A 57,671-nucleotide genomic window follows, 5' to 3' on the forward strand; every position below is an offset into this window, starting at 1 on the left:
TTGAGAAGTTCTTTAATTAAAGCGGGATCAATCGAATTCATGTTAATTCTCCTGTGTAAATGCTTCTCTTTTTAATTTCGAAGCATAATCAATTATTTACATTTACACAAAATTCCTTACAGGCTCACAGATTCATAAAATAGTTTTTGTTTTTCATCATCATCGGTGAGAAGAACATGCGCTCTGACATGTTCGAATCTTTTCAAACATCGATTAAGGAGTTCACGGCCTATCCCGCGATGCTGAAAATCCGGATCAACAAGAATATCCTGGAGGTAGTGGATAGCGCTATCGTCAGACAGACAGCGTGCCAGGCCAATAAGCTTATCATTGTCCATGCAGATAACTACGTAAGTAGAGTTTGTTACGGCCTTAATGAGATTATCCGGCTCTTTTGTATAGGTGGTCCAATTGACTGAATTGTACAACCTGAGAATATCGTCTTTTGAGATATTCTCGATGCCCTCGGTATATTTTAGCATATTTTTCTCCGGCGTTAAAACAAATTTTCGAATACAAGGAATGAAGCCCTCGGGGCTCCAGCCAATCGCACAGGACGCTATAAAGATGTGAATTTTTGGCTGAAGTCCGGTGGGTTCCCGCATAGAGCATTTACAATTATCCAACCAATCCACCATTATTTCCGAAACAATCCGCAGTTAATAAGGTGGAACAGTTTGTAAAGATACAATTGTCTGTAAGGGCGTGGATAACTCTGCATGGATTCCCGCTTTCGCGGGAATGACACAGTGTTTTGATCCTGCCTGTCGTATTTACCACCGAGTTGATATGACCCAAAACGTTAATCTGAGGAAACAAACCCATTTTGAATTGATGTAGGTCGAGTTCTGAGGACGGTAGCCCGAAAAACCCGATATTCTGAACGACTATAGCTTTCGTTTGACTCCAAACCGTTTTTGTCATAATTTGGATAAATTCTTTTTCTAACTACATCGAAGGGAGTTGTACATGTCCCGGGATACGATAGCAACACAGCCGGAACAAAAAGAAGGCATGTTTCGTCAGTTGAGCGGTTTCGGTATGCCGTTCTGGATGGTCAATATTATGGAGATGTTCGAACGTCTCGCCTACTACGGTGTGCGAGTTGTTATCCCCATTTATATTGCCCAGGCGGATCAAATCGGCGGATTACATTTTTCGCAATCGGACAAAGGTTGGATATTTTTCTGGTGGGCTCTGGTTCAATCATTAGTCCCCGTTTTCTCGGGAGGCTTTGCCGACCGTTATGGCTACAAAAAATCGATCGCCGTCTCCATCACGATAAAAATAATCGGATATTTGATGATGGCTACGATGACCTCGTATTATCCTTTCCTGTTGGGATGCTGTGTTCTCGCGGCGGGTACGGCCATCTTCAAACCGGGCGTACAGGGAACAATGGCTCGTTGTCTGAACAAAGAGAATTCCTCGGTTGGCTGGGGCACTTTTTATATGCTGGTTAATATCGGAGGATTTCTGGGGCCGCCCCTGGCGCATTTTCTATACGGCATTTCATGGCCGGCCGTGTTTTTTGGCTGTGCCATAATCGTCTCGATTAACTATCTGGTTCTTTTGACTTACAAAGAAGTCGCGGCGGGTGGCGATCAAACCGGCAGTGTTATGAAAATTATTAAGATTACTCTGAACAATATAGTCAAGCCGCGTTTGGCGGCATTTGTGCTTATCATGTCTGGCTTCTGGCTGATGTTTATGCAATTGTTCGATATGTTACCCAATTTCATCGTTGACTGGGTTGACACCTCCCGAATCGCGGCGTTTCTCGGCAATCCATCATTTATGACGGTTGAAACGCCACGGGGGACAATGATTACTCAGGAATGGCTGATAAATTCCAACGGAGGATTGATTATAATCGCGGTCGTACTTCTTTCATGGATGGTCGCCAGGATGCGGCGCATTCATTCCATATTTTTGGGAATAATAATCGCTTCAATCGGGCTGATTCTCGCGGGATATTCCATGTCGGGATATTTTTGTGTTATCGGAATCTTAGTATTTACCGTCGGAGAGATGCTGGCGTCGCCTAAAATGCAGGATTATCTTGGAATTATCGCGCCCGAAGGTGAAAAAGCGCTCTATATGGGGTATTCCAATATTCCCGTCGCGATCGGCTGGGCCATCGGCAGCCTAATGGCCGGAAATATTTATGAAAACATGGGAGATAAGGCCAATCTGGCCATTCGCTATTTAACCGAACGTAACTATTTCAGCGAACCTTTGACTGGCGAGGCCTTCAATAATTTCAGACCTGAGGCCGTGATAAAACTCCAGGAGCATCTCGGCATCGACGCCATCGAGGCGACTAATCTCCTTTGGAAAACTTATGACCCGTACCTGCTCTGGCTGCCCTTTGCAGGAATAGGGATTGCTTCAGCTATTGGAATATTCTTCTATGCCCGCTGGGTTAAGGAATACGAAAAAGGCGTATAAATTTACATGATATTGGAAAATCAGAAGGGGTCGTTTCCGACCCCTTCTTTCCTAGCCCCCTCCGGTGACGCTGTCACCTGAGAGCACTATTAAACGTCCCTTGAGAAACCAATCTTGTCAAATCTTTTCTTGAGGACGGCTTTTCAACCAAGCGCATCTTTTCCGGGAGAGTTTCGGGATCGCCTTGATTACCAATCGCGGCCATCGCCCGGACCTCAAAACCATCGGGGATATTCAAATCTTCTTTGGCTTTTTTATAATCAAACCCGGCCATGCCATGAACCACCAGACCTCTCCGGGCGCCTTCAAGAGCCAGCATCCCCCAGGCCGCGCCAGTATCGAAGGCGTGCGTATTCATCGGTTTGCCATTATGATCGAAGGTCGTTTTGGAAATAATAACCATCAAAATCGATACGTTTTTACACCACACCTGGTTTGCTTCAGCCAGTAAATTAAAATAAGTATCCCATTCCTGAGTGCCCTTTTTGGCATAAAGAAATCGCCACGGCTGATTATTATATGAAGACGGCGCCCAGTGAGCCGCCTCAAACATGGCCAGTAAATCATTTTCATCAACGGGTATATCGCTCATCGCCCGCGGCGACCAGCGATTTCGGAATATATCATGGCTGCCATATTTATTCGGCCGGTACTGGTCAATATCAAACTTATTATTTCTCATCATGCTGTCCGAATCCTGCTCTATTTTACTATTAACTAACATATCTTCACCCTGTCGAAAATTAATGTTAACCGGCTTTTTTGGAAGTGAACTCACAGGAGACCAAATCCTTCTTTTCGAAATATCGTTGATGCTGTTCTTCCGCCGGATAGAATTTTTCGGTCGGGAGTATTTCAGTCGCGATAGGATATTTGTAAATTTTCATATCACTTATTTCCTGAGCTGATTCAAGAGCCTGATTCCTCTGCTCAAGATTATTATAAAAAATGGCTGACCGGTACTGCGAGTAAAGATCATAATCCAGATAATTCATCATTGTCGGATCATGATTAATCCAAAAGATATCCAAAAGGTCCCGGTATGTGATAACCTCGGGATTGAATTTAATTTCCACCGCTTCCGCGTGACCGGTCTGCCCACTACAGACTTCCCGATATGTGGGATTGGGAGTATTCCCGCCAGTATATCCGACCGTGGTCGAAACCACGCCGTCAAATTTGCTAAATACGGTTTCGACTCCCCAAAAACATCCCACCGCAAAAACTGCTTTTTCCATTTTTACTACTCCGTTAACTTTTTTGCCCCTGAGCATTCTTTTGAATCCAAATCCGGGCGTGTTTACGAACTTTTAATGATGTAACCGGGAATCGGCCCTGACTGTTCCCTTAAAATGGATTAAATTAGGCAATTATCACTCAAATACGCTAAGAAGTACACGACCCGAAATAATCAGAAGAATGGTTCCGATAATTAGGTTGAACCAAACTTCATCGGTTTTGATGTGAATTAGAAACCTGTTCAAGTATAATAATTGAGACTAATGTTATTTCATCAAGAGGGGGCAGCATAGGTCAAACCCAGGATAGAGTGGACATCGATTCACGACCAGAATTTGAACAAATCATTGAGGTTTTCACGTTCTTTAATTATTTCGAATTCTTCAGTGGTGGTATTGATACCAATGATTTTAGGCATTTTTCGGCTATTATATCGCGACCACATACTCACCGTATAGGCTCCGGTATCATGAATAACAATAATATCACGCGGTTCGATTATTGGAAGCTCAATATCTGAGGCGAGCATATCACCGGAAAAACAGAGCGGCCCGGCGATATTATATTTCTGTTTATTATTTTCCGTTTTTGGTTTTCCCATACTATCAAGGACTGAGATTTCGTGATACCAATCGTCCGGGCGATAGCACCTGCGAAGCAATAAGTCAGCGCCGACATGGATAATCGCGGTTTTGATTCCGGATGAGGATTTTACATATTCGACCCGTGAAGCGACGAACCCGGAATTCGCGTAAACATATCTGCCAAATTCGGTGATAAGCTTAAACTCAGAGTTTTCGATATGCTCAAATATTCCTCGTAAGCCCCCGGCATAATCAGTAACCGGAAGAGAAATGTCATTGGCTTTATACTTTACGGGCAATCCGCCTCCAATATCGATTGTGGAAATATGCCGCTTTGGATCTTTTTTCGCCAATACAGTATTAACTTCATTGATGAAATCCTTGAGTATTTCCGCGCCCTTCAAAAGCATTTCCCCGGAGCAACCCTGAGAACCAATATGTATATGAACTCCGTATAACCACGCATAATTAATAAAGCTTTCAATTATTCGGTCGCGAAATTCAATTACCGGAATACCGAATTTGGAATACTCCCCAGCGGTACTGCTCGATACAATTGCACCGGCGCCTGCCTGCGGATTAAGCCTGATCCCTATTTTACTCATGGAGTCTACTTTTTTAAGTAACTCGTCAATACGTTTTAATTCCTCAAATGAATCGGCATTGATATATACTCCTTCCCGCAACGCATACTCCAACTCAGGAACGGTTTTGGCCGGTGAATCAAAGACAATTTTATGCGGAGGAAATCCCGCCTTTTGGGCCAGGTACAATTCGGGCAGGGAAGCCGCTTCCGCGCCCATTCCCCATTTGCTTATCCGATTAAGAATTTTAGAAAGAGGATTGGCTTTAATTGCGATTGCATGCAGAGCATTCGTCGGAAAGGCATGTTTGACCTCTTCTATTTTTGCTCGCAATATCTCCAAATCATAAAAGATGACAGAGTTATCGTTTGCCGAAAAAAAATTTTCCGTAATGGAGCGGGAAATGGCCGCACCAATTTTATCCAGTGACAAGTTCATAAGGTTTCGCTTTTATTCAATACAAAGATAAAAAACGGGATGTTTAAATTCAAGAATTGTCTAATAAAAATTGGGTAAAAAAAATGAGGAGGCCCGCGGTCCGAAGAACGAGGGGAAAAGACACTCCAGACGCACAAAACCTCCTCTTATCAAATCTATACGAATATATATTAATTATTCAATGAAAAAAAGATATTTATTTTGGCCTCCTTTTCAATACCAATAGTATTGTCGTTTCTTGCCGTATAGCAACCGACAGGATTACTATTTCGAAGTCCCCATTCGAAAACTGTCATATTCCAATATATAAAATTATTTACCAAAATCAAATAAACTTTTCGCGATTTTGAAGTTTTAAAAGCCCCATGAGGGTCATTAATATCGAGCCGACTATTAAATAAATGCGGTTATAGAGGGTTAGATCGGTTTGCAAAATCCCGGCAAAATCTTCAGACGATTCAAATGGATTGTAAAAGATATCCCATTTGTTAGCGTTTATATCTTCTGTGATAATGTTGTATATTAGTAGAAATACAACGAGGATGGCCGCTGTACCGTTTCCGTTCTTGATAAAAGTAGACACCATAAATCCAAAACTGCCGACAAATAACAGCGGAAACATGATATGGTATACCATTGACCAGATATTAAAATCAGCAAGAGCCAGTTGGCAGACTATCGCATAAATCAATAAGAGACCGGCAGTTACGATGTATTGAGCGGCACATCTGGCCAGCCAAACCTTATATCGATAATCCGGAATTCCAAAAATAGTTTCTATCATTCGAGAATCCGTATCTCGCTGAATAGCGTAGGCAGCGGGATAAAAAATCAAGAGAAGTCCCGGAGAATATAAAAAATAGTAAATATCTTCCGCTGTCGGAGGAGTGTTTTCCTCAATTGTGTAGATTACAACTATGGTTAAAAACAAAGCCAGCGACAGAAATAAAAAATATTTGAATTTGCCGGCAAAGACATGATTGGCGTTGTATCTAAAAAAAGAAATCAGGAGCCTTAATTTATCCAGAATTCCAACTCCGGCATTTTGTCTTACTTGAGAATTCGACATTAATTCTCCTTGTCTCCGAGAAGCCATAAATACGAATCTTCCAATGTTGGCGTTACTTGAACTGCGTCGCGTGTTGGCATTGATTCCGCTAATATACGGATCCGAATTCGATCTCCTTCACGAGTGTGATGCACTATGCGGGCGGCGGCTCGCATTTCTTCAAACTCCGCCTCGGTGACGTGCGCCTGCCAGACATACCCTTCGGTCAAAGCGACCATATCACGCGGGGTACCCAAGAATTTGACTTTGCCTTCTCCCAAAACCGCTAATTTATTGCAGGAACTTGAAATATCTTCAATGATATGGGTCGAGAATATGACAATCCGGTCGCGCGATAATTCCGACAAAAGATTTCTAAAGCGGATGCGTTCCCGGGGATCAAGACCGGCGGTGGGTTCATCGACGACCAATATCCGGGGCAAATGCAACAGGGTTTGCGCAATCCCTACGCGCTGTTTCATCCCACCGGAAAAGGCCTGGATTTTGATATTTTTGCTATCCCCCAAATGTACAGAATTAATTGCTCGCTCGACTATCTCGTGGCGCTTGTCATTATCCAGCAATCCTTTTAGAATAGCCTGATAATCAAGAAACTGATAGGCCGTCATAGTTTCATAAGTTCCAAATTCCTGAGGCAGGTATCCTATAAGCGCCTGTAATTCTTCTCGTTTTTCATCGATATCGATATCGTTTATCGTCACCTTGCCGAAGCTTTTTGAGAGTATGCCACACACGATTCGCATTAAGGTTGTTTTTCCCGCTCCATTGGGTCCCACCAAACCAAACATGCCGTTGCCAATATCCATGGAAACCTGATTGAGCGCCAAAAACGGCGTTTTCTTCTTGCCGATAATAGGGATTAACTTGACAAAACGATAAAACGTTTTTCTGATTCTCTTGAATCTGCCCGTTATTCGATTTATGTTTATTTTTTCTCGATAGAGTTTTCGCGAAGTGTGGTAAATCAGAACACCCAAATACCAGAGGATGCCGATAAATACAGCCATTGCGTTTCCATTCATTTCGAGAAAAAGCCAGAGAATATTAATCAGAGGCCCGAACCAAAATATAACGATAAAGCCAATTTTCCGCAGGAGCCGCATTCTGATTTTGGAATTATCATCGGGATTCAAAAACGGACGCGCCAGATAGACGGCATAAGCATAAAATACAATTGAAAAGAGGGTAACCCAGAAACCGCTTTCAAGGTACAAGTAAGTAAAGTAAAAAAGAAAAACCACAAGCGGCATTTGCCAGAGTAATCCCATAATTCCTGCCGATTCGGGCAATTCTCCTCGGAGCCGTTTTCTTTCCCGAAGGCGCCTGCCACCCTGCCATTCCTGCATAAAGCGCGAGTAATTGCCGTATAGCTTGACGACATTTCTGATTGAGATATTAATCGGCACATCGCCGGGAATCAATTTGGCGCTGCTTCGGCGGAGTGACGTCTTAAGAAAATAGGTCATGGCCGGGACAACCATAATGATGACGCAAGTGTCTATTGCACGCCAGAGGAAAGAATCTATATAAGTGTAAATCGCGGCGATCCCCGCAATCGCAATTATCACCTGAGCCAGGCGCAAATACCACTTCAGGCCGCGCCACCATTTAACCACATTTTCGAGTCCGAATGCAACCGTAGGAATAAATATCAAGGTGAATAAGGTTCCCGCGACCAGACCGCCTATGACGGTAATTGCAAATGGAGCGCCGATCTTGGCGACGTATTCCGCCTTGCCCATCGCCAGCGGAAACATGGCCAAAATAGTCGTAATGGCAGTAATTAAAATTGGACGAACTCTGGCCTGGCCGGCCATTAATAACGCCCGGCTGGCGGAATATTCCCGGCGCCGCAATAGTCGATAATAATCCATTAAAATAATACCGTTATTAACCACGACTCCCAACAGTATTAAAAATCCGGTTAAGACGTTCGCATCATAAATCGAGTTGTTTGTCAGAATCAATCCCCAAAAGGCGCCGATGGTCGCCAAAGGCAAAGTAAACATCATCACCAGGGGAGTCAAAAGCGATTCGAATATTGATGCCAGGATCATATAAATCAGAATTACGCCGGTAAAAATAAGAAAATAAAAATCGGATAAGTCTGTCTCGTCATGTATCGCTTCAATTGCAACTCCCGGCGGAAGATTTACGGCCGCGACTATCTGGTCAATTTCCGCGCGAGCGCCGTCTAATAGCTGTTTTGAATCTTCAACTTCCACTTCAAAACGATATATGACTTCAACTATTTTCTCTTGATTGGTACGATTGATACTTGAATAACCATTATTATAAACGAGGCGTGCCAGCTGCGTAAGCGGCACCGTTCCGCCGGAATTGCTCGGCACAACCACTTGCCGCAAATCATCCGAGGTTTTATCGGTTTCTTCTTCATCTGAGCTTTTGAGAATAATACTTATCTCTTCGGTTCCTTGCTGCAACGTCGCGCCGGAAGTAAATTCCCCCTGGAATCCGGCCAGTTCAGACATAATGGAAGTTGTTCTAACATTGAAATGGCTCAGAGCGGTTTTATCGAATAATAAGTCAATTCCCGGTTGTCTCTGAGACACCGACAGATTCGCTCTCCGGACGGTGGAAAGATTTTCGATATTAAACAGAATATCGTCGGCAATGCTTGTTAATAGAGCCATATCCTGACCCTTGACGACCACTCGTTCCTCGCTGGAACCGATTCCCAACAGCCGCTCAAAAGCCCGTCCCGCACGCCCCATGCCTCCTCCACCGCCTCTGCGATAACGAACGTTGGATACGGGTTGATTATAGGAGAAATCAATACGGCGGTAGGCACCTTCGAGTTTCTCCAAAATATCTGATTTTATCGCGTTCAGATCCCGATCGTCAATATCTTTGTAATCCTCGACTAATTGAAAAGTAATAGTCGAAACCTCTTCCTCAATATTGGCTCGTCTTTCCTCAATTTCCGGAATTTCCGAGAGGCGCGTATCCATCTCGAGTATTTGTTCATCCGATGATTCCAAAGTCGTTCCCGCCGGCATGGTCGCATAGAGGGTAAACTCATCCAGTTCGACCTCGGAAGGAATATTTATACTCAAAGCGAGGCAGATAATTACGCTCAGGAAAAATACGGTCGTTCCGATTAAGATTGTTCGAGCAGGGAAACGCAGACACGATTTCAATAGCAGAGTATAAATTTGCATCTGTCGATTGATTTGGGACATTCTGGTGAATATGGATTTTTGTTTTTCCCTTTTATTTTTCAGGATACGATAGGTAAACGAGGGTATAAGCAAAAAGGCGATTGCCAGCGAAACCAGGAGAGCCGAGATAATCGACACTCCGACATGCTTCCCAATCGTGCGAACCAGGAAATTGTCAGAGAATATGAAGGGCAAAAAAATGGCTACCGTAGTTAGCGTTGCCGCGGAAACTGCGCGCCAGACTTCTTTGGTACCCGTCAACACCGAATCCCATGCCGATTTGCCGTGAGCGGCGTGACGATAGATATTTTCCATAACGACAATGCTATTGTCAAGAAGCATACCCAGGGCAACCGCCAGGCCAACCAGGGTTAAGGTATTAATGGATATGTCGAAGGCATAGAAAAAGTTCAGCGCGATCATTACCGAAATCGGAATAGTAAGCGCTACCACTAATACCAATGGTACATTGCGAAGAAAAATCCATAATACGACAATAGCCAGGATGCCGCCGACAAGAGCCAGCAATTTTATAATTTCGATATTCTCCACGATCGGTTCAGCGGCATCGGTCTGAATAGCCAGGACAATACCATCGGATTCCAAGCGGTCATTTAATGATTCGATAATATCGCGGGTTTCCCGCGAGAGGCTAAGCAAATTAGTCTGCTGGTCACGAACCAGAGTGATGGAAATCGCTTCCATGCCGTTAATACGCGAGATTGATTCTTCCTCCGCCCCGCCGTCAATAATCGTACCGAGATGTTTTAAGAGAACCGGGCCCTGTTCTTTGATAATCAGATTTTCAAGATTACTAATCGAAGTGTAATCAGATTCAAGATTAACGAAGAACTCTCGATTACCTTCTACGACCTGCCCCAAGTACTGACGCCCCGATGAACCTTCCGAAATCTTCGATGAGATTTGAGACGCAGTGAGATTATGAGATCGCAGAGCGCTTTCATCAAGGCGAATTTCAATCGAACGTTGTCTTCCACCATAAACTTCAATATTGGCAATGCCGTCGATCTGCTCAAATTCCGGGATAACTTTGCGGTCAACAATCTCTCGGATTTGATCGAGACTGCCTTCCCCCCGGGCCTGAAGGGTCATAAACATATTAGCTAATTGCTCGGTATCGACTTTCCATACCCGGGCGAAAAAACCGCCCGGCAGTTCAGCCGAGGCTGATTCCACTCTCTCCTGCAATTTCAGATAGGCGTATTTGTAATTGACGTCTTCAGTATAATAGACAAATATGGTCGCCCGGGAACGATCGATGTACGATTCAATTGTTTCAATATCAGCCAACCCGGCAATGGAGTTTTCGAGAGGAATGACGGCTTGTTGTTCGAGGTAGTGCGGATCAGCGTCTCGGGCGCCGCCGACCTGGACGATTAGCATGGGAAGTTCGGCAAAGGGTATCAGTTCAACCGGCAAGCGGTTATATGAGATAATGCCCAGAAGGCAAAACCCGATTATTAACATTGCCGTGAAGACCGGCCGCTTAATAATAAACGCGATCATGTTGTTTCTTGCTCAGTCTTCAGATCAATAGTTGATACTTTTCCGGCCAGAATATAATAAACCGCAGGGATGACAATCAGGGTCAAAGCCGTTGAAGTGAACAGTCCGCCGATAACGGCGACCGCCATCGGCGCCCGGAGTGATGCCCCTTCTCCAATTCCTATCGTGAGCGGCAATAGCGCAAGAATGGTCGTCACACTTGTCATTATAATTGGCCTAATGCGAGTTTGTCCGGCGTTTATTATGGCAGGCAGTAACTCAAGCCCGGCTCGGCGGTTTTGATTGATGCGATCTACCAGAATGATTGAGTCGTTTACGGCGATTCCGGCCAGCATAATGATTCCGATAAACGACATGACGTTAAACGGCATATTGAGAACAAACAACAGAAGTACTGCTCCGACTCCCGCCAGGGGTATCGTGAGCAGTATAACAAAGGGATGACGAAGCGATTCGAATTGAGAAGCCATCACCATATAAACCAGAATTATCGCCAGCAAAAGCGCGAAGCGCAGATTTCCAAAGGCTTCCTGGCGCAATTTTTCTTCACCGGTGACGGCAATCGAATACTCCGGCGGGAGCGCAATCGTTCTTAACGATTCTTTTACCTTAGCGGCGATTTTATCAAATGAAATATCATTAGTGATATGGGCCGTTACTCGCGCGATTCTGGTTTGATTATTTCGGATAATTTCGCGCGGGGAATATGTCTGCTCAATTCGGGATATCTCGTCAACCCGAACCTGACGTCCTGAAGATGTTTCCAATAACAGGCCTTCGAGTTCGGTCAGAGTTATATCAGGGCGTAGTAATTTAATATCGGTATATTCACCCTGATGATTTATCTGCCCGGCATCACGACCGCTGAGAGCGTCCTTTAATTGCGAGCCAATTGACTGCGGAGTAAGTCCGAATTCGGATGCCATGGTTCTATTTATCTGCAGATTTATCTCCGGGCGACCTTCCTGAAAACTGGTTTCAATGTTTTTAAGCTCGGCGATGGCGATAACTCTTTGCTGAACGGTGTCGGCCAGTTCTTCCAAAAGATCCAAATCCTGCCCCTTAATTTCGATTACCATCGGTTCCGTTTCTGTGCCGAGGGTGGAACGCAAGGCGGTCTGTTCGATAACCAGTCGGGCTTCAATATCCGGCAGTCCGGTTAGAATTTGATTTATACCGGCAATAACTCTTTCTGATGAATTAGGTACTTCGCGATTAAGAAGAATGTTTATTACGGCGTTATTCTCATCGGCTAAGGCATCGATTTCGAGGTCGGCCGCTCCCCCGGGGCCGACTCGCGAATATATATGGCTGATATTATTTTCAAATTGCTGCATGAGGATATTCTCGATATTTCTAACGGCGCCTTCGGTTCTCTCTAAACTGGTTCCTTCGGGCAGGGCGAGATTAATCGATAATTCACCCTGGTCGGCACGAGGCATAAACTCACTGCCTACGATTGGGATTAAAATGATGGAGATGACAACAAGGACAAATCCGATTGCTATGACTTGCCCACGCCGGACAATAACTTTTTCCAAAAAACTCCCGTATGAGGAAAAAGTAATTGTCTGCTTTACAGTATAAGTTTGTCGCTTTTTGAGTAGTCTCGAACATAACATTGGAATGACGGCCAGGGCGACGAACAGAGACGAAATCAGTGAATATGCCACCGTCCATGCCTGCTCCCGGAATAACTCACCGGCGGCTCCATGCAAATATACAATCGGCAAAAAGACAATGATAGTCGTCAAGGTTGAGCTGGTGATGGCGCTGCCGACCTCCCCCGCTCCATGAATTGCGGCATCTGTCAAAGATTTGCCATCCTCGAGATGCCTGAAGATATTTTCAACGACGACAATGGCGTTATCGACCAGCATCCCGGCCCCGAGGGCGAGACCTCCCAATGTCATTATATTCAATGAGAGATCATTGAAGTACATCAGGTTAAAAGTCGCTACGACAGAAATGGGAATGGCAAAGCTAATAACGGCCGTAACGCCGATTCTCCTCAGGAATACATATAGAACAATAACGGCCAGGAGAATTCCAAAAATTCCGGTCTGTCCGACTTCGGTTACGGCCGAGCGAATAAAACGAGCCTGGTCCTGAATAATGGTTAATTCGTATCCCGGTAAAGCGGTATTGAGCTCCTCCAATCGCTCAAGAGCCGCCGCCGCGGCATCAATTGTATTTGAGCGAGCTTCTTTGTAAACCTCGAGGGCCAGACATTTCTGACCATTGAGACGAACGATATTTTCGGGGTCGCTAAGACCGAATTCAACGGTCGCGACTTCACGTAAGTAAATGGGTACCCGGTCAGCTGTGTTTGCAGCCTGATTACCATCGGGAGATTTATAAGAAACAATTAAATTCTCAATATCATCCTTATCATAGAACTCACCGACGCCCCTGATGACATATCTTCGCCCCATTTCGACAATTGATCCGCCAGTCATATTGCGGTTGGATGAGAGGATTTGACCGGCTAAAAGATCAAGGGAAATTCCATAGGCCTCAAGAGTGAAAGCGTCGGTTTTAATTTCGACCGCACGACGTCTTCCGCCGATGATGTCAACTTCGGCCACACCGGGTAAGCGTATAAGCTCATTGGAGATATTATTTTCGGCCGTCTGGCGCAGTTTATCCAGATCTTTGATTTCGGAATGTGAAAAGATGGCCGTGACAACCGGGACAGCGTTGGGATCATGCTGGCTGACCGAAATTTCATCGACATTCGACACCTGAGAATAATCGGCGATAGCTTTCTGTAAATCCAGAAAAGCCTCATCCATATCTGCGTCCCAGGCATACTCGACCGTGATTAGCGCCCGTCCGACGCGGGATATTGAGGATACGTTTTCGACCTTGCGCCCGCGAGCGGCGACCGCCTCAAGTTGGGATACATATTGCTCCTCAATTTCCTCGGGAGGTCTCTCCCCGGCGCCGATTTCCACAAATAAACGAGGGCTGTTAAGCTCGGGAAGCAAATCGACGCCAAGTCGGGTAAAGGAAATATACCCCAGAAGCAGGACCGCCAAGACTACCATCATAATGGTCGTTGGATATTTAACTGAAAAACGTGTAAGTTTGTACATTATTTTTGCGCCCGCAATTTATTTGGTGATCTTTACCCGAGAACGATTGCGTAGAGTTTCAAATCCCTCGACGACCAATCGATCGTTTTCTTTTAATCCGTTTAATATTTCAATTTCTTCCTGATTGGCCAATCCCGTTTCCAGTCGACGTTCTACCGCGATTGATTTTTCAACAACATAAACAGTCTTGGATCCGCGCCGCTCGATGATAACATTTTTGGGGATAACAAGGGTTGAATCTCTTTCCTTGACGATTATATTGGCCTGAACGAACATCCCCGGGCGTAAAGATAAATTCTCATTATCAATCTCAAGCAGGGCCTTAAACATTCGGCTGGTTGGATCGAGAACCGGCGAAACCTGAGTAACGACGCCATATGCGGTGTCTTCATCGCTGGCATATGAGGTTACCAGTACTTCCTGGTCGGGCAAAACGGCCCCCAATTCTTTGCTCGGAAGAGTAACTTCCGAATAGAGCCTGGAGTAATCCATAACTTTCCCAAGAGCGGTACCAGCGGTAACCAGAGTCATCGGGCTATTATAGGGTAAATCAACAATTATGCCATCAAAGGGAGCCATGACGTTCATTTTGAGGAGTTGAATTTTCGCGTTTTCGTAAGCGTATTCAGCATTAATATAGTTGCGCTCGGCGTTGGTTAATTCCGTCAGTGTTACACCGCCTTTGTCGTACAAACTTTTTTGTTTATCGAATTCGCGTTTGGATATCTCAAAATTGAGTTTCTCGGCTTCAATTCCGATTTGGTTTTCCAATTCCGGATTAATCAGTTTTATAATAGTGTCGTATTGCTCAACGTGATCACCCATCGCAAAATATTCCCCCGTCCGAGGATTTTTTTGCAAAACATAGGCTCCCTGCTGAAGGGTTGTCATATCCGCTTCATTGACAGCCTTAGCCGTTCCGGTCGCATAGGCAAATTCCTGAATTTTCTTGAATTTCACATCCTCAACCCTGACGGGAACCTGAGATTCCACGTCGATTTCCGGGCCTTCCGGTTCGCATCCGATAAAAAAAAGTATTAAAGCAGGAACCAATGCGTATTTTAATATTCGTTTCACGTCAATTCTCCTATTGCAAAGCGATTACAGGCTGATTTTTGGAAAAATCCCATAGCGACCTGATTTTCAAATCCAACAAGGCTACCTGATAGTTAATCAGGGCCGCGATTTCATTAAGCTGTTCTCGTGATAACTGGTTTTGATAAAACTCTATATCTTTTGAGGATAGATCTCCGTTGCGATATCTCTCGAGATTAATTTCATATGTTCGCCGAGCGTTGACTACATTTTTTTCCGCGATTTCAATTTGTGTGTTCTGATTTAAGAGATTGCGGTATGCCTGGCGGATCTGATATTTTATCTGCTTTTGTTCCTCATCAGCCGATATCCGCTGCTGTTCGACACGTTTCCGAGACGACTCCATTTGATGCTTCTTCTTGCCCCAATCAAAAAGAGGAATATTAAGCCTTATTTCGACCATTTGATTGCGCGTCGGTGAGCGATATATATCTCCAAATAAGCTATCGGTGCCAACAATTCCATAAGTCAAATCCACACTGGCCAAAAATTCGTTTTCAGAACCGGCTCGAATCAAATCATCAAGGGCATATTGAATATCTATATCCCTCTGCCTCAATTCCATCCGATTTTGCAGGCCATAATTCAGAGCTTTCATCAAATCGACATCGACGAGCAATTTTTCTATATTAGCCAAAACCTGTAAATCCTCGTCAAGAGACATGCCGAGGAGTATCTTGAAATTGTCGAGAGAATTTTCAAATTGAATTTGGCTGTTTTCGAGCGAAGCCCGGCTGTTGGCCTGAGTTAAGTCAGCTTGAAAAAGCTCTTCTTCGGCCGAAATACCCGCTTCGACTTTGCTTTTTATAATTTCATAACTTTCCGTGGCGTTGGTTAATTCTTCTTTTGATATTTCAACGCTTCTCTGCCTGAAATACAGGTTCAAAAATTCCTGAGTGACCTGGCGCTCAATTTGTAGGCGTTGGATGGCGAAATTCAATTGCGCGTTTTCCAGAGCCAACTCGAGCTCTTTAATTCGCATCTGAGTACGATTGTAAGTAAAGAGAGGCTGATTAAGACTTAAATAAAGCGAATTTCTATACGATCTGTCTTTTACCGTTCCGGTCAACGAACTGGACGATTCCCGCCAATCGAAATCTTCAACAATTCGCAGGGTACCGTCGGTCCATTTAATCGGCTGTAGAATTGACAAGCGTGCCGCTGAACTGGTCTGTTCTATAGTGTAATATTGGGAAAAGCGATCATCAAAAACCCGGTCTTTTGAAAACCGAAATGGAGTCACCGTCAGATTAAACTGCGATTTTAATGATGCCTGCTGTGCCCACAGGTTTCTTTCGCTCCTTTCCAGATTTAAGCGAGTATTTATTATCGTTGGGCTTTTGGTCATAGACATTTCGAGAGCCTGTTCCAGAGTCAGCTCTATCGCCGCAACCTGACCGGATAATCCCCATAGGAAAAAGATCGCTATCAAGAGGAGAATTGTCGTTTGAATAATCTTTCTGATAGCAATACAAGTTATCACTTTTGACATTATTTATTCTCCCATAACCTTCTTAAAGGCGATAAAGTCTAATTAACGCTTGACCCATTTGATCGCGTCGGCAGTAACGACCTGGGTACGGTTTTTATCGGTCATCTCAATTTTATTGGAGCCGGCAGGCAGGCGATAAGTCCCCAAATAGTTCCAGCCTTCTTCGGCATCGTCCAGATCAAGAAGAATTTTATCGACGCCGTCCTCATGATAAACAAAAAACTGTTTTTCACCCATATCTCGATTTCTATTCCTGTTCCGATGTCCCCACCAACGCTCATAGCTTTCATCCTCAAAATAGAAATAAACATCAAAATCACCGGACGCATCCAAATCAATTTCCCAGGCGATTTTGTTTTCCCCGGTGCCGGACTTCTTATGCATCGCCGACTTAATGAACTTGCCATGGAATTTTTGCCCGGTTGTCGGGAGCCAAATGCCTGGCGCGTCCCAGGAACGTATCCCAACGTAAGGGTCTTCAATCTCGCCTATGTCAAAAAGCTCGCGGAGATTGCGTCTCAGCCAGTTTTCGGGAATAATCCCTATTATAGTAAAACCGGGGTCTTCATTATCAACAAGATAATCTCCGTCCGAATCGCTATCATTATCTACAAGAATCATTAAAGAATCTTTTTCAACCGGCGCTTCTTTACGGCGCATTTGTTGATCGCGAAATGGATGGTTCAGAATGGCCGGTATATTCCGGGAAACATAGGTATCGATAGTCATTGACGACGGGGGCTGGTCGATAATAAATCCGATTTCTCGCAGCGTTTGAGCCGGGATATAGTACATTTGCGAGTAATCATATTGCTGTTGCATACGCGCCCACCAGGGGCCAAAATTCGCTTCCTGTCTCTGATATCGCAAACTAATCTTGATAAGACCGTCAACATCGGTAGGATTGGTGACCTTAAATTTCACCTGGGTCTTAGTTCGTTCATCATGGATAATATTGTAGCTTTCAATATCTTCAAAAATATATCCGGCCAGAGTCGTATCCCGGTACCAGGTTTCAATATCAGACGAAAAATCAGGACTCCCCGCCTCGGAGGCGAAGGCCAAAAGCCCGGAATCGGTGACATTTTGAAAACTGTTAGCCTTAACGAAATTGTTTATTTCGTTGGTAAATTCATCATTAACCGATCTTGCTTCAAGTAGCGATAACAGACTTAAGCCTTTTGATTTAACGGCCGCATGAACCGTTTCATCTTTCACGTCCGAAGTTGAAATAAGTTCATTTAAAGAAAATTCTTTTAGTGCCAGATTGGCTCTTTCCTGCTCGGTTAAGCCTCGCCAACTGCGCCATCGGGTTTGCGACGGAGGTTTGATGCGATTTTCAAAATATGATTCGAAGGCGTAATTCAAGAGCGGCCACTTATCGGAATGGATGTTCGTCATAAAAGAGATGAAATTGGGTAGTATCCGAAACCGGATATCGACGTTTTCGTGCCGCGCCAGGCCGCGCATTCCTTCCAGAAATCCAAGGAGATCAATCTTGGCAAAGTAGTTTAGATATGTGGCCTGAATTACTTTGGGATCTTCCAGTTGATTGGCTCGTTCCTGCGATCGGGTTGTACTACGGCGCATCATCCTGAAATCGCATCCGGAATTGGCAGTCCCCATTTCTGTTAAATATACAACCTGTGGTTGTACTGTTTCCTGACCTATTGTCCAGTACCGATTATAAGCGTAAAACTGAATCGGGGCTTCGACCAGGCTGAATTTTTCATATGGATATTCCAAGCCCAAATGAACTTCGTATTCGTTTTTCAGTTCCGTAATAAGTGTCGCCATTGTATCGCTCAATTGGTCGAAATATTCCATATAATAATCGTGCCCGGGCAGAGTATATAGAGAATATTCAACATCCTCCACGGTCAGCGAACGCCGTTCATATTCGCCGACGGTTAGAGAAATCTGAGGCAGTAATTTAACAGGCGTAAAAGAGTAGTCCGTCCGTCCGTTCTTTTCTTCGGTAGAGACTTTCCCTTGAGAGATTGCCGTTAATCCGGGGGGAGTCGAGACGGAGAGATTAAATTTGGTGAAATCTCTCGCGGGCGAATTGGGAAAGGCCGTTCCCGGCTGAAGACCTGCAACGGGATACCATCCGCTCTCCGGAGTCAAATGCAAATACCTGTCAGTTACAAATGAATAATACTTGGGTATTCGAAAAAGCCACAGGCTGTATTCCGATTCAAGTTTGTCATTGGGCAAATCAAGATAACAATAACGATCATCAATCGTTCCTGAATACTCAATTTCGACTGAAATTGTCTCTCCCAGATCTAATGGCATATTAGGTTTAGCCCAAATCAGAAATCTATCCTGTGAAAACTCAATCTCCTCTCCGGAAATTGATATTGACGCGACTTTCAATCCCGGATTTAGTGAAAACAGTAGTGAATCCATGCTGGATTCGTTCTTATTGGCGGCCCTCAATGTTGACTGCCCGGATACAATACTGCCGTTCCAATCGATCTCAAGCGAATTTTCCAGGATACTAACAGTAGATGTATTCGGAGCGCTTTGGGATAGTAACTTCAAGTTTTGTCTATATTCCCGACTCTGGTAATTTGAATTCAGGTAGGTCGTTCCGAGTAAGACAGATGAGACCAAACATACGATCGAAATCACGAGAGCGGCCGCATTGGCAAAATTCGATTGTTTTAATCGTTTGGTCATAAATACCGAAATGAAAAACATCCCCAATCCGAGAATAAAGTACGCCCCCCTCAAGAGAAACAGATCGGTCCAGTTACCCAATCCTACAAATCCGGAAAACACCAGGGGTTGATAGAGCATATAAGCATCGAAAATGAAAAAGAAGTGACGCCCCAAATAAATCAGCGATAATAATGAAAATCCAAGCATCGCAACGAAGACAACGGCTTGGCTGCGAAATAGAGTTACCAGTAAAACCGATCCGCCGATTACAAATATTAAGGTCGGCAGACTTACCAAAAGCGGAAACCAGAAATAAGGTTCCCAAGCAAAGGCCGCTTGCGATAAAAAAGCGTCAAAGAAAAATGTCATGAGTACTATAACGGCATTCAGTGCGGAGAAAACGCCGATAATGCCCAAAAACTTTCCAAGGAGATAATCTATATTTGAAAAGGAGCGGGTAAAGATAACCTGTGAAGTATCGTGTTTTCTATCGCGCTTTAAAAACTCGGTTGCCATAAAGGCCGCTATTATTCCTTGATAAATATTGAGCATTTTTAGATTGGCCAGGAGAAGAGAACCACCCAAAGCACGCATAAAGTGAGGCATTCCGCCGATTTTGGTGCCCATACCCACACATATACCGAATAATATGACTATGCCTAAAATGGAAAAGATTCTGAATGCCCACGAGCGGAACAGTAGCTTGGCTTCATACCAGGCGACACATCTTATAGCATATATATTCAGCATGCGCCTTTTCTCCGTTTACCAGCCATTATCTGATGCCTCCAAATCCATATCACATCCGCTGGTTTGCATGAAATAAATATAAGCATCTTCGAAGTTAGGCTCAACCGGTTCGGCATCTTTTTCCACAACTTCCTTCGCAACCAGACGCAACTCATAACCGTGTTCGGCGGGAATTGCGGAAATAACGGGATATTTCTCTTTAAATTTATCAAGCTCCTGCCCGTCGACATAAACTCGCCATACTTTTCCCTTGGTATTGTCTATTAATTTATCCGGCGAGCCGTTGTAGATTATTTTGCCGGCGTTAAGAAGTGCCATATCATGACAGGTGGATGAAATATCCCCCACAATATGAGTCGATAATAGAATAATTATATCTCGGTGGGATAAATCGGCCATCAGATTCCTGAATCTTAAACGCTCCTGGGGATCAAGACCTACGGTCGGTTCGTCCACAACTAAAATTTGCGGATCTCCGATGAGGGTCTGGGCAATACCCAACCGTCTTTTCATGCCGCCCGACAGTTTACTCGCTTTGCGGTCACGAACGTCAAAAAGGCCGACTTCATCCAGCAGTTTATCGACCTTTTCGAGTCGCTCTTTCTTTTTTTTGACGCCGCTCATCCGGGCCGCATAATCAAGAAATTCCCAGACGGCGATTTTTGCGAAAGTACTAAATCCCTGAGGCAAATAACCGATTAAGCGGCGAATCTCTCGCCGTTCCTTCTGTAGGTCCATCTCATTTATTTTAATATCGCCCTGGGTGGGTTTTAGAAGAGTAACCAGAATACTCATTAAAGTCGTTTTGCCGGCTCCGTTAGGTCCCAAAAGTCCGAATAATCCACTCTTAATCGTCAGGTCCACGTCGCGTAGAGCAAATTTACCGCCCGGATATTGTTTTGTCAGATTATTTATTCTAATTTCCATGTTGCCTCAAATAGTTCGCCCGGATGAAAAAACCCGTAAACATCTCTAACTTATTAGACCAGAATTTAACCGATTAGTTTCATTTGGCAAGTCGCTTACAATGTTAATTCTATTTTTCTGCATTTTTAATCAGTCTCAAAAATAAGACAACCAATTGCCGATAAAGACTAATTGTTTTATCATGCAATAGAATGAAACGCAAGAATTTGGCATCGGCTCAGTCAATCACGGGATAATTTACGCAAAATCTATAATTAAGTTGCGTTTGGATAGCAATTTAGATATTGCGACCGGAATCTCATTCATTCACGATCAGACGAAAACCTTTTCCGTGAATTCCCATTATTTCAATTCTGGGATCATCTTTGAGGTATTTTCGCAATTTAGAAATAAAAACGTCCATGCTGCGACCACTGAAATAGTTTTCCGTATCCCAGATTTTTCTTAGCGCCTCATTTCGGTCAAGGGTTTTATTAAGGTTGAGACATAGAAGGCGCAATAAATCAGCTTCCTTGGGAGTCAACTTTCTTTCTTTATCGTTAAGTATTAGAACGCTCCGATTATAATCGAATGAAAATTTCCCGATTTTGAAATGCACTCGCTTATTGTCACTTTCCCGAGCGTTTACTCGTTTCATGATGGCCCGCAGGCGCAAAAGGAGTTCTTCGATGCTAAACGGTTTGGTTATATAATCATCGCACCCTATTCCGAAACCTTTTATTTTGTCTTCAGTTAGAGATTTGGCCGTCAGAAAAACAAGGGGGATGTCTTGATCCATATCGCGAACTTTGCGTGCGAAGGTGAAGCCGTCCATTTTGGGCATCATTACGTCAACCAGGCATAGGTCGTAAGAGTTATCACGGAATTTTCCCCAACCTTCGGCGCCATTCACACACAGGGTGACTCCAAAACCCTGCATCTGCAAATGTTCCTTGAGAATTAATCCAAAATTGGCATCATCCTCCAAAAGGAGAATTTCAGTTTTCTGGCTCATGCCTACCCGCCTCAGCATCAATCGTCGGAAAAACAAGCGTTATTACGGTGCCTTTATTGAGTTCGCTTTTGAGTTCAACCATGCCGTTCATCGCATCGGTCATTAGTTTAACATAACTCAAACCGAGGCCGAATCCTTTGACATCATGCACATCTCCGGAGGGGACACGGAAATACTTGTCAAAAACCAGCCCGGCGTCCGCTTTACTGATTCCGCGGCCTTTATCGGAGATACTAATTTGAATATAATTTTTTCGATTCCGAGTGGAAACGTTAATTATTGGAATATCAGGAGAATATTTGGAAGAGTTGTCCAACAAATTCCTTATAATACCCGCCAGGTGAATCGGATCGGCAGCGATGATATTTCTTTCGGCCTTGAGTGATGTCTCGATTTTTCCTTTCCTGTGCTCTATGCGCAACGCTTCCCGACCTACTTCGGCCAGAATAATCTCATGGACGTTCACATTTTCTAAGTTGAGATCAACTTCACCCTCTTCCAGTACCGCCATCTGCAAAATCTTTTCGGTCTGACTACTCATCCTTTGATTCTCGCTTTGAATCATCCGGCTGTATTGCAACACTTTTTCTTTCTGACCGATGATATCGGTTCGGGTAATGGCTTCGCAGGCAAGTTTCACGGTCGAGATTGGCGTTTTGAATTCATGAGTCATATTATTAATAAAATCTACCATAAGCGTTGAAAATCTCTTCTGGCGGATAATCGTTCTAATCGTGTAAGCAAAGCAACCTATAATGACGAGCATGAAGGCAAATGTTAAAAAGAAAATGGGGCCGGTCTCCCACCATAAAAAGGCTCTTTGACCGGGAAAATATAATCGTAATTCATTACCGATCATAAAAGGCGCCATCGGGAAAAGTTGCGATCGAAAGTTGGTATTTAGTAACTCATTTTTATGCTCTTCGGAATGTAGCATGACCAGCGAATCGCCTCGGGATTCAAAAATCCCAAATGAATACTCAAGATCAATATCGTATTCCCTTAAACTCTGAGAGATCAAAGAATCCAAAAGTTTTGGATCAGGTAAATCTAATTTATCATTTCCGCTGCCACTCATAAATTCTCGCATGATATTTACAAGTATTAGCTCATGACCCGAATCGGCGACAATTTCCTGCGATATCTCACCCATAACTCCGTCAGACCAATGCAACGTAGCCGAACTGCTGTCCGATACGATCTTGACCAGAAACCGTCCACGATTAAGGAGGTGATCTTCCAGATTAAGACGGTATTCGCCTTCCTGCAAAAACGTATCGACGACGATTTGATCCATGCCTTCATCAAGGTTATAACTATATATGGTCATTCGTTGAGGGACACGGACGGGATAACTCAAAACTCCGTTATCAATCCGATATTGATCAATGCATTTAATCGAATCAGCACCGAACCTTTTGGCCCGGATTATCGCCTTTTCGGAAATTACATGATTGTCTAAGCTGTCAGAATTTACACCGTTAATTTGAATGCTTATTGAATCTTCAACATTCCTTTGAAAAAGAGTAAAATCGATTAATTCGTTGGTAATGAGCTTCTGCGTCGCTAACGCCATTGAGGCATTGACGTTGCGCCGGAAAGCCTGCTTCTTGAGATCGATAGCGTAGTTAAGAAGCATAATTTGCAGAACGACTAAACCGGACAGAGCTCCCACAATCAACGCGATGATCAGTCCCACGGTTTTATTAGACAACTTCATATTCCTATTATACGGTAAATCCGTGCAAATTCTACTCCATTAACATATATTAACAAAACCTAACATATCTTAACAAAACATTTTATTATCTTTGGTGTATGCTAAACTATAGCATTAGATCGAATGGAGGAGTGAACGATGCGGCGAATTAAAATACTTTTTGCAATCCTAATTATACTGGGAGTCACAACAATTATGTTTGAAATATCTCCGGCTCAGCAAATGGTGAAAATTGATTTAGGCGATGGAGACGCCTTTTTTCTGCAGGAAATTGGCTGTCTGATAAAATTGGATGGTGAACAACTGGTCATTGATTTATTGTTACCGGCCGACGCCCGCCCCAAGGAATATCAGGATATTGATTTCCAAAAAGGTGATATAATTGCCATGATGAATGGTAAAAGACTCAAGAGTATAAAAGATATTGAGGATAAATATGCGAGCATCGCCGAGGGGGAGCCGGTCAAAATGGGTATCAAACGGGGAAAGGATATGATGATTGTTTCGTTTGATAAACCCGACGCCAGTTCCGTTCAACCGGGGCAAAGAAGGGTGGTAATCGGGACCCCGGGCGGAGTTTCAGAGGGAGGCTCGGGGTTGCCTCTAATGGGGCTGGGAATATATATAGATGATGAAAATGACAAAGTTGTCGTATCCGAAGTAATGTACAAAGCTCCGGCGACGGAAGAGGGGCTAAGTTTTGAAAAAGACGATATCATCACAAAAGTAAACGGAACTTCGGTAACATCGGCCAAGCAGCTATTGGAAAAATTTGAAGGCCTCAAACCCGGAGAAAAAATATCTTTCGAGGGGACGCGGGCAGACAACCCGTTTACGATTACTTTTGAAAAACCGGAGATTAAATCTCGAACCGTGATACAAGAAAACTAAAAGGGCATCCAATGGTTACCACTACTCGTTATATACTATTAAGTTTTATCTGCCTGCTATTGATGAGTTCAATTGTATCCGGGCAGGCTTATAATCCATTTAATCAGCGCGATGACAGGTATCGGCTTTTGGGGCTCAAACGAGCTAAGGAAGCTCATGATGCTGCCCGCGCAGAATTTAGCAGACAACAGGAATTGTTTGACCATAAATTGATTTCAAATCAGGAACTGGAACGAGCGCGATCATTTTATTCCGACGCCGAGGTCAACTACCATCAGTCACTTTTGGCGGTACTATTCGAAGAACAGTATGTAACCGTATCAAAAGCGATAAAGTACCAAAGCGCGACCGGTGAGAAAAAGGTGCGTTTGACATTGACCAATCCCTCAGGCGGGAGCGCAGAATTTCAGAAATTGCTCGAGATCGATGATGAATTATTCCGATCACTCCAGCCCGATGTGATTAATAATGTATATGTATCCCTTCTCAATGACGAAAACGCAATCATCAGTCAGCCATATGAGATAAAAATTCCGGTTTTGCGATTTGGCGAACCGGTAGAAATCGATTTTGAATTATTGCAGGACCTCGATGCCGTTAAAGTGTTCATTATTTACAGCAACGGCTCCCAGCGCGAGATGAAAATATTTCTGCAAAAGGACGTTACTGTCAATCGCGTCGCGGTTCAGTCGGAGCAATTCTCCCAGGAAGTTGAACTGGGAGGCGCTGCTGCCTATGATTTAAGTCTTGAACTATACAGCAGTTCAGAAAACACATTCAGCCTGAAAGTTGTCAATCTCCCCCGCCAAATCGGCCGCGTATTCAAAGATAAATCCGGTCAGGCACGTTTGAGCCAGGTGAAATTCACGCAGTCGTCTCGCAGCAAGCAGGCCTCATTGGAGATTACTTTGCCGAATCGCCCTACTGACGAGGTAAATATGGACAAGCCAATCAGCTTCTTTGTCCTTGTCCTGCCTCGTGATAAGCTGAGAGATATACCCGATCTGCGCACGCGCTTCTGGACAATGGACGAAATTAATAATCTTGATATCGGATTCGTTCGGCTTGAATTAGTACCCCGAGGCAAAGGCAAGCTGCTTGTCAGGGCGCCTCAACTATATCATGCTATCATGCCCGACGAGGCGGTGGAAATGTATATCGACATTATCAATGAAGGCAGCCGTCGTTTGGATAATATCCGCATCGAGACCGATATGCCTCTCAATTGGACCAAGGATATCCGGCCGTCATTAATTGAGTCGCTGGAAATTGATGAGGAAAAACGAATACGCCTGACCTTTACACCTTCTTCCGATGCTTCAACCGGCAAATATGAAGTGCGCGTTAAAACCAGCGGTATGTCTGATAATCAACCGGTAACCAGCGACGACAAGACCGTCTCAGTCGAGATTAAATCAGAAACGAATATTTTTGGAATCGCTATTCTAATGGTTCTTGTCGTCGGTCTTGTGGGCGGAATAGTGTTTTATGGCGTCCGACTATCTCGCAGATAATAATAATGCTTAGGAGAATAAAATGAGTGATATCGACATCTCAGCGCAGAAGCCTCGCTTGCAGGCGGTCAATTTGACCAAACGATATGAAGATGGAGTGTTGGCTCTGGATCATATTAATTTCTCGGTCAACCCGGGACAAATATTCGTTATGCTCGGGGGCAACGGATCGGGAAAAACGACGGCTATCAATCTATTTTTTAATTTCATAGAACCTACCGAAGGTGAAGCCCTGGTCAACGGAATCGCGTCGCATAAGGATCCTCTGGCAGTCAAGAATCTGATGTCGTTCGTTTCGGAAAACGTCATGCTCTATAGCAATTTTACGGCCCTGCAAAACCTCGATTTCTTTGCCAAACTGGGAGGCAAAAACGACTGCACGCGTGATGATTATTCAAAAGTATTACTCCGGGTCGGTCTGGAAGAGGAGGTTCACGATAAGCGTTTACGCGGGTTTTCCAAAGGGATGAGACAAAAGTGCGGTATCGCTATCGCTATTCTCAAAGGCGCCCCGATTATTCTTCTGGATGAGCCGACTTCGGGTTTGGACCCCAAGGCCGGATTCGAGTTTATCCGCCTGCTAAGCCAACTCCGCGACGAAGGCAAAACAATTCTGATGTCCACTCACGATATTTTTCGCGCTTGGGAAGTAGCCGATACTATCGCGATAATGAAAGAAGGCCGGATAATTATGCAGAAGCCGGCTGCTGAACTGGCCGGGCAGGATTTAGAAGATGTCTATATGCGGTACATGGCCGGTCATGAAAATATGGTGACGACCTGATTGGGAGTAATTGATATGTTAAAAGTAATTATCGAAAAAGAAATTCGAGACATTATCGGGTCGTTAAAATTTGTCATTTCATTCAGCGTCTGCGCCGTTTTGATTCTGCTTTCATTCTATGTCGGGGCGACCAACTATAAAATCAGCATGGAACAATATGAAGCCGCAAAAGCGGAAAATTTGCGGCAGATGGATGGGCTTACCGAATGGTATTCTATTCAACAACATCGCGTATTTCTCCCCCCTAATCCCCTGGCATCGCTGGTCAGCGGAGTATCCAACGATGTTGGCCGCACAATTGAGGTGAATCATCGCGGCGAGTTAATCGCCCAGGACAGCAAATTCAACGAGGAACCGATTTATGCTGTCTTTCGATTTGTTGATTTAAGTTTTATTTTTGGCGTCGTTATTTCTTTGTTCTCTATTTTGTTGGGATATGATGCTATTTGCGGAGAAAAAGAACACGGCACTCTCCGGTTGTCTTTTGCTAACGCTGTCCCCCGGGCGACTTATATCCTGGGAAAATTGATCGGCTCGTTTCTGACTCTGACGATTTCACTGATTCTGGCCATCTTGATAGGCTGCCTCCTGTTGCCGGTTTTGGATATTTCTTTGGCGGGAGATGGCTGGATACGATTATTGCTCATCATTGGTACCGGGCTTCTCTATTTTAGTGTGTTTCTGACTTTATCAGTATTTATATCATCCCTTTGTCGGAGTTCGTCCTCATCATTTCTTATGCTATTAGTGATCTGGGTTCTTAGCGTTCTCATAATACCGCGAGCTTCCGTTCTTCTGGCCGGGAGAGCCGTCGATGTCCCTTCGGTTGATGAATTGGCGGCTCAAAAAGCCAGTTTTTCAAGGCAAACCTGGAAGGAATTTAATACCCGGCTTAGCGGATTTGAAACCGGCCCGGTGGACGATATTGAGCAGACAATGGATATTTTCCATCGCTTTATGGACTCATTAACGGTAGAAAGAGACCGTAAAATTGATGGACTGGTTGACCGCTTAAACGAAACTCGAAGAAATAAACAGATGGAGCGGGAAAAAATCGCCTTATCTATGGCAAAAATATCTCCATCAGCATCGCTCTCTTTAGCCCTGGCCAATCTGGCCGGTACCTCATTGGAATTGAAAAACCGGTTCACCCAAACAGCCCTGGATTACAGAAAAGTCTATAATGACTTTATAAATGAAAAAACCGGTATGGTGGTCGGAGGACGGATGGTTATGATAAGAATCGGTGACGAAGAAGAGGAACCCGAACAGATCAATCCCGCCGAACTTCCGGAATATACATTTAATCAAATTCCGCTTAAGGAGGCATTGTCGGCGGCGATGGTTGATATCGGAATTTTGTCCCTATTTAACATCATTTTCTTTGTTGGCGCGTTTGTGTCATTTCTGCGATACGATGTTCGCTAAGGTCACGGGAGAATTATTGTGTTAAAACATTTGATACATAAAGAGCTAAAGGCCATACTCTTGAGTCCCAAGTTTTTTACGACTTTTGGGATCTGTTCATTACTCCTTCTCATCAGCGTATCCATCGGCATTAAAGAATATCAGGCGCAGCTTAAGCAATATGAGACCGGAGTCAATTTGGCCAATCAGGAGATTTCCGAAGAAACCAGTTGGCACAATTTGGAATATAAAGCCTCTCGCCGGCCCGATCCGATGCAGATTTTTGTCTCCGGACTAAGCAACGATATCGGGCGATGGTCTTTAATTTCTCCGGAAGGCTCCGTCAAATTAAAACACTCCATATATTCTGACGATCTCATCTTCGCCGTCTTTCGTTTTGTTGACTTTGCATTTATCGTTCAGGTCGTCTTGACGTTGTTTGCGATCCTGTTTACTTATGACGCCGTGTGCGGAGAACGAGAACAGGGCATGTTGCGATTGCTTTTTGCCAATGCGGTGAACAGATCGCATTACATTACCGCCAAAATAATCGGAGCCTGGCTCGGATTAGTCGTTCCAATTTTAATACCGACGATATTATGCCTTCTAATTGTTATAATATTTCAGGTTCCTCTCACATCTGAACATTGGATAAAACTCATAACATTTTTAGGAGTTTCCGGACTGTTCTTTACCTTTTTCATTGTTTTCGGTGTCTTCATATCTTCAATGACGCGCCGCTCGAGTATCTCCTTTTTAATTTCGCTGATGCTCTGGGTTTTATTCGTTCTGATAATTCCGCGGGTCGGCATCATGACGGCCGGTCAAATTGTACGAGTACCACGGTTGGCTGAAATCGAAGGACAGCGCGATGCCTTTGCCAAAGATAAATGGGATCTGTTTTACAAAGGTATGATACAACGGGCTCGCGAATATTATGCCGAGAATAAAGAACAAGATGAAATGGCCGAATGGCGCCGCATGGAGGAAGAAGATTCCCTGAGGAAAGAAGTGATTAAAGATATTGAAAATCATTATAACAAACTATTGGACGAACTTAACCGCCGTCGAGCCGCTCGAGGGAAATTGGCGTTTAATTTATCCCGCCTGTCCCCGGCTTCGGCTTATCAACTGGCTGCTTCGGATTTAGCTGGAACGGACATTGGCATCAAGAGCAGGTATAATGAGTCTATGTCCCGGTATCGTAACTCATTTATTGAATACGTCGAGAGAAAACAAAAAGAAAATGGAGGAGGCATGGCCGGAATAAATATTCGGATGTCCAGCGAATCGGGACTTAGCATTCAAGTTCCTCAAGCCAACGATGTTATCGGCGTCAGCGATATGCCAAAGTATGTTCCGGAAGAATCTATTTATAGCGGCGGGATGGAGAATGTTGTCATCAATGCCGGACTGATTAGCCTCTATACGATTCTGGCTTTTGCGGGGGCGTTTATCCGCATGCTAAAATATGATGTCAGGTGATACCGAAAATTAAAATCTGAGGACAAATCGGGTCATTTCGGAAGGTGTTGACTGGACCGTAATACTTCCCTGGTGTAAACGCATAATCTGGCGAGATAAACTGAGGCCGATACCGGAGCCTTCCTTTTTAGTCGTGAAGAATGGAGTGAATATCCGCTCCTTGATGTCATCGTCAAATCCCGGGCCATTATCCTCCACCGCGATAATAACCCGCCCGCGATTGTTCAATTTCGCTTCAATTAAAATTCGGGGATTTTCAGTGCCGGAAAGGGCTTCGATCGCATTTAATAGCAGATTAATTATAACTTGTTCAATTAATTCATTATCCGCGACTAATTGCAGATTGTCCGGTTCTACATTCAATTGGACCTCTATCCCGCCAGGATCAAACTGACTCCTCATAAATTTAATAATTCCATCAAGAAATGGTTCAAACTTGAAAATTCCAAATTTTGGCCTGGGAATACGAGCCAGATTTCGATAAGCGTCAACAAAATGCAATAATCCTTTGCTTCTTTTCTCAATGGTCGCGGCGGCCTGCCGAATATCCTTTTTAATATCGACGGGCAATTCCGTATTTTCTCCGTCCTCCAAATCGGTTTCCTCTATTATATCATGAACGGTAGAGGCCAGTGACGCAATGGGAGTGATTGAATTCATAATTTCATGCGTTAAAACTCTAATCAGTTTTTGCCAGGCGGCCATTTCCTGCTCAGCCAATTCACTTTCTATATTTTGCATTGAAACCAGTTTGAGCAATCTGTCGCGCATTCTAAACTCAGTGCAATGAATCGCCAGCGTCATGCTTTCTTCACCATTATCGAGTTTAACCAGAGTCTTCATACCAGCCTTGCAATTATTCAAGACATTAACCAATTCAGATGATATTTCCTGCAATTTATTTATATTGTTTAAGTGACTTATATTAAGAAGCCGTTTGGCGGATCTGTTAATAAGATCAATATCTCCCTGGGAATCAAAAGACATAACTCCCAATCCAATATGTTGAACCAGAGTCTGAAGATAACGATATTGCTGTTCTTTTTCTGAGCGAGCTTTGTGAAATTGAGCAATCACCTCCGAAAAGGCATTAGCCAAATAGTCATAGGACCGTCCGCGGCCGCGGCTTGAAAATGAACTGGAAAAATCGGAATACTTAATCGATTCCAAGAATCGAGTTAAATCCCGATTTGTTTTTTCCACATAACGAATAAATGACACAATTTGTCCGATGACCAATCCACCGACCATCAGAATCAACGCACCCGTATGAGACGAGTTAAAAAGATAAACCATGAACGAAATTGAGGCCGCAAGAACGATGACGCGAATGACGCATTGAATCCGAAATGATTTAAATATCATATTTTTGAATTCTTCGATATAATGACGCCCTGGTCAACCCAAGCTCTTCAGCGGCTTTAGATACGTTACCGCCATGCTTGGACAGGGCTTTCCTGATTACTTTTTGTTCCACGTCATCCAGTTTATAACTTTCGAGAGATAAACCATTACGTTTCGCTTTCGGTCCCGCGATCATAAAATCACCAGGTTTTAGCGAGTTGGAATCACTCATAATTATTGCTCTCTCAATTACGTGATCCAATTCCCGGATGTTTCCGGGCCAATTATGATGTTCCAGCTTTTTCAATGCCGTGGGAGAAATTTGCGAAATATCCTTCATATACTTGCGACTGTATATTTTCCTGAAATGATCAGCCAGAATCGGTAAATCACCGGTACGTTCTCGCAATAGAGGTAATTTTATCTCCACTGTGTTTATTCGATAAAGCAAATCCTGACGAAATCTGTTTTCGGCGACCATCTCATAAACAGGAAGATTGGTAGCGCAAATAAGCCGGATATCAACCTTAACAGGCTTATTTGAACCCACGCGATAAATTGTCCTGTTGTTCAGAACCGTCAAAAGCTTGGGCTGAAGCGATAACGGCAAATTGCCTATTTCATCGAGAAACAGAGTGCCTCCCGATGCGGTTTCGAATCGTCCCGCGCGGTCTTCCCGCGCGTCTGTAAAGGCGCCCTTTACGTTCCCGAATAACTCACTTTCGAATAGGGATTCCGGTATCGCTCCCATATCAGCCGAAATAAAAACATCATCAGAACGAGATGACCGACGATGTATTTCTCGAGCGACAAGTTCCTTCCCCGTGCCATTTTCGCCCAGGATTAATACATTGGCATCAGTATCCGCGACCTTTTCAATAGTGTTAAATACATCCCGCATCGCTTCTGACTCGCCCAAAATACCCTTATATGGGAGGTCCAGCTGCTGTGAGAGCTGTTTTTCACGAGCCTTTAGTGTAATGATTTCTTCATGTGAATGACTCAGGCGTATTCCGGCCGATATCGTTGCCAGCAATTTTTCATTCTGCCACGGCTTCAAGACAAAATCGGCAGCGCCGGCTTTAATCCCCTGTACAGCCATTTCAATATCACCGTAGGCGGTAATTAGAATAACTACAGTTGACGGATCAATTTCCAATATTTTTTCCAGCCAGTGAAATCCTTCCTTGCCACTCGATACGTCCTGAGTAAAATTCATATCAAGAAGTATTACGTTGAAATCACTATCGCTCAATAAAGAAGGGATATTTTGAGGATCAGATTCAGTCATTACAGACGAAACATGTTTCTTCAATAGAAGCTTGGCCGCCTGCAGAACATCCTCATCATCGTCAACAATTAATACTCGCCCGGAATCTTTTGTCATAAAACTTTTTTCCCGATTCATTTATGTATTCCTTTTAATTTATGCATTATTAAAGGAAACTGAAAGACAAATTGCCCTCAAAAGGTCTAAAAAGCCAAAAAAGTGTCCGTTATTGGACATTGATTTTCTCATATGCGGACACATTGCCATTCCCTGACAAACTTAATATGCTGTCATTTAACACTTTACGTTCATTGGCATTATCTTTGCTACATACTTAATGAATATGTGAGCAAAAACCGGACCTATTGAAATGTAATAGAAGTGAGAGATTGATTATGTCGATGGATCGAAAAATAGAAAAGAAGATAATAACCCCCAAAAGAATTTTTTATGGTATCGGTTCAATCGCGCTACTGGTGATTATAATATATGGTTACTTGTCGGCCAGTGACGGCGCCACACTCAGAGTAGAAGCCGCCAGATTGACTATTTCGGATGTTGTAAACGGTGAATTTCAAGAATATATATCGAACAGCGCCGAAGTCATTCCCCTTAAAACAGTATATCTCGACGCAATCCAGGGCGGACAAATTACTCAAATCTACGTTGAAGAGGGAAGCATTGTAAAAAAGGGCGATAGTATTTTGCAACTGGATAATACCGATTTGCATCTTGATATTATGTATCGCGAGGCGCAGCTATTCGAACAAATAAATAATTTGAGAAATACCAGATTGGCAATGGAACAAAATAGTCTTCGTCTGAGAGCCGACCTTTTGGATATCGACAGGCAAATTGGTAACACGGAACGGCTATTTAGACAAAACCAGGATCTCAAAGAAAAGAAACTGATATCAGAATTTGAATTTAAAGGGACTAAGGACGAATATAATTACTGGATTCAAAAGCGCGAATTAACTCTTGAAACTCAACGCCAGGATTCGATTTTGCGATCTATCCAGATAAATCAGCTTGAAGAATCGGTTGAGCGTATGCAGAACAACCTCGGGGTAGTCAGACAAAAGCTTGATAACCTTGTCTTGCGGGCGCCTATTGACGGCCAATTATCATCCCTGGACGCCGAAGAAGGCGTCTCAAAACCGACTGGCAGCCGGTTGGGCAAGATTGATGTTCTGGACGGTTTCAAGCTCAGGGTTTATATTGATGAGTATTATATTGCCCGGATAAACAGCGGCCAATCCGGTACGGTGAAAATTGGCGATACGACCCATAGTTTAATAATCAGCAAAGTATATCCTGAAGTCCGCGACGGACGCTTTCAAATCGATCTTCAATTTGTAGATGAAGAGCCGGTCGGCATAAGGCAGGGTCAAAGTCTGCAAATACGAATCGCTCTGGGTAATCTGGCGATGGCGACGATGATACCCAGCGGAGGTTTTTATCAGACTACGGGAGGCAACTGGATTTTCGTTTTAGATGAATCCGAAGAGCTCGCGGTACGTAGAGAAATAAAGATAGGTATGCGAAATCCTCAAATGTATGAGGTCCTTGAAGGGCTTTCGGCGGGGGAGAAGGTGATTACGTCTTCGTATACGAATTATGAGAATTTTGACCGCCTGGTATTTAAGGATAGATAATATAGATATAGAACTGTCAATCACACAAAATTGAAGACAATGGAATTGGAGAAAAACATGATTCGAACCAACGATTTAATGAAGGTCTACCGAACCGAAGAAATTGAAACAACGGCTCTCAATTCAATTAACATGGAGATCAAAGAAGGGGAGTTTGTATCCGTCATGGGGCCATCCGGATGCGGTAAGTCAACTCTTCTGAATTTACTGGGGCTGCTCGATAATCCCTCGGGTGGTGAATACTATTTTCTCGACGAAAAGGTGTCTCATTACAGCGAACGACAGCGGGCCGGACTTAGAAAAGAAAACATCGGCTTTGTGTTTCAAAGTTTTAATCTTATCGATGAATTAACGGTTTTCGAAAATGTGGAACTGCCTCTTCTCTACCTGGGCGTCCCTTCATCTGAACGCAAAAAGAAAGTCGAGGAAACTCTCGAACATATGGAAATAATCGCTCGCAAGAAGCATTTCCCTCAGCAACTATCGGGCGGTCAACAACAGCGCGTAGCCGTCGGCCGAGCTGTTGTGGCCAAACCAAAAATGATATTGGCGGACGAGCCTACCGGTAATCTTGATTCCGCACACGGCGATGAAGTCATGGGTCTTTTATCCGAACTCAATTCCAATGGCACAACCATAGTCATGGTAACTCACTCCCCGGCCTATGCTGAGTATGGAAATCGCATAATTCACCTTTTTGACGGTCAGATCGTGACGGAGAACGTTCAGGAAAAATTCCACGTTTAACCGTCATAAATTACGGCCATTAATTTACAGAAGTCAGGCACAGGAATATTGGGCGAAAATATGTTTGTTTTCTATCGTCTTTTAAGAATAGCTCCTTACATAATAGGTACGGTAGGTCTATTATGGGGAACTATAAGATTGCTGTTTTAATTTCGCGCCTATTGAATCAAAATGAGCGACGGAAAAACCGAATGAGCAGAACTTATCCTATTAACGCCGTCAAAACTCTTCTCGAATTTTTTTATTTACCTGATTACGTAATATGTGGGATCAATACTTATGGTATTATAGTTTTCCAGGTTATACATCCAAATAAATGTCCCCTGTTCTGTAATCGCAACCACCTATACGCGGGAGTGATTTTATGTTTAAAAATTACCTGAAAGTAGCCTTTAGAAATCTTTTGCGTCATAAAGGATTTTCGTTCATTAATATTATGGGCTTGGCCCTGGGTTTTGCCTGCTGTGTCTTTATTTTTCTCTACATCAATCATGAAACCAGCTATGATTCATACCATCCCGATAATGATCGCATATTCCGCGTAGCCAAACATATCAAACGTGACGCCAATGAACAATCGTTTGCCTGGGTCAATATGTTGGTCGCTCCGACGCTAAAGGAAACTTACCCGGAAGTTTTGCACGCCGGCCGTGGGCACAGGCAACGACCTACCAAAGTTAGCTTTGAAGATAAGTTCTTTATGGAGGAAAATATTCAGCATATAGAACCTGATTTATTGAATATTCTCAAGATTGATTTTATTGACGGTAATCCGAAACAGGCGCTGGAACGACCAAATACCGCGATAATAACTGATTGTTTTGCCGCTCGGTATTTTGGCGATGAAAACCCGGTGGGAAAAAGTCTGCTGGTTGATACTTTGAGTTATGAGATAACCGGACTCATAAAGAATGCGCCTTCAAATACTCATTTCAAATATGAATTTCTGGGTTCCTGGGAAACAATTCAAAGTGGTGGATTTTTTAGAATGGGCAATGAGCTCATTAGAATGGCATGGGATATGCCCGGAAATGCGATCACGTACATAAAACTGGCCCCGGGGACCGATGTAGCTGATTTTGAGAATAAGATATGTGGCTTGATTCATCAATATAATGATGCCGGGCTTAAGGAACGAGGGCAGACGGTTGCTTTATTTCTTCAGCCGATAACAGATATCCATCTGCATTCAAATATGACCTGGGAAAAAGACCCACCCGGCAATCTCCTATATGTCTATATATTTTCGGCGGTAGGAATTTTGATTCTATTTATCGCGGCGACTAATTTTGTAAATCTTTCAACGGCTCGTTCTACCAATCGCTCGACTGAAGTAGGAATGCGTAAAATAATCGGCGCTAATCGCGCGCAATTAGTAGGGCAATTTTTGGGGGAATCCCTGCTTGTAACCATTTTGGGTCTCATTATTGGATTAGTTTTCGCCGAAATCGCGCTTCAAAAATTCAATGAAATCTCAGGCATGTCATTTACCGGCGCCTCGTTTTTTCATAAGGACACAATCCTGTTTATCATCGGTATCGTTGGATTTATCGGGATTGCCGCCGGATGTTATCCGGCATTCGTACTTTCTTCGCTAAAACCCCTCAGCATAGTAAAGGGCAAATTAAAATCCGGACTCGGAGGAGTCTGGATGCGCCGAATCTCAGTTGTATTTCAATTCGCGATTGCGGTATTCCTGATAGCAGGGACACTTTTTGTTTTCGATCAAGTGAATTTCATGAAGAACCAGCATCTCGGCTTTGATAAAGAGCAAAAATTAATAATTGAGATGCCGACCGATGTCGTTACACGAGATAGCTACTCCGGGGTTAAAAGTGAATTCTTAAATCATCCTTCGATTGAGGGCGCTACCTTCTCTTCCAGTGTTCCCGGACGGTGGAGATACTTATGGAATACTTATCCCGCCGGCAAGCAGGAGACCAACTCACATTCGATTAATCACATGCAGGTCGATTATGATTTTTTATCTGAATACGATATTCAATTGTTAACCGGTAGAGCCTTCAGCAAGGAACATGGCGACGCCTTTGGAGCCTGGATTATAAACGAAGCGGCAGCCAAGACTTTTGGCTGGGGAACCGCCGAAAACGCCCTGGATAAACATCTATTTGAAGAAAATCATTCCATTGTAGGAATTATTAAAGATTATCATTTTCATGGTTTGCAGGAAGCGATTGGACCATTGGCTCTCTTTCCCATAGGCGATGATTTTCGCTATTTAAGCCTCAGAGTGGAAACTAACGAACTCTCGGAAACGGTTGCCAATATTAAAACAACCTATGAAGAACTTTTCCCCGGAACTATTTTTAATTATTTCTTTCTTGATAAGGAATTTAATCTTCAATATCGCAGGGAAGAGCAAATCGGTAGTTTATTTGGCTGGTTTACATCCCTCGGCATATTCATAGCTTGTCTGGGATTATTCGGATTATCATCATTTCTGACAGAACAACGAACCAAAGAAATCGGTATTCGCAAAGTCCTGGGAGCTTCAATAAGCGGTATTGTACGCCTTATGACCAAAGAATACATCTGGTTAGTGATAATTTCCAATGTGATAGCGATGCCGATTGCATGGTATGCGATGAATCGATGGCTCGATAATTTTGCTTATCGAATTGAGATTGGATGGGAAACAATGGCGTATGCGGGAATCAGCGCCATAATTATTGCTGTTGCGACTGTCAGCTTTCAAGCAATTAAAGCGGCTCTGGCCAACCCGGTTGAATCGATTAAATATGAGTAGAGAGGAGAATATTGGATGTTTAAGAATTATCTGAAAGTCGCAGTGAGAAATATCAAAAACAACAAATTGTTCAACATGATCAATATCCTTGGTTTGGTAATTGGGCTTGGTGTATGCCTGATAATAATCGGAATCGTCAACAACGAACTTGGATTTGAAGATTGTCACCTTAATAAAGACCAAATTTACCGTGTAGATGGCAGATATTTGTACAGAGGTTCCCGAATATCGATGGCCAGTATAGTTCCTGCTGTCGGCCCGGCAATCAGAGAATCTATTCCGGAAATTGAACGCCTGGCTCGGATTCGCCGGGAATGGGACATAACCTTTGAATTTACTAACGACAAAACCCATCTTGCCCCAAAAGTCTTTGTTGCCGAACCGGACTATCTCAATATCTTTACATTGCCCCTTGATGATGGGAATCCTGAAAATGCGCTCATCGCGCCCTTCTCAGTTATTATTTCGCAGGATATTGCGGCAACATATTTTGATAATCAAAGCCCACTAGGAAAAACTGTTAAATTAGTGAAAGAAAACGATGCAGTCGATTTACAGGTTACCGGAGTTTTTGCGAAAATTCCGGCCAATACTCAAATGCGCTGCGATTTCGTCATTTCATATTCAACCTTAGAAAAAATCGGTGAAGATGTCAGTTCCTGGACAGAGCTTTTTAAGGATTATACATATGTTTTATTGAATATGGATGCGGACCCAGCCTTAGTTGAAAGTAAAATTCCCGAAGTAATTGCTCAACAGATAGGAGAGGATCAGGCAAAATCGTTTGATCTTCAATTGCAGCCGCTTGAGGATATTTATTTTAATTCCGATTTAAGCTATGAATTGCCGCCTCAGGGGAATTTGATGCTGGTAAATATATTTTCCGGCGTAGCCGCGATAATAATGATTATTGCCTGCATAAATTTCCTAAACATATCCTCAGCTCGAATTTCATTTCGCCTTAAAGAAGTCGGCATTCGAAAAGTTCTCGGAGCCCTCCGCGGCCAGCTCTTCAAGCAGTTTCTGATCGAATCGATGTTCGTAACTGTTATTTCTATGATGGGCGGTTTGATAATATTTGAATTAATTCGCCCGCATATAGAATCTTTTATGGGACGAACGTTGGAAATTAATATGTATCAGGATCCAATCTTACTCTCTTCGGTTTTTGCAATGATTCTATTAGTAGGATTATTATTCGGAAGTTATCCGGCTTTCCTGTTTTCTCGGTTCCAGCCGGTTACAATTCTAAAAAACAGCTTTTCGAATCAGTCTTCTAAATCCGGGTTTCGACGAATTATGGTTGTAACGCAATTTGTTCTGGCCGTTATCATGATATTCTGCACTATCGGCGTCTATAAACAAATTCAGTTTTCCTTAAATTCAGATCTTGGCTTTGATAAGGATAATATTTTGCTAATTGATATAGAGGATAATTTATCGCTTGATAAATGCAAGGTGCTAAAAGATGAAATTTTAAATAACGATTTGGCTTTATCTGCCACTATTGTTGATATGGTTCCGGGCGAAAATCGCCACTTCTTATATGGAGTTCGCCCCGAAAACAAGGCGGATGAAGACCCGGCTATTATACACGGTATTCAGATAGACGCTGATTATCTGAAAACTTTTAACATCGAAATTCTAGAAGGACGAGAGTTTTCCTCCGAAACCACGCCGGGTTCAATTCTGATTAATGAAACTGCCGTAAAGGAATTTGAAATAAAAAATCCTATCGGTTTTAAATTCTTAAGGAGCGAATCCGAATTTACAGTGATAGGTGTGGTAAAAGATTTTCATCAATTTTCGGTTCATACTCCAATCGCATCAACAGCCTTCATCCCGATCTCTCATGAGCAACGGCTGTTGGCCGTAAAACTTGAATCTGATAATATAGCTCGAACCACTGAGGAAATAAAAACTATATGGGGCGGCATTGCGCCGGACATATCATTTGATTATCAATTCCTTGATGAATCCATGCATGAAAACTATGAAACCGAGGAGAAAACCGGCAAACTGTTTACTGCATTTACCTTGCTTGCTGTTTTTGTGTCATGCCTTGGATTGTTTGGTTTGGCATCATTTACGGCCGAAAGGCGCACTAAAGAGATTGGCATAAGGAAAGTACTCGGAGCATCTATCACCAGCATTACGGGATTAATCACCAAAGAGTTCTTCTTACTCGTTGCCATTTCTAATGTTATCGCATGGCCCATTGCGTATTATGCTATGAATCGCTGGCTGGAAAATTTCGCCTATCGAATAGATATTGGCTGGACTGTCTTTGCCCTTTCGGGTATCGCAGCGTTATTAATTGCCTTATTAACGGTTGGCTTTCAGGCAATTAAGGCCGCCACCAACAACCCGGTTGATGCGATTAAGTATGAGTAGGAGGCTATACAATGTTGAGAAATTACTTGACGACGACATTTAGGCAAATAACAAGATTTAAGGGTTATTCCGTAATTAATATCGCGGGACTGGCCTTAGGTATTGCAAGTTGCTTAATTATTATGTTATGGGTACAAAATGAACTGAGTTACGATCGCTACCATGAAAAGGCGAACAATATTTATCGCATCGGAATTGATGCGGATATGGCCGGAAACAATATACGACTTCCTGTTAGTAATTACCCTTCATCCCCCGCTCTGCAACTAGATTTCCCTGAAATTATTAATGCTGTGCGTTTGAAATCATATTCAAATGTCCTCATATCCAACAATGATGTTAGGTATGAAGAAGATCGCCTGTTCTACGCAGATAACGAAATTTTTGAAATTTTCAGATTACAAATGGTGGAGGGCGATCCCTCAAACGCGCTTGCCGCATCACTTACCGCAGTCATTACAGAAGATGCGGCCCAAAAATATTTTGGCGATGAAAACCCGCTTAGACAAACTTTAACTGTAGATAATCACGACAAATTTACCGTCACAGGAGTTATAAAAAATATACCTAATAATTCTCACTTGAAATTCGACGTGTTATTATCAATGAAAACATTGGAAAATAAATTTGGAGAAAATATCAATCACTGGATAAACTTTAATTATATCACCTATCTTTTGCTCGCTGATAAGGCAGATTATAAATCGCTGGAAGAAAAATTCCCTGGTTTTGTGGATAGGCATATGGGCGAAATATTAAAGTCGTTTGGTGCACGGGTAGATTTATTTTTGCAGCCTCTAACCGAAATTCACTTGTACTCAAAATTACAGGGCGAGCTTGAGCCGGCAGGAAAAATTGAATATGTATATCTATTTTCTGCCGTCGCACTGTTTATATTAATCATTGCATGTATTAATTTCATTAACCTAACAACAGCACGATCCCAAAAGCGGGCCCGAGAAGTTGGAATGCGAAAAACTCTCGGAGCGTCCAGGTACAAACTAATCCTGCAATTTCTGGGAGAATCAATCGGCTTGTGCGCACTTTCAGCATTTTTGGCGATATTTCTTACTGAATTGGCCTTGCCGACTATAAACTCAATTTCAGGCAACCAACTGCAACTATCTTATTTTAGCTCGTTTTGGTCGCCATTGATTTTTGCAGGCTTTATACTAATTGTCGGGATGTTGGCCGGATTATATCCGGCGCTATATCTTTCATCATTTCGTCCCGTACATATTTTGAAATCCGGCAAATCGGGCACCGGATCACATGCCGGATTTAGGAACGCTTTTGTTATCATACAATTTGTAATCTGCATTGCTCTTTTAATAAGTACAATAACGATTTATTCTCAACTTGATTTTATGAGAAACAAATCTCTTGGGTTTGATAAAGAACAGGTTGTTGTATTATCAGTTCCATCAGAACGCTTATCACAATCATTGCCTTCTATAAAAAGTGAACTCTTGGCAATTTCGGGAGTAAAGGGTGTTACCGCAACATCGAATACGCCAGGAGATGGGTATTCTGTAGGAGTTTGTGTACCGGAAGGATATACTCTCGAAAACGCTCGAATGATGAATCTAATCAATGTTGATTATGACTTTCTCACAGTGTTTGATATGCAGTTGGTAGCCGGAAGAAATTTCTCTGCCGAAATGCCCACTGATTCTATTCGAGGAGTGATAATTAATGAAGCTGCTGCGGCTGATCTTGGTTGGGAAAACCCTGTTGGAAGAACATTTAAAACTGATGGCACCGGTCCCGGTACCGATGATTGGATTGAAAAGGAAATAATTGGAGTAGTTGAGGATTTTCATCAGGTTTCGCTTCATCAACCAATCGTCCCAATTTTTATGTCTTACAAGTCCGAATATTTTAATTCTATATGTATCAAGATTTCGGGAGATAATATCATCGGCACGGTGGATAAGTTGAAGAATAAGTGGGAACAACTTTTCCCCGAAAGAATTTTTGAATATTCATTCCTAAACGATAAATTTGACTCTCAGTACAAAAACGAGGAACGGTTAACCAATATTTTGATATCTTTTAGTTTCCTGGCGATTTTTATCGGATGCCTCGGCCTAATAGGACTGACATCGTTTATAACCGAACAAAGAACGAAAGAAATCGGTATAAGAAAGGTTTTGGGAGCAAGCGTATCTAACATAATTCGACTGCTGACTCGCGAATTTATTTTTCCGGTTATAATGGCAAACGTATTTGCCTGGCCTATTGCATGGTATGCAATGAATCGCTGGCTCGAAAATTTTGCCTATAGAACGGAAATGAACTGGCTGACATTTATAATCTGCGGAATATGCGCCATTGGCGTGGCTATTCTGACGGTCAGCTATCAGTCTGTTAAAGCTGCGACCTCAAACCCGGTTGATGCAATTAAATATGAGTAGAGAGGAGAATCTTAGATGTTTAAGAATTATTTGAAAGTCGCGGTGAGAAATATCCTTCGTCATAAAGGATATTCACTCATCAATATCCTGGGTTTTGCCGCAGGGTTAACGACCTGCATTCTGATCGCCCTCTACATTAGTTTTGAATTTGGTTATGATACTTATCACGAAGATAATGAGCGAATTTATCGCGTTATAGCCAATACCAAATATGGCGAAGAACTTCATTCATGGGCAGCAACACCCGAACCACTTGGTCCGACTATTCAAGAATACTATTCTAATAATTTAGATGTCGCCAGAATTCAAGAACTCGGGCGCGTACGAATTAAAAAAGGTGAAGAATCCCTTTATGAATATTACTGTCTTGCAGCTGGCCCAAAGATATTTGACATTTTGAGCATTCCCTTTATTGCCGGAAACCCAAATAATGCGCTTGAACAGCCTCAAACGGCAGTAATCACCAAAAGTATCGCCGAGAAGTATTTTTCGAATTATCAAGTAGTTGGCGAAGTAATCACAATAAACGATCAGGATTATAGGATATCAGGAGTAATCGCTGATTACCCTGAAAATACCCATCTGAAATACAATTTTCTTCTGTCTTTTAGCACTTTCGAACCAAATGAAAACATGCAAAATTGGGGAAGAATGTCAACATATACATATCTTAAGCTTTCGCCAGATGCCAATGCAAATAGGTTAACCGAAGACATAAATCGAACAATAGGCGCCCACGCAACAGAAATACTGGCAAAGCATGATAAAATAATGTCTTTTGCCCTGCAGCCTATAATCGATATCCATCTTCATTCAGATCTATGGGGTGAAATATCCCCTCCGGGGAGTCTGCCTAATATCATTGTATTCTCAATCATTGGCTTTATTATTCTTACAACAGCATGTATAAACTACGTTAATCTAACCACCGCTCGATTTATAAACAGGCATAAAGAAGTTGGCATGCGAAAAACAATTGGCGCCAGCCGATACCAATTGATAATTCAATTTTTGGGCGAGAGCGTATTAATGACATTGCTTTCGTTGGCGCTGGCCTATATACTCGTTGAATTGCTTTCCCCATTATTAAGTAGCATTCTAAACATTAAATTTTCTACAATCAATCTAACGGAACCGATAATGCTTCTTTCAATCATTGGATTTGCTCTAATGGTTGGCCTAATCGCGGGATGTTATCCGGCCTTTATTTTTTCAGCTTTCAAACCTGTGACTTTTTTCAGGGGAGTATTTTCATCAAATTATCGCCATGTAACTTTACGTAAACTTCTCGTTATTTTCCAATTTGTCGCTTCAATCGTATTGATAATAAGTCTTTTAACTGTGTCCAAACAGATATATCATATGAAAAATCAACCTTTGGGATTTGATAATAGTCATAAACTTGTTCTTCCTCTGGCCAGGGATATATCGATAGCGGATAATTATGAAACAATAAAGAATGAATTTACCAGGTATCCAGGAATCACCGGGGCCACAGTCTCTTCAAGCATCCCTGGCCGTATCAATTATATTCATGCATTTAAGGCGGCTGATATTGCAAATAGTGAATACAAACCATTCTATCATTTCTTTTTCGATGGTGATTTCATCTCTGAATACGGTATTCAATTGGCCGATGGTAGATCATTCCAAAAGGAAATGCCGTCAGATTTGCAGGGTGCGATTATAATTAATGAAACGGCAGTGAGAGCATTTGGCTGGTCATCAGCATCGGAAGCAATTGGAAAATCTGTTGATTTTGGCGAAGATCGGCTTAATGTTATCGGCGTAACAAATGATTTTCATTTCCATGGACTTCAACGTCCAATAGAACCTATAGTAATGCAGATGTATCCGGGAAAATTCCATAGTATTAGCCTTTCTCTACAAACTAACAACACCGAAGAAGTAATCGCAGATATCAAGAAAACTTTTCTGAAGCTTTTCCCAAACACTCCCTTTAGATACTATTTCGCAAAAGAGGATTTTGAGAAAAATTACGGCGCTGAGGAAAAAATGGGCGCCATTGCGGGCGGCTTTACCGGCTTAGCTATTATATTAACCTGCCTGGGTCTGCTTGGATTAACATCCTTTTCTATTGAAAGCCGAAGCAAAGAAATTAGTATTCGCAAAGTTTTTGGGGCATCAATCAATGCCATTATTCGATTGGTGACCAGGGAATTCATTATTCTGGTGGCAATGGCCAACATCATTGCCTGGCCGATTGCTTATCTGGCCATGAGCCGTTGGCTTGAAAATTTCGCTTATCGAACAGAAATCACATGGACAGTATTTACCATTTCCGGAATTGCCGCCCTAATTTTCGCTATCCTTACCGTTAGTTTCCAGGCCATAAAGGCCGCCACGGCCAACCCGGTCGACGCGATCAAGCATGAGTAACTAAATTAGTAAAAGGTGAGGTTAATATGAAAGAAGTCGTTATTCAAATTCCGACTCTCGACGCCGAGCAAAATATCGAAATCGATGTCAAGATCAATGGGCGAAAAAGAACGATTAAGTACTGCGTCGAGATTATAGAATGGGAAAGTGGCCACGGCAATGAAGATAAGATTGATGTCCTGAGAAGAGTTATAAAAGAGCATGATAAGAACTGGGAGTTAATCCAAATCGGCATCCCGACTAAGGACGGCATCCCGGTTATGTTCAGAAAGAAATCGGAGAGAAAAACGGTTGAATAAGGCATCCAATTATTCATTATGCGATGGAAAAGACCTCTAACAAACGCCAACTCGGTCGATGCGATTACTTATGAGTAACATTGGAGGTGCCCATGTTTTCTTCTCATATTAAGCCTATATTGCGCTCATTATTCGGGCATAAGGGATATGCGGCAATAAACATAATCGGGTTGTCAGTGGGATTGGCATGCTCTCTGATTATTATGCTTTTTGTAATGGACGAATTAAGTTTTGACGCCTGCCATAAAAAAGCCGACCGAATATATCGAGTCTTAACATTTAACGAAGGTTTTGAGGCTCGAACGCCGGAGACTTCTTTTCTTCTGGCCCCGACCCTCAAAGATAATTTTCCCGAAATCGAATACACCGCTCGCATTCGATTTGTATCCTGCCGCATTAAAAACAATGAAGGCTGGCAAAGAGGCAGACGCTTTTACGCCGCTGACCCGGAGATATTTAATATCTTTACAATTCCCCTCGTGAGGGGAAATCAAGACCAAGCCCTGGCGGCCCGCTTTTCAGTTATCCTGTCCGAGAATATGGTTCAGCGACATTTTCCCGACTCTGATCCCATCGGTCAAAACCTGCTAATTAACTGCCGCGGCGAAGAAATAAATTTGACAGTCACCGGAGTCATGGAAAATTTGCCCCGCAAATCTTCGTTTAAGGCAGACTTTATCTCGTCTCTTAACATCGGACAAATTTATTTACAGAGACTTTTTAAGAGCTATAATCTCTCGCTGGATGATTCCTGGGATCAAAAACACTATCGCACATACTTATTGCTTTCCGAAAACGCTAAGGCAGATATATTATCGAAAGATATCCCAATTCGGCTGAAACAGTATAATGAAAAAGCCGAAACTGACGCACAAATACTTCAAGCCCTGCCTGATTTCTATCTGAACTCCTCCCACATTGTCAACCACCACATGGCCTCGGGAAATCTCCAAAACATCTATATTTTTTCCGCGGTTGCCTTTTTAATACTCATCCTGGCCGGGGCAAATTATGGCATCTTATCGATGGCACGATCACTCATACGAACCAAAGAATATGGGGTTCGAAAAATTATTGGTGCGAGTTCTGCAATGATCGTCCGGCAAATAATCGGTGAATCACTTTTAACAACTATTAGCGCTCTACCCATAGCAATTGTTTTGATCGAAATCTTTCTTCCATTTGTCAATCGATTGTTTGTGACCCAACTGGAAAGTAACTTTTATTCCAATTGGTCATTCTGGATCGGGACATTATTAATTATTATTTTCATTGGGGTCGCTTCCAGTATTTACCAAGCCTTTGTCATTTCAAAATTCAATCCTATAGCGATCTTTAACAAAAACGCTATGCTAGGTTCTGGAAAATCTATTTTTCGTAGAATTATAGTCACAGCCCAACTCGTAATTTTTGTGTCCTTAACGGCAAGTTCCCTTGTCATTTATAAACAAATAGATCATTCGATAAGTGGAGAAGTTGGTTTTGACCGCCAAAATGTGCTGGCGACATCTATTAGTCGCGATATTCGAGGAAAATATGAAACAATAAAAAATGAATTGGGTAACATCCCCGGCGTTATTGGAGTCTCCGGAACCAGTATCCTGCCTCCCAATGATGGTTATGCTATAATGCCCTTTCCCACAGCATTGGATTCTACTGTCACCAAGACGGTCGAAGGCATCTCGATTGATTATGATTTCTTTTCAACGCTGGGTCTGACGATATTGGAGGGCAGAGATTTTTCCCCCGATATGGATGCTCCGGGAACTAATTCCGTTATTCTCAATGAAACCGCGGTAAAAGAACTGGGAGTTGAAAATCCAGTCGGAAAAATCCTGGGTGGTTATAAAATCATCGGTGTTGTAAAAGATTTTCATCAGCATTCGTTTCGAATGGAAATCAAGCCGATGGTGTTTGATCTTAATCCACAATATATTTCCGATATCCTGGTGCGCGTAAACCCGGAAAATGCAACCGAAACCGTCGCGGCAATAAATAAGAGCTGGAGTGAATTGTATTCTTCTGCATCCAGTGATTTTCATTATCTGGCCGAATATTTTGAAAGTACTTATCACGAAGAAAGAAATTTCTCTCAGATAATATTGTACTTTACGCTTCTGGCCATCGGAATCGCCTCCCTGGGGCTTTTGGGACTATCCTCTTTCATGGGAGAACGCAGGTCGAAGGAAATTGGGATCAGAAAAGTATTTGGGGCTTCAATACCGAATATTGTCGTTTTGTTGATAAAGGAGTTTGTACTTTTGGTGATTTTGGCCAGTATTATTTCCTGGCCCATAATTCACTATGTAATGTCTCACTGGCTGGAGAATTTTGTCTATCGGATAGACATTGGCGTTCAACCGGTGTTAATTGGCCTTGTTCTTGGACTGATAATAACCTGTATTGCCGCGGGTTACCATTCTCTTAAGGCCGCCCTGTCTAACCCGGTTGATGCGATAAAGTATGAGTAGGAGTAGCTGATCTAAATGATTATAATGTTTGAAAAAATGGAGAGTACGCTTTGATTAGATTGAACAACATCGAAAAACGATACAAAACGGGGAAAGATTTCACTTATGTCCTGCGTCAAATTTCTTTTGATGTCAAAGAAGGCGAATTTGTCTCTATCATGGGCCCGTCGGGAGCCGGCAAATCAACGCTGTTGCATATTATCGGAATGCTTGACGATATGTCCGGAGGCGAGTATCATTTTTTCGACGCATCGGTCCATGAACTCAAAGAGAAGAAACGTTCCACCCTCTACAAAGAATACATTGGATTTATTTTCCAGAGTTATCATTTGATTGATGAATTGACCGTTTATGAAAATCTGGAAACGCCGTTATTGTATAAGAAAGTCAAAGGCAAAGACCGCAAGGGCATGGTTTGTGATATACTCGACCGATTCAATATCGTGGGTAAAAAAGATCTCTTCCCCAGTCAATTATCGGGCGGCCATCAGCAAATGGTCGGAATCGCCCGCGCCCTTATCACCAATCCTCGACTGCTTCTGGCCGACGAACCGACCGGTAATTTACATTCCAAGCATGGCGAAGAAATAATGGACTGGTTTACGCGCCTGAATAAAGAAGAGGGGGTAACTATTATCCAGGTAACTCATTCGGAAAAAAACGCCGCCTACGGCGATCGAATTATCACACTGCAGGACGGCTGGATAGAATCGGATACTGCCAAAACATAATTATGGAAATTATTTCTTACGATTATTGGGCGCTTGAAAACTAGTATTGATCAATGGAAGATGATATCAGGTATTCACCAACTTTTTAATGTTATCCGTCAGCTCGCAGAGTTTAAAAGGTTTTGAGAGGCTAACGTCGGCGCCTAACTGAAGCATAGAATCGAGAACGTTGGGCACTCCCGAAATTGCGATAATTTTCGCCGTCGCGTTTTTTGCCTGGGTGCGGACAAATCTCAGGACATCACCACCGTCTATATCCGGAAGATTGACATCGAGAATAACTAAATCGAAAGAATTAAACTCTAATAATTTGAGTGCTCCTTCACCCGTCAATGATGTTTTTATTTCAGTAGAAACATCTATAATTTCGAGAGCCTTAGAAAGGGTTTCGATCACCTGTTCATCATCATCGACAATTAATATCCGTAACGCCTCTTGCCTGGTTTCTGTCGCTTTCACGGAGCTACATACGATATCAGGAGCCAAATCCTCTATGTTTTTATCTATCAACATCTTTATTCTCGCTAAATTCCAACCCCTGGTTATATAAATTCAATCCTGTGAACAAATTTCCCACAATAGTATTATCGGCAATAATTGAGAGTCTATTAAAAGTTGGTCTGCTAAATATTGAAGCACCGAATCAAATATTCATGCAATATATTCAAAAAAGAACAAAGATTACCGGTATCCAAAGATAACCGCGTAAATTATCAGCAAAATCAGGGTTATTCCGGTGAAAAGGGCCACGCTTCCAAATACCTTCGCGGCTTTTACCAATACCGGCGGTAACGGCTGGGTTAATCTTTTCTTGAATTTACGTGACCCCAAAAGCTCCCGATACTCCCGAGGCCGCTCCAACCGCAGTTCTTCGACGGTCATACGTCCGGTAAAGATAACCGTATCCATCGGGAATTTATCCGGACGGAAATGAGTATTAAAGAAGTGAATCGTAAAGATAAACGCCGTTGCCAGGAGAGCCTCGTCGGAATGAATAATCGTCGCGACATTGATAATCCAGCCCGGCAAAAAGAGCGTGAAGAATTCCGGGAACCACAAAATAAGTCCGGTTGAACCGATAATTGCCACGCCCCAGAAAACGGCAAAATAGTCGAATTTTTCCCAGTACGTCCAACGGCCATAATCGGGTCGGGGACCCTTACCAAGGAACCATTTAAACGTCGCGATTAAATCCTTAAGATCATCTTTATTCGGTATCATCGAGTTGGAGCTGAAAAGAGTTTCTTTCCATGATTTTCCGCTTTTGACTTTTCCGCGGATAAAGTCAAAAATATGAATTCCAAAATAGGTGAAAGTAATAATGGCACATAAGCGATGTATAACGCTGGTGGCGTCAAAACCACCCAAAACATTCGATAACCATTGCGCCCATCCCAGGTAAGAGAACTTAAGCACCATACCGGTGACCGCCAATCCCAGAAAACTGACGATAACCATGATGTGCAGAACGCTATGCAGTCTCTTGAACCGCCGGTAATGAAGTCGGCCGCGTGCCCGAGCCATCATCTCCTTATGCTCTTTCATCGCCTTGATTGACCGGGGTAACCACATCAACGTATGAGTTCCAGCCAGCATCAACGTTCCGACCAGTAAAAACGTCATAACCCAAAAGGTATAGAATAAAATCGGATACTTATCCCGGTCATGGTGGGTAGCATGAGTGAGATATCCGGCAAAATTCCGATGCGAACCTTCATGGCACTGGCCGCACGTTTCCACTATATTTTGTCGAGATAATCGGGATTCGGTATTGACCGGCGGGAGAATATCATGCGAGCCGTGACAATCGTGGCAGCGGGCCGCCGCATCATAACCGAGACGCGATACCTTCCCATGATGGGTATCGAAATATGTTTCTGTTACTTCAGCGTGACAGTTTCCGCATTGGCCGATTATCTGGTGCATAAATCCTTCGGAATCGGTACGAGAAATGCTGTGCGATTGATGACATTGACTGCAGTTGGGTAGAGGTTTATCGGTATCATTGGCGCTGGGTGAATGAATACTATTAACGAATCGCTCATAAATCCCCTTATGGCATTTGGCGCAAGTCTGCGCGACGTTATCATGATGAACGCTTGACCGCGGATCATCCTTGGGTAATTCAAAATGATTGGTATGGCAATCGGTGCACATGGCCGTCACGACCAAACCGCTCTCCAATAGTCCCTTACCGTGGATACTCATTGTATAGCTGTCAGCCATACTCGGTTCACCGCGTTGCTCGCGCCGTACCGCAGCCGAACCTCCCCGGACATGACACTGACCGCATAACTGTGGAATTTTGGTCGGAAAGGTGGGTGATTCGGGATTCTGATACTTTTTAATGGTATGTTTTCCATGGCAATCCACGCAAGACGGTGCTGCCTGATCGCCCCTCTCGGCCAGGGTACCATGGATGCTCATACTATAAATGGTAACCGCTTCACTATGGCAGATAGAACAGTCAACTTTAGTTACTACTGTTTCGCATGATCGCTTCAAATTCGGGCTGACACCTGTATGGCATTGAGCGCATCGGGTTGAGCGATGAGCGGAGTTATGAACTTCATCCGAATCCACAAATAATGAAATCTCCTCGCCGTCACGAATAATCTTGAGGTCCGGATTTGAGTGACATTCCATACATTCCGCACTCGACACTTCACCATAAAACACTTTCCTGATTTCATGAGGCTGATGGCAATCGACACATACGGGAACTTTGTTTGGTTCCTTTACCCACAACTCGCCCTGAATAAATTTTTTATGTACCAGCTCAATACGACCGTGGCATTGCAGGCACGTTTTTACAATTCTATCGCGATGAATGGAAGATCGAGGATCAGTATGGGGTAAAACACTATGGGCCGTATGACAATCGGAACAAACCGCCGTAACGGTTAACCCCTGCTGTAAAAGGCCTATTCCGTGAATTGACAGTGAATAATGCGACAGGATGCTGTCTTGTGGAATATCATAGGTCTGCGTGACCTCGGTGCCTTCTTTATGACATCGACCGCACATAAAAGGAATATTAAATATATCCACTTGTGAGCCGGGAACCGAGGCGGGAATAACATAATGGGCGCTATGGCAGTCCTGACATTGCGGGCCCAGTTTGCGGCCGGCCGCAGCCATCTGACCATGAAGACTCTGGCCATAAATCTCGGCTATATCATCATGGCACTCGCCGCAATTAACCTTTTCAAGATTTTCGTCATGGGGGAAATCATCAAAACCGTCAAGATCGGAATGGCAACCAACGCATTCCAGATCGGCGTGTATTGAATTCGTAAATCTATCAGTATCAATAAAGAGAGAAACTTCGCTTCCGTCGCGATCCTTAGTTAAATCAGGATCATCATGGCACACCATACAATCATCGATTGATTGCGCATTGATGATATTCTGATTCCAGCTAAGAGACATTATCAAAGCAACCGCTATGGCTAGGCTCCGTTTAAGTCCAAAAAGAGTCATTCCCCATTGGCCTTTCAATTCTCGCCTGTTTTTTCCGCGTTTAATCAAATCGCGGCATCCCTTTTAATCAAAAAAGAAAATTCCATTACACTCTCCAATACCACTTCAGAGAAGTCCCTTACTTTTCAATATCCTTATCGCCCGGATGTTCATGGCGATACACATCCTCCGGCATCTTTCCGGTAAGCCACGCCGGATTCATCGGATACACTGCCGGATTGAAGATCGTTGAATACAGATGCCACACGATTATGGCAAGCATCGCCAGCCAAGCCTCATAATAGTGTAGAACGAGCATTACATCAAGAAATCCTTTGGGAAACAACTGAACGGCAAAATTGTCAAACCAAAGGAAAAGCCCGCTGATAATCATCACAAAGGTCCCCCAAACCAGGGCCCAGTATTCAGCCTTTTCCATATAGCTAAAGCGATTGTAGGCAGGTTTGTGTTTCTTTATGCCGAGATTATAATAAACCGTCGCGAACCCTTCTCGGACATCGCTCATCCGGGGCCAAATATCCCGGAGGAACTGTCTACCCCGAGAGGTAGTTAGATAAATCAAATGCCAGATCACGGTAATTATAAAAATAACCGCTGCCGTCCTGTGAATGATGCCGCGTAGGGGAAAACCGCCTTCCCAGCCAAATAACCACTCAACCCAAAACGCTTCCGAGTAACGTAAAGCAAAACCAGTAACTACCAGGACGATAAAACTGGCCATCAGAAAAGTATGTTGCCAGACTTCATTCATACTCATGCGTCTGATCTGCTTTCTTTGAAGCATTAGGAAAATCTGCTTGCGGATATCAATCGCCCAGTGAATGAGCATGATTCCTATCGTAACAATGATAAGAATTACGTAAATATCCGCGATCAGACTCGCCAAAGGCGTCCGGGACTCACCGGGAGTGGAGTGAATTGGGGTAGTGGCCATTTCCGCTGAAATACCGGGATGGCAATTACCGCAAGTCTCCTGCAAATTTGCCGAATAAATCGATGAGGTAGAATCCGTATGAGGCAGAATGCGATGCGCCCCATGACAAGACGAACAATTGGCGACGGTTAGATCGCCCGCTTTACTCTTCAGGCCGTGATAACTATCATACCAGGTGTGCAATCGACCGGATGGAATATCATATTTCTCATTAATAAATGCCGATTCATGGCAGGGCGAACAAGTTGATTCGGCTAAGCGGGCTGGACTTACATTTGAAGCCGGGTCCCGGGGATCGATGATTCCATGTTCTCCGTGACAATTCGTACAGACGGGTGAGTCTGTTTCACCCCGGGCCGCAAGTTGACCGTGAATACCTTCCCAATAATCGTATTCGACGTTGCGATGGCATTGGCCGCATGTTTTGGGGATGTTAAAATGATTGATGGGTGAATCGGGGCTTCCCGGTGATAAAATTCGGTGCGACGATCCGCCCGCCGAATGGCAATCATTGCAGGTTGCCGCCAGATACACTCCTCGTGAAGTTGCCTTGCCGTGGACGCTGCTTCTATACATTCCAATGGCTTTTCCAGCAACCAGATCATGTTTTTTTACCAGATCCAGATTTTCATGGCACTTGCCACACGTTTCCGGAAGATGAAGCGGATTAGTACGAGATTTTTTTTCAGACGAGGGCAATATGTCATGATTTCCATGGCAGTCTTTGCATTCGGGAATATCATGTTTACCTTCATGTTTTTGACGACCATGCCATTGATAAAGCTCCGCTTCCTCATCATGACATCCGCCGCAATCGACCATTTCAAGATTTTCATCGTGGGGGAAATCGTCAAAGCCATCGAGATCAGTGTGACATCCAACACATTCCAAATCAGCATGAATAGAATTTGTGAATTTATTCACCTTAATATAAAGAGAAATTTCGCTTCCGTCGCGATCCTTAGTCAAATCAGGATCATCATGGCACGCCATACAATCATCGACTGATTGAGCGTGTCCTGAACCCGCACAAAATATCATAAGGAGTAATGCGACTGCATAAACGAAGAGTTTCATCACACCGTTTGAGAAACTGTTAATCTCTCTTTTAATAGTATTGATGATTTTCATAATGACGATGGCCCCACTTCCTATAATATATATCGGATGAACATAGCTTTTGCCTATGCTTCCCGAAACATTCAAGAGATTGACAGCATTGAATATTAAAGGGATTAGATATCAGTTGAGCCCAATATCGAAAAATATTTAATAAATATTTTAACCCCGCCTGTCTCTTTGACCCGAACCTAACCATTGTAACCAGGACAAGCCTCCCACTCCCAGATATTTAATACTCTCTATAATCTTAATAGCGGATATCAGGACCAAATCTCAGTCATAGATATCTCGTTCAATTCACAAAAAGTCAGGACAAAACTAATCCTGATTTTCAAGACGCAAAATACATTGAAATTCTAAAAAATCAAGATATTATTGGGTTTGATTCGTCAATTTCCATTAATTTTTTGGGAAAAACAGTTTGCCAACGGAAACAAGATTAAAAATCTAAGCCTAAGTTGCATTAAGTCATTTTTACAATCCCCACTATTCATCGGATTTTTCATAGCGACCTATTGGAGTCTCTGTCTGGAATCTGACCAACTATAGTCCATTAACGCCTCCCCCCGATCTACCGATAATATAATGAAGTACTCTTTTTGGGCCTGACAGGAGACGTATGTCTATTTTATTCCGGCAAAACGGATACTCGTTGATTGAATTGATTGTCGTTATCGTCATTATCGGGATTCTTGCTTCGGTGGCAATGAATACTCTGGACGGTGTTGAGGACGTGTCTCGATTTGAGGAAACTCGAGTAGAGATGGATCTTCTCGCTTATGCTATCGCCGGTAATCCGGAACTGGTTTCCGGAGGCGTCAGGACAGATTACGGGTATATCGGCGACATCGGCGCCTTACCGCAGGACTGGGACGCGCTGGTAACCAATCCCGGATATATTACCTGGAAAGGCCCGTATATCACCGACGAATTTTCGACCGGGGCAGGCAATATCTATTTCAAACTCGATGCCTGGGGTGCGGCTTACTCCAATCCCAACAACATTCAATTTATATCAACCGGTAATGGTCAGGCAATCACCCGGCAACTGGCAAAATCAGTCAGAGATTTGTTTTATAATCAGGTATACCTGACTCTGACCGATTATGATTTGACCCCGCCGGGAATCGATAATGTTGATTCTGCCAAAATTCTTCTCACTTATCCTGACGGCGTTGGCGGTCTTACAACGAAAAGTAAAAATCCGACGGCTAACGGTTTGGTCGTATTTGATTCGGTACCGATTGGCATTCACCGCTTGGGGACGATTATAATTCCCAACAATGATACCCTGATTAGAAAGGTTAATATCAATCCGGGGCAGGATTATTATGCCGATATTCAATACTATGAGGATATCTGGGGCAGCGGAGGTGGCACTGCATTTCAATTGGAATTGGTTTCCGGTTCGGATTCATTGACTTCCGCCAACTGCTTTAAGCTGACTTTCTGGATTGTCAACAATACCGGTTCACCGATTACTATATCTTCATTTGACTTATCCTGGACCGGCCCCGACGGGTATTACAAAAAGGCTGACTGGAACAGCATCAATGTCCGCAATGGAAATCCGGCCCTGGGTAATGGCGATGCGGTCGTATTTTCGTCCGCTCAGACAATAAATCCGGGTCAATCATTGCCGATTTCGGTTGAGCAGTTTCATCGCAACTCAAACGGCGGCGGGCCGCCGGTCGATATGACCGGCTCTCAATTCACGGTTGAATTTTCCGACGGATCAACAATCACGTTTACGGTGGCAACATGCGACGGATAAACTTCAAACAGACCGGATTTACTCTTATTGAAGTATTGATGGTAGTGATCGTCATCGGCATTGTTGCGGCGGTGGCGATTCAATCTATGACGGTTTCGGTCGATGATGCCCGGCGGGCCGCGACAATGAGAGAAATTGAAATGCTGGCGGATGCCATTGTCGGCAACTCGGAGATTTCACAAAACGGCCATCGGTCTGATTTTGGATATGTCGGCGACATCGGCGCTTTTCCCCCGAATTTGCAGGCATTGTATGAAAATCCCGGCGGATACGCAACTTGGAATGGCCCGTATATAAGCCCCGGATTTATTCAGGATAGCCTCGGATTTAAATTTGATGAATGGGGTGATGCATATATTTATGGCAGCGGAGTAAGCATATCTTCATCCGGAAATGGCAATCCCATAAATAAAAGAATTGCCCGCGCGATTTCGGACTATCTACTTAACAGCTTCACGGGCTATATCAATGATGACTCCGGCGATGATCCCGACAGCGCTTTGACCAATTCGGTTGAAATCCTGATTACAATTCCCAATGGCGTCGGCGGAACAGTTACAAAATTATATTACCCCGACACAACCGGAACCTTTGTGCTGGATTCATTACCGGTTGGGACGCATCAGTTGAGAATAATTTATTCACCCGTTTCAGATACTCTTATCAAATTTATCACTATTTTCCCCCGGCATAAAACACCTCAGTCGTTTAGATTTTCGGCAAATTATTTCACGGCAATTGAAAAGTTCAAAGAATGGGGCGTGTCGTGGCATGCTTAGATAATAACAAAGGATTCACGCTGATCGAACTGGTGGCTGTGATAATAATCGTTGGAATTCTTGCGGCGATCGCCGCTCAGAAAATCGGCTCGGTCGCGGAAAATATCAAAGCGGAAGAAACTATGTTGGAAATGGAAATCCTCGCCCATGCCATTGTCGGAAACGAACTGTTATATGATAACGGAGTGCGCTCGGATTTTGGATATGTCGGAGATATCGGAGCTTTTCCGCCCAACCTTGATGCCCTAACATCAAATCCCGGATACGGTACCTGGAACGGGCCGTACATAAAAAACAGTTTTGAACAATTATCGAGCGACTTTAAACAGGACTCCTGGCAGGTCGATTATATTCTGAGCGGAACTCAGATAACCTCAAGCGGTTCCGGAAACAATATTGTCAAATACATTTGCGGGTCGGTCGATGGAATTTTGTACAATAATGTTGAAGGAAATATTTTCGACCTCGACGGCACCCCTCCCGGCGATTCGCTTAATGCTTTTATATCTATTAGATTGACGTTCCCCAACGGCGCCGGAGGTTATTCGACTCTATCGAAAACTCCGGATAAGGGAGGCTATTTTCAATTTGATTCAATTCCGATAGGTAATCACACTCTTGAGATAATCTATTCACCGAGTGGTGATATGTTGCGGCATCTCGTTTCAGTTACACCCGGTTCAAATTTATATGAGCAGAATTTTCTGACGGCTAATGAATGGTAACAGCAAATACTATTATGAAGAAGACAACTCAAAAAATAATCGGCGATAGTAACGGCTTCACTCTGATAGAGATCGTAATGGTCATAATCATTCTCGGAATCCTGGCCGGAGTGGCTACTATGCAATTCGGATCAAATATTGATAATGCCAGGTTTGAGGCGACTAAGTCCGAAATGAACGCGTTGGTTTACGCCATCGTTGGAAATCAACAGATTACCTCAAAGGGTGCGCGATCTGAATTTGGATTTGTCGGAGACGTTGGCAATCTTCCTCCTAATCTTGACGCTCTTTATTTCAATCCGGGCTATGCCACCTGGAATGGACCCTATATGGACGGCTCTTCTCTGGCGAGTATCAAAGCCGATGAATGGGGCGCTGATTATATTTTTCAGGACACTTTGATCCGTTCGGTCGGGTCGGGGCAAAATATCGATAAAGTTTTTGCCGTTAGTACCGCA

General features: G+C 43.3%; 37 protein-coding genes (1 of these 37 running past the window's edge). 19 read left to right on the forward strand and 18 right to left on the reverse strand.

The features are described from left to right. Nucleotides 1-116 precede the first annotated feature (116 nt). Nucleotides 117-482: a GNAT family N-acetyltransferase gene (locus V3V99_04365; protein ID MEE9441881.1), complete on the reverse strand. Its 366-nt coding sequence runs from the start codon at nt 480-482 to the stop codon at nt 117-119. 487 nt (nt 483-969) lie between these two features. Here V3V99_04365 and V3V99_04370 point away from each other — a divergent pair, with 487 nt between their 5' ends. Next, a complete protein-coding gene (locus tag V3V99_04370; GenBank protein ID MEE9441882.1) occupies nt 970-2,451 on the forward strand; it encodes an MFS transporter in 1,482 nt (493 codons plus the stop codon). Between the two features lie 73 nt (nt 2,452-2,524). On the opposite strand, the gene V3V99_04375 is transcribed toward V3V99_04370, so the two are convergent. The 12 genes from V3V99_04375 to V3V99_04430 form a co-directional block, all read right to left on the reverse strand. After that, nucleotides 2,525-3,175 (reverse strand): nitroreductase family protein, encoded by a 651-nt coding sequence (locus V3V99_04375; GenBank protein MEE9441883.1) that lies wholly within the window; start codon nt 3,173-3,175, stop codon nt 2,525-2,527. 25 nt (nt 3,176-3,200) lie between these two features. Beyond that, the gene (gene msrA, locus V3V99_04380) at nt 3,201-3,689 is read right to left on the reverse strand and encodes a peptide-methionine (S)-S-oxide reductase MsrA (protein ID MEE9441884.1); all 489 of its coding nucleotides are present in this window, start codon (nt 3,687-3,689) and stop codon (nt 3,201-3,203) included. Nucleotides 3,690-4,012: 323 nt separating this feature from the next. Next, nucleotides 4,013-5,296: a diaminopimelate decarboxylase gene (locus V3V99_04385; GenBank protein MEE9441885.1), complete on the reverse strand. Its 1,284-nt coding sequence runs from the start codon at nt 5,294-5,296 to the stop codon at nt 4,013-4,015. Nucleotides 5,297-5,621: 325 nt separating this feature from the next. Continuing rightward, nucleotides 5,622-6,365 carry a hypothetical protein gene (locus V3V99_04390; GenBank protein ID MEE9441886.1) on the reverse strand — a complete coding sequence of 248 codons (744 nt, stop codon included), beginning with the start codon at nt 6,363-6,365 and terminating at the stop codon, nt 5,622-5,624. Further along, entirely contained in the window at nt 6,365-11,074 is a 4,710-nt protein-coding gene (locus V3V99_04395; protein MEE9441887.1) for an efflux RND transporter permease subunit, read from the reverse strand. Before V3V99_04395 ends, V3V99_04390 begins: the two co-directional genes overlap by 1 nt. Further along, complete coding sequence (locus V3V99_04400; GenBank protein MEE9441888.1) at nt 11,071-14,172, reverse strand: efflux RND transporter permease subunit; 3,102 nt, start codon at nt 14,170-14,172, stop codon at nt 11,071-11,073. The genes V3V99_04395 and V3V99_04400 overlap by 4 nt, the downstream gene beginning before the upstream one ends. 18 nt (nt 14,173-14,190) lie before the next feature. Then, nucleotides 14,191-15,249 (reverse strand): efflux RND transporter periplasmic adaptor subunit, encoded by a 1,059-nt coding sequence (locus tag V3V99_04405; protein ID MEE9441889.1) that lies wholly within the window; start codon nt 15,247-15,249, stop codon nt 14,191-14,193. 10 nt (nt 15,250-15,259) lie between these two features. Further along, nucleotides 15,260-16,759, reverse strand: a complete 1,500-nt coding sequence (locus V3V99_04410; protein ID MEE9441890.1) for a TolC family protein — start codon at nt 16,757-16,759, stop codon at nt 15,260-15,262. Nucleotides 16,760-16,801: 42 nt separating this feature from the next. After that, complete coding sequence (locus V3V99_04415) at nt 16,802-20,176, reverse strand: hypothetical protein (GenBank protein MEE9441891.1); 3,375 nt, start codon at nt 20,174-20,176, stop codon at nt 16,802-16,804. Between the two features lie 15 nt (nt 20,177-20,191). Next, complete coding sequence (locus V3V99_04420; GenBank protein ID MEE9441892.1) at nt 20,192-21,103, reverse strand: ABC transporter ATP-binding protein; 912 nt, start codon at nt 21,101-21,103, stop codon at nt 20,192-20,194. A 298-nt stretch (nt 21,104-21,401) separates the two neighbouring features. Next, nucleotides 21,402-22,097, reverse strand: a complete 696-nt coding sequence (locus V3V99_04425) for a response regulator transcription factor (protein MEE9441893.1) — start codon at nt 22,095-22,097, stop codon at nt 21,402-21,404. Beyond that, the gene (locus V3V99_04430) at nt 22,081-23,811 is read right to left on the reverse strand and encodes a HAMP domain-containing sensor histidine kinase (GenBank protein ID MEE9441894.1); all 1,731 of its coding nucleotides are present in this window, start codon (nt 23,809-23,811) and stop codon (nt 22,081-22,083) included. The genes V3V99_04425 and V3V99_04430 overlap by 17 nt, the downstream gene beginning before the upstream one ends. Nucleotides 23,812-24,012: 201 nt before the next feature. Between V3V99_04430 and V3V99_04435 the strand changes: the two genes are divergently transcribed. From V3V99_04435 to V3V99_04455, 5 genes are all read left to right on the forward strand, one after another. Then, nucleotides 24,013-24,708 carry a PDZ domain-containing protein gene (locus tag V3V99_04435; GenBank protein MEE9441895.1) on the forward strand — a complete coding sequence of 232 codons (696 nt, stop codon included), beginning with the start codon at nt 24,013-24,015 and terminating at the stop codon, nt 24,706-24,708. Nucleotides 24,709-24,770: 62 nt separating this feature from the next. Further along, nucleotides 24,771-26,222, forward strand: a complete 1,452-nt coding sequence (locus V3V99_04440) for an NEW3 domain-containing protein (GenBank protein MEE9441896.1) — start codon at nt 24,771-24,773, stop codon at nt 26,220-26,222. Nucleotides 26,223-26,244: 22 nt separating this feature from the next. Then, nucleotides 26,245-27,006: an ABC transporter ATP-binding protein gene (locus V3V99_04445; GenBank protein MEE9441897.1), complete on the forward strand. Its 762-nt coding sequence runs from the start codon at nt 26,245-26,247 to the stop codon at nt 27,004-27,006. Nucleotides 27,007-27,021: 15 nt separating this feature from the next. Then, complete coding sequence (locus tag V3V99_04450; protein ID MEE9441898.1) at nt 27,022-28,434, forward strand: ABC transporter permease; 1,413 nt, start codon at nt 27,022-27,024, stop codon at nt 28,432-28,434. 18 nt (nt 28,435-28,452) lie between these two features. Then, entirely contained in the window at nt 28,453-29,898 is a 1,446-nt protein-coding gene (locus V3V99_04455; GenBank protein ID MEE9441899.1) for an ABC transporter permease subunit, read from the forward strand. A 9-nt stretch (nt 29,899-29,907) separates the two neighbouring features. On the opposite strand, the gene V3V99_04460 is transcribed toward V3V99_04455, so the two are convergent. Next, on the reverse strand, nt 29,908-31,263 hold the full coding sequence (locus tag V3V99_04460) for an ATP-binding protein (protein MEE9441900.1): 1,356 nt from the start codon (nt 31,261-31,263) through the stop codon (nt 29,908-29,910). Next, nucleotides 31,253-32,650, reverse strand: a complete 1,398-nt coding sequence (locus V3V99_04465; GenBank protein MEE9441901.1) for a sigma-54 dependent transcriptional regulator — start codon at nt 32,648-32,650, stop codon at nt 31,253-31,255. Before V3V99_04465 ends, V3V99_04460 begins: the two co-directional genes overlap by 11 nt. 257 nt (nt 32,651-32,907) lie before the next feature. Here V3V99_04465 and V3V99_04470 point away from each other — a divergent pair, with 257 nt between their 5' ends. The 9 genes from V3V99_04470 to V3V99_04510 all read left to right on the forward strand — a co-directional run bounded on the left by V3V99_04470 (nt 32,908) and on the right by V3V99_04510 (nt 48,396). Further along, nucleotides 32,908-34,170 carry an HlyD family efflux transporter periplasmic adaptor subunit gene (locus V3V99_04470; GenBank protein ID MEE9441902.1) on the forward strand — a complete coding sequence of 421 codons (1,263 nt, stop codon included), beginning with the start codon at nt 32,908-32,910 and terminating at the stop codon, nt 34,168-34,170. Nucleotides 34,171-34,227: 57 nt separating this feature from the next. Further along, entirely contained in the window at nt 34,228-34,917 is a 690-nt protein-coding gene (locus V3V99_04475; GenBank protein ID MEE9441903.1) for an ABC transporter ATP-binding protein, read from the forward strand. Nucleotides 34,918-35,281: 364 nt separating this feature from the next. Beyond that, nucleotides 35,282-37,684, forward strand: coding sequence for an ABC transporter permease (locus V3V99_04480; GenBank protein MEE9441904.1), 2,403 nt, complete (start codon nt 35,282-35,284; stop codon nt 37,682-37,684). Between the two features lie 15 nt (nt 37,685-37,699). Next, the gene (locus tag V3V99_04485; GenBank protein MEE9441905.1) at nt 37,700-40,078 is read left to right on the forward strand and encodes an ABC transporter permease; all 2,379 of its coding nucleotides are present in this window, start codon (nt 37,700-37,702) and stop codon (nt 40,076-40,078) included. An 11-nt stretch (nt 40,079-40,089) separates the two neighbouring features. Continuing rightward, complete coding sequence (locus tag V3V99_04490; GenBank protein ID MEE9441906.1) at nt 40,090-42,495, forward strand: ABC transporter permease; 2,406 nt, start codon at nt 40,090-40,092, stop codon at nt 42,493-42,495. A 15-nt stretch (nt 42,496-42,510) separates the two neighbouring features. Beyond that, nucleotides 42,511-44,895, forward strand: coding sequence for an ABC transporter permease (locus V3V99_04495; protein ID MEE9441907.1), 2,385 nt, complete (start codon nt 42,511-42,513; stop codon nt 44,893-44,895). Nucleotides 44,896-44,921: 26 nt separating this feature from the next. Beyond that, nucleotides 44,922-45,194 (forward strand): hypothetical protein, encoded by a 273-nt coding sequence (locus V3V99_04500; protein MEE9441908.1) that lies wholly within the window; start codon nt 44,922-44,924, stop codon nt 45,192-45,194. Between the two features lie 92 nt (nt 45,195-45,286). Further along, the gene (locus V3V99_04505) at nt 45,287-47,665 is read left to right on the forward strand and encodes an ABC transporter permease (GenBank protein ID MEE9441909.1); all 2,379 of its coding nucleotides are present in this window, start codon (nt 45,287-45,289) and stop codon (nt 47,663-47,665) included. Nucleotides 47,666-47,715: 50 nt separating this feature from the next. Continuing rightward, complete coding sequence (locus tag V3V99_04510; GenBank protein ID MEE9441910.1) at nt 47,716-48,396, forward strand: ABC transporter ATP-binding protein; 681 nt, start codon at nt 47,716-47,718, stop codon at nt 48,394-48,396. A gap of 66 nt (nt 48,397-48,462) precedes the next feature. On the opposite strand, the gene V3V99_04515 is transcribed toward V3V99_04510, so the two are convergent. From V3V99_04515 to V3V99_04525, 3 genes are all read right to left on the reverse strand, one after another. Beyond that, nucleotides 48,463-48,909, reverse strand: a complete 447-nt coding sequence (locus V3V99_04515) for a response regulator (GenBank protein MEE9441911.1) — start codon at nt 48,907-48,909, stop codon at nt 48,463-48,465. A gap of 168 nt (nt 48,910-49,077) precedes the next feature. Then, complete coding sequence (locus tag V3V99_04520; protein MEE9441912.1) at nt 49,078-51,927, reverse strand: cytochrome c3 family protein; 2,850 nt, start codon at nt 51,925-51,927, stop codon at nt 49,078-49,080. A gap of 70 nt (nt 51,928-51,997) precedes the next feature. After that, entirely contained in the window at nt 51,998-53,944 is a 1,947-nt protein-coding gene (locus V3V99_04525) for a cytochrome b/b6 domain-containing protein (GenBank protein ID MEE9441913.1), read from the reverse strand. A 610-nt stretch (nt 53,945-54,554) separates the two neighbouring features. On the opposite strand from V3V99_04525, the gene V3V99_04530 reads away from it, so the two are divergent. The 4 genes in view from V3V99_04530 to V3V99_04545 are tightly spaced (at most 14 nt apart) and all read left to right on the forward strand, a layout consistent with a single transcriptional unit that may run on beyond the window. Next, a complete protein-coding gene (locus V3V99_04530; protein MEE9441914.1) occupies nt 54,555-55,709 on the forward strand; it encodes a prepilin-type N-terminal cleavage/methylation domain-containing protein in 1,155 nt (384 codons plus the stop codon). Next, nucleotides 55,697-56,488 (forward strand): prepilin-type N-terminal cleavage/methylation domain-containing protein, encoded by a 792-nt coding sequence (locus V3V99_04535; protein ID MEE9441915.1) that lies wholly within the window; start codon nt 55,697-55,699, stop codon nt 56,486-56,488. The genes V3V99_04530 and V3V99_04535 overlap by 13 nt, the downstream gene beginning before the upstream one ends. After that, nucleotides 56,476-57,213: a prepilin-type N-terminal cleavage/methylation domain-containing protein gene (locus V3V99_04540; GenBank protein ID MEE9441916.1), complete on the forward strand. Its 738-nt coding sequence runs from the start codon at nt 56,476-56,478 to the stop codon at nt 57,211-57,213. The genes V3V99_04535 and V3V99_04540 overlap by 13 nt, the downstream gene beginning before the upstream one ends. Before the next feature lie 14 nt (nt 57,214-57,227). Continuing rightward, a protein-coding gene (locus V3V99_04545) for a prepilin-type N-terminal cleavage/methylation domain-containing protein (GenBank protein MEE9441917.1) crosses the window boundary here: on the forward strand, nt 57,228-57,671 show its 5' portion. Its footprint extends 300 nt past the window's final position; 444 of the gene's 744 nt are visible here — the first part of the coding sequence; it begins with the start codon at nt 57,228-57,230; the stop codon falls past the right edge of the window.

This window comes from Candidatus Zixiibacteriota bacterium, assembly GCA_036480375.1.
In the GTDB taxonomy this organism is placed as follows: Bacteria; Zixibacteria; MSB-5A5; order GN15; family JAAZOE01; genus JAZGGI01.

Bases quoted from the DNA above. Each gene is read 5' to 3' on its own strand.
- V3V99_04400 (MEE9441888.1), bottom strand. From the start codon at position 14,172: ATGTACAAACTTACACGTTTTTCAGTTAAATATCCAACGACCATTATG.
- V3V99_04480 (MEE9441904.1), top strand. From the start codon at position 35,282: ATGTTTAAAAATTACCTGAAAGTAGCCTTTAGAAATCTTTTGCGTCAT.
- V3V99_04495 (MEE9441907.1), top strand. From the start codon at position 42,511: ATGTTTAAGAATTATTTGAAAGTCGCGGTGAGAAATATCCTTCGTCAT.
- V3V99_04470 (MEE9441902.1), top strand. From the start codon at position 32,908: ATGTCGATGGATCGAAAAATAGAAAAGAAGATAATAACCCCCAAAAGA.
- V3V99_04385 (MEE9441885.1), bottom strand. From the start codon at position 5,296: ATGAACTTGTCACTGGATAAAATTGGTGCGGCCATTTCCCGCTCCATT.
- V3V99_04365 (MEE9441881.1), bottom strand. From the start codon at position 482: ATGCTAAAATATACCGAGGGCATCGAGAATATCTCAAAAGACGATATT.
- V3V99_04515 (MEE9441911.1), bottom strand. From the start codon at position 48,909: ATGTTGATAGATAAAAACATAGAGGATTTGGCTCCTGATATCGTATGT.
- V3V99_04490 (MEE9441906.1), top strand. From the start codon at position 40,090: ATGTTGAGAAATTACTTGACGACGACATTTAGGCAAATAACAAGATTT.
- V3V99_04485 (MEE9441905.1), top strand. From the start codon at position 37,700: ATGTTTAAGAATTATCTGAAAGTCGCAGTGAGAAATATCAAAAACAAC.
- V3V99_04420 (MEE9441892.1), bottom strand. From the start codon at position 21,103: ATGGAAATTAGAATAAATAATCTGACAAAACAATATCCGGGCGGTAAA.
- msrA (MEE9441884.1), bottom strand. From the start codon at position 3,689: ATGGAAAAAGCAGTTTTTGCGGTGGGATGTTTTTGGGGAGTCGAAACC.
- V3V99_04435 (MEE9441895.1), top strand. From the start codon at position 24,013: ATGTTTGAAATATCTCCGGCTCAGCAAATGGTGAAAATTGATTTAGGC.
- V3V99_04465 (MEE9441901.1), bottom strand. From the start codon at position 32,650: ATGAATCGGGAAAAAAGTTTTATGACAAAAGATTCCGGGCGAGTATTA.
- V3V99_04395 (MEE9441887.1), bottom strand. From the start codon at position 11,074: ATGATCGCGTTTATTATTAAGCGGCCGGTCTTCACGGCAATGTTAATA.
- V3V99_04530 (MEE9441914.1), top strand. From the start codon at position 54,555: ATGTCTATTTTATTCCGGCAAAACGGATACTCGTTGATTGAATTGATT.
- V3V99_04390 (MEE9441886.1), bottom strand. From the start codon at position 6,365: ATGTCGAATTCTCAAGTAAGACAAAATGCCGGAGTTGGAATTCTGGAT.
- V3V99_04505 (MEE9441909.1), top strand. From the start codon at position 45,287: ATGTTTTCTTCTCATATTAAGCCTATATTGCGCTCATTATTCGGGCAT.
- V3V99_04425 (MEE9441893.1), bottom strand. From the start codon at position 22,097: ATGAGCCAGAAAACTGAAATTCTCCTTTTGGAGGATGATGCCAATTTT.
- V3V99_04370 (MEE9441882.1), top strand. From the start codon at position 970: ATGTCCCGGGATACGATAGCAACACAGCCGGAACAAAAAGAAGGCATG.
- V3V99_04450 (MEE9441898.1), top strand. From the start codon at position 27,022: ATGTTAAAAGTAATTATCGAAAAAGAAATTCGAGACATTATCGGGTCG.
- V3V99_04415 (MEE9441891.1), bottom strand. From the start codon at position 20,176: ATGCTGAATATATATGCTATAAGATGTGTCGCCTGGTATGAAGCCAAG.
- V3V99_04500 (MEE9441908.1), top strand. From the start codon at position 44,922: ATGAAAGAAGTCGTTATTCAAATTCCGACTCTCGACGCCGAGCAAAAT.
- V3V99_04440 (MEE9441896.1), top strand. From the start codon at position 24,771: ATGAGTTCAATTGTATCCGGGCAGGCTTATAATCCATTTAATCAGCGC.
- V3V99_04410 (MEE9441890.1), bottom strand. From the start codon at position 16,759: ATGTCAAAAGTGATAACTTGTATTGCTATCAGAAAGATTATTCAAACG.
- V3V99_04375 (MEE9441883.1), bottom strand. From the start codon at position 3,175: ATGTTAGTTAATAGTAAAATAGAGCAGGATTCGGACAGCATGATGAGA.
- V3V99_04525 (MEE9441913.1), bottom strand. From the start codon at position 53,944: ATGAAAATCATCAATACTATTAAAAGAGAGATTAACAGTTTCTCAAAC.
- V3V99_04475 (MEE9441903.1), top strand. From the start codon at position 34,228: ATGATTCGAACCAACGATTTAATGAAGGTCTACCGAACCGAAGAAATT.
- V3V99_04460 (MEE9441900.1), bottom strand. From the start codon at position 31,263: ATGATATTTAAATCATTTCGGATTCAATGCGTCATTCGCGTCATCGTT.
- V3V99_04445 (MEE9441897.1), top strand. From the start codon at position 26,245: ATGAGTGATATCGACATCTCAGCGCAGAAGCCTCGCTTGCAGGCGGTC.
- V3V99_04535 (MEE9441915.1), top strand. From the start codon at position 55,697: ATGCGACGGATAAACTTCAAACAGACCGGATTTACTCTTATTGAAGTA.